The organism is Campylobacter sp. US55 (assembly GCF_004378955.1).
Taxonomy (GTDB): Bacteria; Campylobacterota; Campylobacteria; order Campylobacterales; family Campylobacteraceae; genus Campylobacter_D; species Campylobacter_D jejuni.
In genome coordinates, this window is record NZ_RYYF01000012.1 from 1 (window position 1) to 45827 (window position 45827).

At 30.5% G+C, this 45827-nt stretch carries 43 protein-coding genes and 1 pseudogene; 16 read left to right on the top strand and 28 right to left on the bottom strand.

The features are described 5' to 3' along the window. Nucleotides 1-92: 92 nt before the first annotated feature. Nucleotides 93-1112 (bottom strand): fla regulon two-component system sensor histidine kinase FlgS, encoded by a 1020-nt coding sequence (gene flgS / locus ELQ07_RS07675; RefSeq protein ID WP_088303683.1) that lies wholly within the window; start codon nt 1110-1112, stop codon nt 93-95. A gap of 3 nt (nt 1113-1115) precedes the next feature. After that, entirely contained in the window at nt 1116-1994 is an 879-nt protein-coding gene (locus ELQ07_RS07680) for a DUF234 domain-containing protein (RefSeq protein WP_088303684.1), read from the bottom strand. Between the two features lie 35 nt (nt 1995-2029). On the opposite strand from ELQ07_RS07680, the gene ELQ07_RS07685 reads away from it, so the two are divergent. Next, the gene (locus ELQ07_RS07685) at nt 2030-3304 is read left to right on the top strand and encodes an aminotransferase class V-fold PLP-dependent enzyme (RefSeq protein ID WP_079747907.1); all 1275 of its coding nucleotides are present in this window, start codon (nt 2030-2032) and stop codon (nt 3302-3304) included. Here ELQ07_RS07685 and purU read toward each other — a convergent pair. The 14 genes from purU to ELQ07_RS07755 all read right to left on the bottom strand — a co-directional run bounded on the left by purU (nt 3301) and on the right by ELQ07_RS07755 (nt 15980). Beyond that, the gene (purU, locus tag ELQ07_RS07690; RefSeq protein ID WP_134224961.1) at nt 3301-4125 is read right to left on the bottom strand and encodes a formyltetrahydrofolate deformylase; all 825 of its coding nucleotides are present in this window, start codon (nt 4123-4125) and stop codon (nt 3301-3303) included. The two genes, ELQ07_RS07685 and purU, sit on opposite strands and share 4 nt — an antisense overlap. Continuing rightward, complete coding sequence (locus ELQ07_RS07695; protein WP_070316497.1) at nt 4122-5240, bottom strand: CCA tRNA nucleotidyltransferase; 1119 nt, start codon at nt 5238-5240, stop codon at nt 4122-4124. The genes purU and ELQ07_RS07695 overlap by 4 nt, the downstream gene beginning before the upstream one ends. Then, nucleotides 5209-5700 carry a hypothetical protein gene (locus ELQ07_RS07700; RefSeq protein WP_002856776.1) on the bottom strand — a complete coding sequence of 164 codons (492 nt, stop codon included), beginning with the start codon at nt 5698-5700 and terminating at the stop codon, nt 5209-5211. Before ELQ07_RS07700 ends, ELQ07_RS07695 begins: the two co-directional genes overlap by 32 nt. Further along, complete coding sequence (locus tag ELQ07_RS07705) at nt 5697-5945, bottom strand: tetratricopeptide repeat protein (protein ID WP_002859818.1); 249 nt, start codon at nt 5943-5945, stop codon at nt 5697-5699. Before ELQ07_RS07705 ends, ELQ07_RS07700 begins: the two co-directional genes overlap by 4 nt. Nucleotides 5946-6023: 78 nt before the next feature. Next, entirely contained in the window at nt 6024-6197 is a 174-nt protein-coding gene (gene tatA2 / locus ELQ07_RS07710) for a Sec-independent protein translocase subunit TatA2 (protein WP_002852615.1), read from the bottom strand. A 9-nt stretch (nt 6198-6206) separates the two neighbouring features. After that, on the bottom strand, nt 6207-6545 hold the full coding sequence (locus ELQ07_RS07715; protein ID WP_002852435.1) for a chaperone NapD: 339 nt from the start codon (nt 6543-6545) through the stop codon (nt 6207-6209). Beyond that, nucleotides 6538-7452 carry a WD40 repeat domain-containing protein gene (locus ELQ07_RS07720; protein ID WP_134224962.1) on the bottom strand — a complete coding sequence of 305 codons (915 nt, stop codon included), beginning with the start codon at nt 7450-7452 and terminating at the stop codon, nt 6538-6540. The genes ELQ07_RS07715 and ELQ07_RS07720 overlap by 8 nt, the downstream gene beginning before the upstream one ends. A 4-nt stretch (nt 7453-7456) precedes the next feature. Next, the gene (locus ELQ07_RS07725) at nt 7457-7981 is read right to left on the bottom strand and encodes a nitrate reductase cytochrome c-type subunit (RefSeq protein ID WP_010891887.1); all 525 of its coding nucleotides are present in this window, start codon (nt 7979-7981) and stop codon (nt 7457-7459) included. Next, nucleotides 7978-8760 carry a quinol dehydrogenase ferredoxin subunit NapH gene (gene napH / locus ELQ07_RS07730; RefSeq protein WP_010891886.1) on the bottom strand — a complete coding sequence of 261 codons (783 nt, stop codon included), beginning with the start codon at nt 8758-8760 and terminating at the stop codon, nt 7978-7980. The genes ELQ07_RS07725 and napH overlap by 4 nt, the downstream gene beginning before the upstream one ends. Then, nucleotides 8757-9497 (bottom strand): ferredoxin-type protein NapG, encoded by a 741-nt coding sequence (napG, locus tag ELQ07_RS07735; RefSeq protein WP_134224963.1) that lies wholly within the window; start codon nt 9495-9497, stop codon nt 8757-8759. The genes napH and napG overlap by 4 nt, the downstream gene beginning before the upstream one ends. A 17-nt stretch (nt 9498-9514) precedes the next feature. Next, entirely contained in the window at nt 9515-12289 is a 2775-nt protein-coding gene (gene napA / locus ELQ07_RS07740) for a periplasmic nitrate reductase subunit alpha (protein WP_002861425.1), read from the bottom strand. A gap of 247 nt (nt 12290-12536) precedes the next feature. After that, entirely contained in the window at nt 12537-13064 is a 528-nt protein-coding gene (tpx, locus tag ELQ07_RS07745; RefSeq protein ID WP_002856712.1) for a thiol peroxidase, read from the bottom strand. Nucleotides 13065-13161: 97 nt separating this feature from the next. After that, entirely contained in the window at nt 13162-13902 is a 741-nt protein-coding gene (gene peb2, locus ELQ07_RS07750; protein WP_088303689.1) for an AcfC family adhesin PEB2, read from the bottom strand. A 47-nt stretch (nt 13903-13949) separates the two neighbouring features. Beyond that, the gene (locus ELQ07_RS07755) at nt 13950-15980 is read right to left on the bottom strand and encodes an ATP-dependent helicase (protein WP_134224964.1); all 2031 of its coding nucleotides are present in this window, start codon (nt 15978-15980) and stop codon (nt 13950-13952) included. Between the two features lie 128 nt (nt 15981-16108). Here ELQ07_RS07755 and ELQ07_RS07760 point away from each other — a divergent pair, with 128 nt between their 5' ends. The 15 genes from ELQ07_RS07760 to ELQ07_RS07830 all read left to right on the top strand — a co-directional run bounded on the left by ELQ07_RS07760 (nt 16109) and on the right by ELQ07_RS07830 (nt 31681). Beyond that, nucleotides 16109-17128 carry a hypothetical protein gene (locus tag ELQ07_RS07760; protein ID WP_070277349.1) on the top strand — a complete coding sequence of 340 codons (1020 nt, stop codon included), beginning with the start codon at nt 16109-16111 and terminating at the stop codon, nt 17126-17128. A gap of 22 nt (nt 17129-17150) precedes the next feature. Beyond that, nucleotides 17151-19763: a valine--tRNA ligase gene (locus ELQ07_RS07765; RefSeq protein WP_088303691.1), complete on the top strand. Its 2613-nt coding sequence runs from the start codon at nt 17151-17153 to the stop codon at nt 19761-19763. Nucleotides 19764-19767: 4 nt separating this feature from the next. Next, nucleotides 19768-20778: a methionine ABC transporter ATP-binding protein gene (locus ELQ07_RS07770; protein WP_134224965.1), complete on the top strand. Its 1011-nt coding sequence runs from the start codon at nt 19768-19770 to the stop codon at nt 20776-20778. Next, entirely contained in the window at nt 20775-21686 is a 912-nt protein-coding gene (locus ELQ07_RS07775; RefSeq protein WP_002861419.1) for a methionine ABC transporter permease, read from the top strand. The genes ELQ07_RS07770 and ELQ07_RS07775 overlap by 4 nt, the downstream gene beginning before the upstream one ends. 191 nt (nt 21687-21877) lie before the next feature. Further along, the gene (locus tag ELQ07_RS07780; protein WP_070316504.1) at nt 21878-22651 is read left to right on the top strand and encodes a MetQ/NlpA family ABC transporter substrate-binding protein; all 774 of its coding nucleotides are present in this window, start codon (nt 21878-21880) and stop codon (nt 22649-22651) included. Nucleotides 22652-22699: 48 nt separating this feature from the next. After that, a complete protein-coding gene (locus tag ELQ07_RS07785; protein WP_134224966.1) occupies nt 22700-23470 on the top strand; it encodes a MetQ/NlpA family ABC transporter substrate-binding protein in 771 nt (256 codons plus the stop codon). 9 nt (nt 23471-23479) lie between these two features. Continuing rightward, the gene (locus tag ELQ07_RS07790) at nt 23480-24256 is read left to right on the top strand and encodes a MetQ/NlpA family ABC transporter substrate-binding protein (RefSeq protein WP_134224967.1); all 777 of its coding nucleotides are present in this window, start codon (nt 23480-23482) and stop codon (nt 24254-24256) included. 83 nt (nt 24257-24339) lie between these two features. Next, nucleotides 24340-25002 carry a flagellar basal body P-ring formation chaperone FlgA gene (flgA, locus tag ELQ07_RS07795; protein WP_052834598.1) on the top strand — a complete coding sequence of 221 codons (663 nt, stop codon included), beginning with the start codon at nt 24340-24342 and terminating at the stop codon, nt 25000-25002. Next, nucleotides 24999-25562, top strand: coding sequence for a UbiX family flavin prenyltransferase (locus tag ELQ07_RS07800; protein WP_052825567.1), 564 nt, complete (start codon nt 24999-25001; stop codon nt 25560-25562). The genes flgA and ELQ07_RS07800 overlap by 4 nt, the downstream gene beginning before the upstream one ends. Before the next feature lie 38 nt (nt 25563-25600). After that, nucleotides 25601-26077, top strand: a complete 477-nt coding sequence (gene coaD, locus ELQ07_RS07805; RefSeq protein WP_002852633.1) for a pantetheine-phosphate adenylyltransferase — start codon at nt 25601-25603, stop codon at nt 26075-26077. Further along, on the top strand, nt 26068-26646 hold the full coding sequence (gene tmk, locus ELQ07_RS07810) for a dTMP kinase (protein WP_070316508.1): 579 nt from the start codon (nt 26068-26070) through the stop codon (nt 26644-26646). Before coaD ends, tmk begins: the two co-directional genes overlap by 10 nt. Next, complete coding sequence (hisS, locus tag ELQ07_RS07815) at nt 26643-27869, top strand: histidine--tRNA ligase (protein WP_134224968.1); 1227 nt, start codon at nt 26643-26645, stop codon at nt 27867-27869. Before tmk ends, hisS begins: the two co-directional genes overlap by 4 nt. Beyond that, on the top strand, nt 27866-29701 hold the full coding sequence (gene speA / locus ELQ07_RS07820) for a biosynthetic arginine decarboxylase (RefSeq protein WP_032595244.1): 1836 nt from the start codon (nt 27866-27868) through the stop codon (nt 29699-29701). The genes hisS and speA overlap by 4 nt, the downstream gene beginning before the upstream one ends. Next, the gene (gene cysE, locus ELQ07_RS07825; protein ID WP_070316509.1) at nt 29702-30340 is read left to right on the top strand and encodes a serine O-acetyltransferase; all 639 of its coding nucleotides are present in this window, start codon (nt 29702-29704) and stop codon (nt 30338-30340) included. Between the two features lie 171 nt (nt 30341-30511). Further along, nucleotides 30512-31681, top strand: coding sequence for a pyridoxal phosphate-dependent aminotransferase (locus tag ELQ07_RS07830; protein ID WP_134224969.1), 1170 nt, complete (start codon nt 30512-30514; stop codon nt 31679-31681). A 49-nt stretch (nt 31682-31730) separates the two neighbouring features. Here ELQ07_RS07830 and ELQ07_RS07835 read toward each other — a convergent pair whose 3' ends face one another. The 12 genes and pseudogenes from ELQ07_RS07835 to ELQ07_RS08375 all read right to left on the bottom strand — a co-directional run. Continuing rightward, nucleotides 31731-32072 (bottom strand): cupin domain-containing protein, encoded by a 342-nt coding sequence (locus ELQ07_RS07835; protein ID WP_002857179.1) that lies wholly within the window; start codon nt 32070-32072, stop codon nt 31731-31733. Nucleotides 32073-32141: 69 nt separating this feature from the next. Next, on the bottom strand, nt 32142-33173 hold the full coding sequence (locus ELQ07_RS07840) for an MBL fold metallo-hydrolase (RefSeq protein ID WP_002869342.1): 1032 nt from the start codon (nt 33171-33173) through the stop codon (nt 32142-32144). Nucleotides 33174-33199: 26 nt separating this feature from the next. Beyond that, complete coding sequence (locus tag ELQ07_RS07845) at nt 33200-36115, bottom strand: DEAD/DEAH box helicase family protein (RefSeq protein WP_040966611.1); 2916 nt, start codon at nt 36113-36115, stop codon at nt 33200-33202. 2 nt (nt 36116-36117) lie between these two features. Continuing rightward, a complete protein-coding gene (locus ELQ07_RS07850; RefSeq protein ID WP_040966612.1) occupies nt 36118-37638 on the bottom strand; it encodes an ATP-binding protein in 1521 nt (506 codons plus the stop codon). A gap of 13 nt (nt 37639-37651) precedes the next feature. Beyond that, complete coding sequence (locus ELQ07_RS07855) at nt 37652-38953, bottom strand: restriction endonuclease subunit S (RefSeq protein WP_040966613.1); 1302 nt, start codon at nt 38951-38953, stop codon at nt 37652-37654. Continuing rightward, entirely contained in the window at nt 38950-40860 is a 1911-nt protein-coding gene (locus ELQ07_RS07860) for an N-6 DNA methylase (RefSeq protein ID WP_057980123.1), read from the bottom strand. Before ELQ07_RS07860 ends, ELQ07_RS07855 begins: the two co-directional genes overlap by 4 nt. A 138-nt stretch (nt 40861-40998) precedes the next feature. Further along, nucleotides 40999-42870 (bottom strand): molecular chaperone DnaK, encoded by a 1872-nt coding sequence (gene dnaK / locus ELQ07_RS07865; RefSeq protein ID WP_002856760.1) that lies wholly within the window; start codon nt 42868-42870, stop codon nt 40999-41001. Between the two features lie 22 nt (nt 42871-42892). Beyond that, entirely contained in the window at nt 42893-43423 is a 531-nt protein-coding gene (grpE, locus tag ELQ07_RS07870; RefSeq protein WP_002790452.1) for a nucleotide exchange factor GrpE, read from the bottom strand. Continuing rightward, on the bottom strand, nt 43420-44211 hold the full coding sequence (locus tag ELQ07_RS07875; RefSeq protein ID WP_002856966.1) for an HrcA family transcriptional regulator: 792 nt from the start codon (nt 44209-44211) through the stop codon (nt 43420-43422). The genes grpE and ELQ07_RS07875 overlap by 4 nt, the downstream gene beginning before the upstream one ends. A gap of 216 nt (nt 44212-44427) precedes the next feature. Beyond that, on the bottom strand, nt 44428-45246 hold the full coding sequence (locus ELQ07_RS07880) for a hypothetical protein (RefSeq protein WP_208359325.1): 819 nt from the start codon (nt 45244-45246) through the stop codon (nt 44428-44430). Further along, nucleotides 45218-45640, bottom strand: a complete 423-nt coding sequence (locus ELQ07_RS08285; protein ID WP_208359326.1) for a hypothetical protein — start codon at nt 45638-45640, stop codon at nt 45218-45220. The genes ELQ07_RS07880 and ELQ07_RS08285 overlap by 29 nt, the downstream gene beginning before the upstream one ends. Nucleotides 45641-45751: 111 nt before the next feature. Beyond that, a pseudogene (locus ELQ07_RS08375) lies at nt 45752-45827 on the bottom strand (hypothetical protein); the annotation flags it as partial.

Here is a 45827-nt window from a genome sequence, read left to right on the forward strand (position 1 = left end):
TCCTTGATTTAGATTTTTTTGCCTTCAACCTAAATATATTAAAATAATATAAGCAAAATCTGTTCCGTTTTGGGGTGAAAAGAAAATATTTATCACACCAAAGGTAAGGTAAAATAAAAATTCTTAGGATCGCTTTGAAAACTTAACTCTCCCTTATGAGCGTTTATGATTTCTTTAGAAAGAGACAAACCAAGCCCATTGCCTTTAAGTTTTGTTGTTTTAAAAGCTTCAAAAACTAATTTCTCATCTTTTATTTCACAACCATTATCATACACTCTGATGCATATTTTTTCATTATCACAACTTGCTAAAATTTTAATCATAGGCTTTTCACATTCGCTTTCTTCTATCGCATCAATAGCATTATAAATCAAATTTTGCAAAACCAAACCAAGAAGAGCTTTATCAGCACAAATCTGCTTATCCAAAAAAGATATTTCAAAGTCTATTTGAGAAGTAAAATTATAAGAGTTAATGGCACTTTCACACTCTTCTTTTAACTCTAAAAGATTAAAATTTAAAGCATTGATGTGCACACCCTTAGTAAAAAGTAAAGTTGAATTTACGATACGCTCTACTCTAGCAATAGCCTTTTGGATTTCAAGAACTATATGCTTATTTTTAAGCTCACTACGAGCAAAAAGGGTTGAAGTAAGTAAAGATATAGATCCAATAGGATTTCTTATCTCATGTGCCAAATGAGCCGCCACACTGCCCATGCTTGCAAGCCTTTCATTGCGTTTTTCATCGCTAATATCTGTAGCTGAAACTATAGTTTTTTCATTATGTGCTATGATTTTTACCGCATAAAACCTACCTTCAAATTCAAGCTCATCGCGAATTTTATCAAGACTAATGATACTAAGTAATTTTGGATTTTTCAAGGCTTCTTGATTTTGTAAAATAATATTTTTTTCTTTATCTAAAATCCAAAGTGCACTAGGCAATACCTCTATAATCTCATCAACCATTGCGCGTAAGGAATTATAGTTTTCATTTAAAGTTTTGTATTCATTTTCTATTACATAAGTTTGTTCTATAAGACTTTCTAAGCCTTTTTGTAGGGTTTCTTTTTCATTTGAGTCTAAACTTTTTAAAATACTTTCATTCATTTATCATTCCTCTAATAAAATCTTAAAATCATTCAAATCAAGTAAAAGCAAATTCTGTTCGCATATTTTATCAAATTCCTTGCTAAAACCATTTTTTGAGATTATAATGTAATAATTTGGAGCCAAATTTAAAGACTTTGCTTTTGATTTTAAAAGATTTAAAATATTTTTACAAATTTTTTTATTTTTAAATTTAACCTCTCCGACAAAACACAAATTTTCATCTTGATAATAAAGATCAAGTTCTAAATTCTTATCCCAGTAACTTTGCGCTCCATTGATATTGAATTTTTTCTCAAGCAATTCTCTAGAAAGCTGTTCAAAACAAAAACTTTGATAAAGTTCAAATTTTTCCTTAATACATTCTAAAACTTCTTTATAACGATTTTGCAAAATAAGCTTTTCATTGGGCTTTAAAAAATAAAAAAAGAAACGAGTAAAATGGTTGCTAAATATAATCTTATCTTGGACAACATAAGATCTTAGTTCTTTTTTGATTTTTTGTCTTTTATCTTTTATTTTTTTAGCTTCCTTACTATACTCAAGTTTTATTATACCTGTTTCTAAAAGATATTTAAGTGTAGATAAAGCTTTAAAATGCTGAATTTTTCTATTGATAGAAAAACGCTTGCGATTGTTTTTAGCTAGTAAAGTAAGAGCGTAAGAACTTGTTTCATCCAAGGCGAAATAACTTTTAATTTTTAGATAGTCATCAAGCAAAATTCGCTCTATATTTGTAAATACATCGTCTTCAAAATTTAAAATGTTTAATTTTTCAAAACCTTCAAACACGCTATAAAAATCAAAAAGCTTACTTAAAGACAAATTCTTATGCAAATCTACAAAGTTCTTAAATTTTATATTTTTCCTTTTATAAAGCATTTTTATAGTATAATTTTAGCAAATTTTTATAAGGATTGTATTTGCAAATTTCAGATTTAAAAAAAGAATTGATCTTAAAAAAAGGTATTTTGCATTTTGACTTCACAGCAAGTGCTTTAGCTCTAAAATGTGTAGAAAAAGAAATTTCAAAAATTCTCCCAACCTATGCAAACACACATTCTGATAGCTCTTTAAATTCTTTTAAAACTCAACAAATTTACGAACAAGCAAGAAAAGATATAAAAAAAAGTTTATCATTAGATGAAAATTTTGCCCTTATAGCTTGTGGAACAGGATCAAGCAGTGCTATTAAAAAATTTCAAGAATTGATCGGCATTTACATTCCCCCTCTTGTAAAAGAAAGATATTTTACGCAAATTGATAAAAATACTTTACCTTTAGTTATCGTAGGGCCTTATGAGCATCATTCTAATGAACTTTCATTTCGAGAAGGCTTGTGCGAATGTATTAGAATTCCCTTGGATAAAAATGGGGAAATTGATTTTGATTTTCTAGAAAAAACTTTACAAAAAAACAAAAAAAGAAAAATAATCGCTAGCTTTTCTTTAGCTTCAAATGTTACTGGGATACTAAGTGATTACAAACGCATTTCTGAAATGGTTCGTAAATTTAAAGGGATAGTTGCTTTTGATGCATCTAGTTTTATTCCCTATAAAAACATATCTTGTCAATACTATGATGCGTTGTTTATAAGTTCTCATAAATTAATCGGTGGTATTGGTGGTTCTGGACTTTTAGCCATCAAAAAAGATCTTTGTGGAAACAAGCCTAGCTTTGCAGCAGGTGGAACTGTGGGCTATGTTTCTCGCACTTCACAATGCTACCTTTGCAATGAAGAAGCTTTAGAAGAAGGAGGAACACCTGGAATTTTACAACTCATTCGCGCTAGCTTAGCTTTTAAAATCAAAGATTCTATAGGGATTAAAAATATAGAAAAAAAAGAAGAAATTCTAAAAGATTATTTTTTTGAGAAACTAAAAACTATACCTAACTTAATTTTATACGCAAAGAATTTAAAAACCCGATTGCCTATTTTTGCTTTCAATATCAAAGGAATTTCTCCTTTTGATATCGCTTACGAACTTAGTAAAAAATACCACATAGAAACACGCGCTGGATGTGCTTGTGCTGGGCCTTATGGTCATGATTTGCTAGGCTTAAAAGATAATCAAAAACTTAAAACAAAACCAGGTTGGTTAAGAATAAGCTTGCATTATACGCATGAAAAAGAGGATATTGATTATTTTTTTAATGCTTTAAATAAAACTATAGTAAAATTATCGCATTAAAATATTATAGTTTTATTATTATGTATAAAAATTCTATCTTCAAAAACCAAATCAAGTGCTTTTGAAAGAACATCTTTTTCTATATTTCTACCTGCTTGCTGCATATCTTGCCAAGTAAATTCATGGTTTACAGGTAAAACAGCTTGAGTGATAATAGGACCTTCATCAAGATTATTATTTACAAAATGTGCCGTAGCTCCAATTATTTTAACCCCTCTTTCAAAGGCTTGTTTATAAGGATTTGCTCCTATAAATGCAGGTAAAAAAGAATGGTGAATATTTATAATCTTACCTTCAAAATGCCTAACAAAATCAGGAGATAAAATTCGCATATATTTTGCCAAAACCAAATAATCAAATTTATATTGTTCAAGACATTTTAAAATCTGATTTTCTTGCTCTTTTCGATCTAAATTTTCAGCGCTGATAAAATGATAAGGAATTTCAAATTTCTCAACTAAATCCTTTAAAGAGTTGTGATTTGAAATCACAGCTTTGATATTTGCTTCAAGTTCGTTACTATAATGCTTTATTAGCAAATCTCCCAAACAATGACTTTCTTTAGTAGCAAAAACAACAATATCTTTTTTTCTCTTCTCGCAAAGTTCTATCAAGGATTCTTGTCCAAGCATAGCTTCAAGCGTTCCTATAAAAGCTTCTTTATCAAATTCACCTTCTAAAAGAGCACGAAAAAAAAACATTCCTTCGCCTACAAATTCATCGTTTTTTACTATATTGATATGATATTTAAAAATAACATCAGAAATTCTATAAATTAAACCTTTTTGATCTTTGGTGCAAATTTTTAATACAGAAATCATTTAGCTAAACCTTTTATATATTCTTTTAATTCATTCTCTCTTGCTTCTTGAAGCTTTAAACCAAGAATTTTACCACAAAATCCAGCATTTATGAAATCTTTTGCTAAAATTTTACTTTCAAACTTATTCTCATAAAGCCCTAATCTTTTAGCTTGCTCAATACGCTTTTTACTCCAAAGTCCAAGCCATTCCTTCAAAGGCATTTCAAAAGCAATTTTTGCTAGTTCAAAATCACTTATATCATCAAGATAAAAAGCTTGATTTGCGTATTTTAGGTATTCTTTTTTAAGTTTAGTTCTTTTAAAAAATATATCTTTTTCTAAATTAAAAAAATTCAAATACAAATACAAGAATAAAGCATCGCTTTTTACAAATTCTCTACTTTGTCTGAGTAAATTTTGAAATTCCAAACTCTTAAAAATACTCTCAAAGCCGAAAATCTGTTTTTCTAAGTCAAGTTCTTGCAAATATCTATAGCCAACATCAAGTCTAGGACTTTTAAAGAATTTATAAAGCTCCGCATTGATCCTATCTTTACTAAGATCAGTTATATCCATACTTTGCATCAATTTCAAGCTTTCACTAGTTATCTTAAAGTTAAACCTTGAAGCAAATACTACCGCTCTTAATACTCTTAAACTATCCTCTTGAAAGCTTTGTTTGTCAATATGCCTTAAAAAGCCTGCTCCTAGATCTTTTAATCCTCCGTAAAAATCTAAAAACTCATCGTTAAAAAGATTAATCATCATAGAATTTATGGTAAAATCGCGTCTTTTGGCGCCAAGTTTTTCATCATTGCAAATTTGAACTTCAAAACCTTTATGTCCATAGCTTATTTTGTTTTCAGTTCTAGCAAGAGCTAAATCATAATTTTTAAACTTATACACAAAAAAACTTTTTCCAAAGCCTTGTGCACCCAATTTTTGCATAATCTTTTCAAAATCTTTAAGTTTTATATCATAAAGCTCTATATCATAGTCACAAATTTTTAAACCTAAAAACAAATCCCTAACGCTACCTCCAACCAAATACGCTCGTTTGGTATAAGGCTTTAAAAACTCAGCAATAAACTGTAAATCGGAATTATTTTTTAAGCTTATCTTCGATATTTGCAAGTAAAAACTCTAAAAAATTTATGGTCAAGTTTAACCTATTTTCAAGATCATCTTTTTTTATACTATTTAAACCTTCAAAAAGAACTAAAATTCTCTCTCTAAGATGTTTTAAAAAAATATCCTCATTAAGCGTTTGAACCTCTGTCATAACACTAGGATTTAAAATTTCACTTTGTAAAAAAGGCTCTTCTTTTTTAAACTCTTTATTTTCCTGAGTAGAAATTTCAATATTATTTTGTATTTTTTGCTCTTCTTCAAATTTTGCCATAGAAATTTTATCTTCTAAGTCTTGCGGAGTATCGAGCTCTTCGCATACAAACTCCATAGGCGGTAATTCATCTTTTATTTCAGTTTTTCTATTTAATTCTTGTTCTTTTAAAATTTCATTTTGTCTTCTTTGCTCTTCCATGATAGAGCTAACTTCGCTAATGGTTTTTTTAGCTAAATCTTCCAAATTCATATTTTTATCAACCACCTTTTAAATTCATTAATTTCTTCATCGCTTTTCATATTAATAAAAAAATCCAACATTTGAGTGTTTAAGTCTTTATGCTTGGATCTAAAACCACTAAGACGACGAACCGCATCAATAGCGTTTTGGTTATCCGGATCTTCTTTTAAGATATTTTTATAAATTTCTAAAGCTTCGTCTTTTAACCCTTGAGCCTCATAGATAGAAGCTTCAGTGACTGTATTTTTCATCACTGTTTCCTAAAATTTTTCTTTAATTCTAGCAAAAAGCTTTTTAATTTATCTTTAAGAAAATAAAATGATTTTTAATGTCTATTTTGTTTTAAACAATTTTTCTATATATTCTTTTTTTTCTTTCTCTAAACTAGAATTTAATTCTTTTTGTTCTTTTTTAACTTGCACTTTTAAATCTTGATTTTTAAAATACACATAATCAATTCCAAAAATAACACCAATTATAATAAGCAATGGGATTAAAAATACCATCTTTACACTTTAAGAAAATTGATTAAATACACTACCATAGTAGCGAACATTCTCAGCATTTTCATTTTTTTCTATCGTTTCTATTGCGCCACTATTGATTGCTTTTTGGATATCATCATTTAAATCTTGATAAGAAAAAACCATATTAATACTGATAATATTTGGCAATTTCTCAAGCATTTTATAAGAGTTTAATTCATCTTCTAAATTTTCACTTTCAATCACAACTATAATCTTTTCATTTTCACAAAGTTCTACAGAACAAAAAGGAATTTCAGATATAGCCTTTTTTAAATCATTTATATATTCTTCTTTTGCTAAAATCAAAACACTAGAAAGATTATTCATCAATACTCCTAAACATTATACTATCACCAAAGCCTGAAACGATAAAATCTTTATTGTTTAGAAAAATAATAAACTCACTCATCAAATTTTCATTATTAAAAGTTTTAACAGGCTTAAAATCACTTGTGCTAAAAACTTCACTAACTCCAGCTTCATTATCGCTATAAACAGCGAATTCTCCATTAGGACTTAAAGCACAAGTATATATCAAAAAATCTTTTTGCAAAAAATTTTGCTCTTCATTTTTTACAACTCCTATACGCCTATCCGTTCCACAACTTAAAATAATATTATTTTTAAAATCTACTTGATAGATATTATCTTTATGCATTTTATCATAGTTTTTTAACATCTTCCAATTTTTCAAATCAAAAAGTTCTACTTCGCCACTCTCAAAACCTGCAACTAGTCTACTCTTATCTTCATTTAAAACTGCATCATTAAGACTAGAATGGGAAAAATTAAATTTTTTTATATTCTTTAAGCTTTTATCAATCAATTCTATTTCAGAACCAATAGAAATCAAAAGATAAGTATTTTCATTGATAAAAAATGCTTTTATTATGCTATTTTCTTCGAGCTTTTTGATTTGTAAATTTTCCTTATAAAAACTTAAATTTTTAGCACCAAAATCACCCTCGCTAAGTATTAAAAGTGTATGTTTAAAAACATCAATGTTGTAAATTTTAGCAAAATCATCGCCATAATAATTTTTAATCTTTGGCAAAGATAAAAGTTCTTTTAAACTTTTATCTTTAATGTTATATTGTAAAATTTCACCTTTATCAGTGCCTATATATAAGTTTTTCTTATCAAGCTTTAAAGCTGTTATATTGGCATTTAATTTCAGCTCATAAGCATAAGACAAAACACAAAAAAGACTCAAAATAAAAAGAAATTTTTTCATTTATCTACTTTACACCCTCATTAATCACATCAATTAAATTTGAACGACTTTTTAATTGTTCATTTTTAAATTCAGGTTTAAAGCTATTTCCCACTAAAGGTTTTGCATCGCTTTGTGGAACATGACACTGAGTACAATTAAAACGACTGTCGCTAATCATATCTCCTGTGGTTTTATTGTGTCTAAAATCATAATAATGACTAGCAGGAAGTGGAGTTGCACCAGCATCTGCTGCTATAGCCTTATCATGGCAGCTTAAACACATATTGTTATCTTTAGTTATAGGTAACAAATCTTCAATAGCATGCGGAATTAATGGTGGTGCATTTTCATAAGAACGCTCAAAACGAGTAGATTCCCCAGGTTGTAAAGTTGTGAAATTTGCTTCCACTAAATTTACTTTATTTTCATTTTCTAAACTTGCTTTTCTAAGTCCAATTTGTTCCGAACTTACCCCACTATTCATTGCGCAAGCTGCAAAAAATACCACTGCAGCACTTCCTAATAAAACCAATTTCTTCTTCATTATTTATTCCTTAAATCAAAAATATTAAAATTCAAAGCATCATCATTACAAACTTCTATACATCTTGCACACCTTATACACTCTCCTGATTTCACGCTAGTACTTTCTTTTCCAACCATCCACAAAACCTGTTTTTCAGGACAAATACGGATACATTCATAACATTTAGTGCATTTATCACTATCATGCTTTATTTTAAGCAAAGCAAAACGAGAAATAAAAGCATAAAAAGCTCCTAGTGGACAAAAGTGTGAACAAATTGCCCTAGGGCTTAAAAAAGTATCGATACAAAAAAGTATAAAGGCTACAAAAATCCAAGAACTTGTAGCAAAAATAATCCCTCTATGTATCATTCCTATATAAGAAAAACTTTCAAACACGGGCAATGAAAATACAAAAGAAAGGACTAAAACCAAGACCAATACAAAATAGCGTAAATTTTTAGGCAAAATTAAAAATTTATTATTAAGGGTTAATTTATTTCGCACAAAAGCAGCAAAATCTGTGATTAAATTAACAGGACAAACCCAAGAGCAAAAAACCCTTCCTAAAAGCAAACCATAGATAAAAAATATAATCAAAGCTCCTATTAAAGCCATTAAATCTATACTCCAGCTTGCTAAAATGATTTGCAAAACCGCAAAAGGATCGCTTAAAGGTATGGTATTAAAAAGTCTAGAAGAACTTAAATTTCCCTGCAAGATAAAATCTGTAGCTTTAAAACTAAAAAGCGCTAAAATTCCAAGCTGAACGATGCGTCTAGCAATTAAATACTTCATCACAGTTCTCCATTATTTAAATAATTGGTTGCTTTTTTAGCATCAAAATGTTTTGAAGTAACTGCATTTTTTATACGACCTTCATCTTTTTCATCCCAGCCTTTTACATAATGAGATCCTGCTTTTCCCAATACATACTCCCTTGGCAAAACACGAATGGCCGGTTTTTCAGTAATACAAGCAAGTTCACAAAGCCCACAACCTACACACACTTCATGATCCACGCTAGGTAGTAAAAAAGCATGCTTGGCGGTGCGTTCATTGCGTTTAAGCTCAAGTTTTAAAGCCCTATCTATCAAAGGACAAGCTCTATAACAAGCATCACATTGAATTCCCCAGTGTGCCACACAAGAAGCACTATCAACAATAGCAATACCCATTTTCAAAGATTCTATACCCTGTTCTAAATGCTTTTTATCTAAAGCATCGGTTGGACATTCTCTAATGCAAGGAATATCCTTACAAAGATAACAAGGAATTTCTCTTGCCTTAAAAAAAGGTGTGCCATTTTTTGGACTATCTAACAAGCTAGCAAGCTTTAAAGTATCATAAGGACAGGCTTTTACACAAAGCCCACAACGAATACATTTGCTTAAAAACCTAGCTTCATCTTCAGCCCCAGGAGGACGCAAAGCATAATTATCATCGGCTTTTAAAGCCAAATTAGCCAAAAATCCGCCTCCTGTACATAAACATACAGCCTTAAAGGCACTAACGAAAAATTCTCTTCTACCTTTCATTTAATCAAAACCCTAAATTAAGCCTTGTAAATTTTTACAGCACATTTTTTAAAGTCAGTTTGTTTTGAAAGCGGACAAGTCGCATCCAAAGTAACTTTATTGATATATACATTCTCATCAAACCACGGCACATATACAAGTCCTACAGGCGGTTTGTTTCTTCCACGCATATCTACTCTTGCTTTTACTTTACCACGACGAGATTCCACCCAAACCAAATCACCTTGATTTAAGCCTAATTTCTCTCCATCTTTCTCACTCATATAGCAAAGTGCTTCAGGCACAGCGCGGTAAAGCTCAGGCACACGCATAGTCATAGTTCCACTATGCCAATGCTCTAAAACCCTTCCTGTTGCAAGCCAGAATGGATACTCTTTACTTGGTCTTTCAGGTGCTTTCATAAATGGCCTAAAGAAAATTTTAGCCTTATTTTTAATACTGTGCTCTTTTTCATCTTTAGGAGCTATTAAATCCCCATTTGTAAGCATTTTGTTAAAATCACCATAAAAAGCAAAATCTGAATTTGGAGCCGCTTTTTTAGCATAATAATCAAATTTAGTATTAAATCTCCATTGTGTTTCCTTGCCATTAACCACAGGCCATCTTAAACCCCTTACTTTATGATAGGTATCAAAATCCGCTAAATCATGTCCGTGTCCTAAGCCAAATTTACGATATTCTTCCCAAAGGTATTTTTGAACGAAAAAGCCATAACCTGTAAATTCTTTTCCATCACTGCCTTGAATTTTTCTCTCATCGCCTTTAACATCAGTATTATCAAAGCCTTTTGCGATAGCATCGTTTGGATTAAAGCTTTTTGCTTCTTTATTGGCAAATAGCACATCAAAAAGTGTATCATCTTCACTATAACCCATAGCTTTTGCCTCTTCTAAAACACTTGGCAAGGTAAGCTTATTATCCACTTTTTGCTCTTTCCAAACTTCTTTAAGCTTAAAGCGTTTTGCAAATTCTAAAATTTGCCAAGTATCACTCATGGCAGCACCTACAGGTAAAACTTGTTGTTTCCAATGTTGAGTTCTTCTTTCAGCATTACCATAAGCACCCCATTTTTCATAAATCATAGCACTTGGTAAAATAAGATCAGCTACTTTTGCTGAAATTCCAGGATAACAATCACTTACAACAATAAAATTATCCATTTCTCTTGCTGCTGCGATCCAGTGATTTGCATTTGCAGTGTTTTGCCATGGATTATTCACTTGCACCCATGCAAATTTAATTTTTCCATCTTCTAAATCTCTCATGATATTAAGATAAGGAGAGCCTGGTTTTGGGTTGATGGTCTTTGCAGGAACTTTCCAAATTTTTTCAGAAATTTCTCTGTGTTTTGGATTGGCTACAACCATATCTGCAGGCAAACGATGCGAGAAAGTTCCTACTTCCCTAGCTGTTCCACAGGCACTTGGCTGTCCTGTTAAAGAAAAGGCTCCACTACCTGGTTTAGCTTGCTTTCCTAGTAAAAAATGCACCATATAAGCTTGTTCATTTACCCAAGAACCTCTTGTGTGTTGATTAAAGCCCATAGTCCAAAAACTTACGACTTTGCGATTTTTCTCTATGTAAAGATTAGCTAATTCTTGAAGTTTTTTCTTAAAATCTTCCAAAGACTCATTATCATCACCTTTGGCTACTTTTGCAGTGTATTCCAAAGTATAAGGGGCTAAACCTTTTTTAAATTCTTCAAAAGAAATTTCCCAGTTTTTATCAGCCACACCTTGATGTTTCATTTCAAATTTATCACCCGCTTTAACGCCAAGATAAGATAAAGAAGTAGCCTCTTCATCGTCTAGAGTGATTACATTTTCTTTTTCAACTGTATCTTTTTCACTTTCTTTAAATTTTGGATGATTTGGATTATTTCTCATACCATAACCAATATCAGCATAACCAGTTGCAAATACGCAGTGATCTTTGATAAATTTCATATCCATAGCCTCTGGATGATTATAAACAATCTCTCTTGCTATGTAGTTCCAAATAGCCAAATCTGTATTTGGTTTAAAAATAATTTCAATATCAGCAATATTTGAAGTACGGTTAGAAAAAGTACTTAGATTAACAACTTTGACCTTATCAAGATTGCTTAGTTTTCTATCGCTTACTCTTGACCAAAGGATTGGGTGCATTTCAGCCATATTAGCCCCCCAAGTGATAATAGTATCTGTAAGCTCTATATCATCATAACAGCCTGATGGCTCATCTACACCAAAAGTTTGCATAAAACCAACCACTGCAGAGGCCATACAATGTCTTGCATTTGGATCGATATTATTTGTTCTAAAGCCCGCTTTTGCAAGTTTTAAAGCAGCATAACCTTCTTGGATGGTGTATTGCCCACTACCAAAAATCCCTATACCTGTAACGCCGAGTTCATTGTAGGCTTTTTTAAATTGTTTTTCCATTTCATCAAAGGCTCTTTGCCAAGAAACTTGTTGAAATTTGCCTTTTTTATCAAATTCGCCTTTTTCATTCATGCGAAGTAAAGGCATAACAAGACGATCTTCACCATACATGATCTTAGCATTAAAATAACCTTTGATACAATTAAGTCCGCGATTTACGGGTGCTGCAGGATCACCTTTTGTTGCTACGATTTTGCCATCTTTTCTGGCTATCATAATTCCACAGCCAGTTCCACAAAATCTACAAACAGCCTTATCCCATTTCCAATCTTCTTCTTGCGCGCCAAGCATAGAGCTTGGAACACTAAGTCCTGCAACACTAGCAGCACTTGCAATAGCGGTATTTTTAATAAAATCCCTTCTATTCATCCTTATTCCTCCAAAATAAAAAAATCATCTTATTATAAAAAATGGAGTATAAAAATCTCTTGAAATTTTAATAAAAATAATAATTTTAAAGCTCTATTTTATAGGAGTTTTATTGTCCTTTTTATATTTTTCTTACACAAAATAAATATTAAAAATAATCAACTTAACAATTAAAATATAATCAACTTAAAATAATAAAAAAAATGAAGATGTAAAAATTAAGCCCTAAGAATGGGCTTAATCAAAATTAATGGCAACCACAACCACCGCAGCAGCTAGAACCACCAAAAAATGCATCAAGTTTTGCAATATCTGGCATTTCTGTGATTTCATTTACAAGTTCTTTATATGCCACTTTACCCTCTTTAATCACAAATACAGCACGAGCTAAAAGCCCTTCTAAAGCACCTTCATTTATCAAAACACCATATTTTTCACCAAATTCTTTTGCCACAAAATCACTTGCGACACTTAAATTTTCAATACCTTCTGTACTGCAAAATCTTCCCATAGCAAAAGGTAAATCCATACTTACTACAATCACTTCAGCACCATTGTAACTGGCTACTTTTTTATTAAATTCTCTAGCCTCTGTAGCACAAACTGGTGTATCTAAGCTTGGAACACTTAAAATGATTTGAGTTTTACCCGCTGCACCGATTTCAATCACGCTTAAATCTTTAGCTTTAAGATTTACCTTAGGAGCATCTGCTCCAACTTCTACTGAATTTCCTTTAAGTTTTACAGGATTTCCTTTAAAATTTACTGTACTCATTTAATTTCCTTTTTTGATATTTTAAACATTATTACAATTAATGTTTTAGGAGTAATTATATCCTATAAATATTAATTATTTTTAATTTCACTGAAAATTATTTTATTTCTTTCCAAGTATATTTTTTCCACACTTTTTGAGCTTCCTTACTCTTAATAAAATCTACAAATTCTAAAGCTTTTTTATTTTCTAAACCTTTTTTTGTAGGAGCTATTTCAGCTGCACGATAAATCACTGCATTTTTATCTTTGATAAATAAAGCTTTATCATCGCCTAAAGCCTTTGCCCAATGAGACCAAATGATTAAAACATCAATATTTGGATTGTTATTCCACTCATCTACAGCAGCTTTGGAATTTTTAGCATAAATTTTTATATTTTTACGTAATTTTACCAAATTTTCTCTTTTTGCACTTTTTAAAGCCATATCTTCATAAAGTCCAACTTGTCCTGCACCATCAACCACCATAACATTTACGCCATCTTTTAAAATGTCTTCAAAATTTTTAATATTTTTTGGATTATTTGGACGCACGATAATACCTGATGGACGCACATTTAAAACGCTTAAATTTTCCAAACTTAAACTTGGAATTTTTTTAGCAAAATCATCCATCATTGAAGTATTGCCTGAAAAAATCAAATCTGCATTTTCTTTTGCTTTATCTATCCAAGCTGGAGTTGGACCTGCGGTTACAATCACCTTTTCTTTTGTTTTTTCCTCAAATTTTAAAGCAAGCTCTTTTAGCACAGAAGCAGGACCACCTGGACCATAAACTAAAATTTCAGCATTTAAAAAACTTGCTGCTACTAAACTTAAAATTAATATTTTTTTCATAAAATAAACCTTTCTTTATAATATAACTTACTTGAAAGGAAATTTTATCAATCTATAGTTAACTCTCCCTTGCAAAGCCCTGCTTCTATAAGAAAACGAGAAGGAGCAAAAGAAGTTTTTTTGTTTTTATCATATTTAGCATAACTTAAATAAAGTATATTTTTTGCCCTAGTTACCGCAACATAAAAAAGTCTTCTTTCTTCTTCTAAGCTTCCACCCATTCCCATAAGCTTTTGATTAGGAAAGCGACCTTGCGCAAGATCAATCACAAAAACAAGATCAAATTCCAAGCCTTTACTCGCATGCACGCTAAGCAAATTAACTCCTTTGCCACTACTCATTTCGCTTGCACCTAAAGTTAGAAAATTATAATACTTGTAAATATCGCTATAATTTTTTGTAAGCTCTTTTAAGACATTGAATTTTGTTTCTATTTTTTCTAAATTTTCACTCTTTCTTAATAAATCCACCTGCCCTGCTTTATTTGTCGCTCTTTTGGTTGCAAGTTCTTCGCAAATTTCTCTATAAAAAGAATTTTCACAAATTAAATTGACTAAAGTCAAAGAATGTTTTATTTCCATAGCTTTTTTTAAAAAAAGATAGATTTTTTCCAAATTTCTAGCGCACAAATCATTGATTTTTGAAAGTCTTAAAATAGGATGTGCATCAAATTCACTCTCAAATTTAAAACGAGTTTCGCTGGCTAATTCTTCCAAATCTGCAAAAAGCCCAAGTTGATAATTTCTTTTTTGATGATTTTGCAAATTTACATTTTTATCAGGATCTAAAAAACCTTTTATTAAATTTCCATGCCCTAATTTTAAAAGTGCGTCAAAAATTTCTTTTGCTAAAACTCCACCCACACCCTTGGTATATTGAACCAAATGAATAAAAGCCATGATATCTTTAGGATTTACCACAAGCGCAAGCATGGAGCTAAAAGCTTTAACTTCCAAACTTTCAAAAAAACTTCCACTTCCCTTTCTCACACTTGCAATACCCTGCTCCCTTAAAGCTACTTCAACCCCATCAGCACTTGAGTTGTTGCGAAAAATCACGGCAATTTCTTCCAAACTTACTCCGCTTGTAAGTATCATTTTGGCTATATTTTGATACTGATCAAATAATTCTTCAAAAGTAAGCAAAGATGGGGCTTTAAACTCATCATTTCTTGTAACAATAAGTTCTTTTGGATATAATCTTTCATTATTTAAAATCACTTTATTAGCCAAAGCTAAAATACTTCTTGATGAACGGTAGTTTTTATTTAAAGAAAAAATTTTTGCATCTTTAAAACGATCTTTAAACCCACCTATGATATTAATATCCGCTCCATTAAAAGCATAAATACTTTGATCATAATCCCCTACGCAAAACAAACTTTTACTATGAAAAGCCTCTATTAAGGAACTTTGCAAAGTGTTTGTGTCTTGATATTCATCTACTAAAATTTCATCAAATTCATATTTTTCTTCTTTTAAAAGCTCTTTTAGATCGATAAGTAAGTCATTAAAATCTACATAATTAAAACGCTTTTTTTCATTATCATATTCTTTTAAAATATCTTCATAAATTTCAGCATAAATACTTTGATCTTCGTAGTTTTGACAAAACCAAGTATAAAAATCTTGATTGTGTGCTTTGTTTTGAAACAAAGAATAAAGATCATATAAATAACTTGATTGATAAGGTTTTATATCACTTAAATGCCTAAAAGTTCTTTTTTCATAGACACTTTTAAGTAGAGTTTTTAACTCGCTTGCTTGCTTTAAGGCTATATTTTTATCCGCATTTCTAAGTAAGGTATAAGCCGTACTATGAAAAGTTCCTGCAAGTATTTTACTGGTAATATTTTTATCAAAAAATTTCCCTAAACGCCCTATCATTTCTTTGCTGGCTTTGTTTGTGAAAGTTAAAAGCATGATTTTTTGAGGTGCCACTCCCTTGCTTAAAAGATAAGAAATTCTTGCAACAATAGTAGAAGTTTTTCCCGTCCCTGCACTTGCAATAACAAGATTGTGTCCAAAATCAGCAGTAGCAGCAAGATATTGTTCATTATTTAATTTTGAAAGTGGCATTATTTTCCTTATAAAAGTTAAAATTATAAAAAAAAATTACTTAAAAATATAGAAATTTAAAATTACTTTATATTAGATTATAGTACAATGCTAAAATTATTTAACTTTCTGTTTTTAAGGGATAGCAAATGAATTTGAAAATTTTTTCTATTATTGTTGGCATATTAATTGCTGTTATTGTGATATTAGGTGGAACATATTATTATCTTTTTGAATATTCAAAACCAAAGAATTACACCTTAAATACCAACACTTACACCGAACAAAAATCGTATACCAATAACTACGATAATTCCTATTCACCTTCGATCCAAACCAACAATAGTTCATCAGATATAAATATTAATAACAATACCATCCAAAAGCAAGAAACAAACCCATTAGATGAAAATCAAAGCTTAAATAACAATACATTTAATACATCAATAAGCGAAAACAATCAAAGCTTAAATAATGACACCAATACAAGTAATAATATTAATACAAATGAAAATAAGCAAATTTTAGATACGGATAAAGAAAAATTAAAACAAGAAAATAAACAAGCCAAAATAGAAGCTCTTAAAAAAGAAATCAGCAAACAACAAAAGATCTTAGAAAGAGAAAGAGCTGTAAAAAAAGAACTTCAATCAAACAAATCAAACAAAAATAAATATCTAAATACCGCTAGAGAGTATCTAAGCATAGGAAAAAACAGTCGTTTAGAACCTGAACTTAGCACAGAAAATATGAAAGTTTATGTTTTAGATGGAAAATTTTTAAGCCAATACAGAATCAATCTGTTAAAAGATATGCTAAGCGTTATACAAGATAATGCAAAAGATTATTATCTAAGTATTTTTGTTAAAATGCTACCAAAAGGGGAAATGAAATTAACTATCTATAACAAAGAAATTATCTTTTCAGATATGAAAAAAGCTTATAAATATATTAGTCTAGATAGATTAAGCCCATATTTAAACAATCCAAAAGAATTAAATGAACATGTAGCACGTGAAGAAATTTTAGAAAGACTTAAACTTCAAATTAAAAAAGATGGCAAAGGAAGTGATTTTTCTAAACATATCAAAAGTTTGAAAACTGGACTTAATACAGCACAATATTTCTTCCCGTTTTGTGAAATTATAGAAATTAGCTCTATTAAATAAGCTAAAACAATAAAGGCAAATAATGTATGATAAAAATTTAGAAAAAGAGTATTATCAAATTTGCGAAGAACGCGGATATTTTGAGATCGATGGCAATAAAACCATACAAGAAAAAGATAAAAATTTCTGCATTATGATGCCTCCTCCTAATGTCACTGGAGTTTTACACATAGGACATGCTTTAACTTTTACTCTGCAAGATATTATGACGCGTTATAAAAGAATGGACGGTTATAAGGTTCTTTATCAACCAGGACTTGATCACGCAGGTATTGCCACTCAAAATGTTGTAGAAAAACAACTCCTTGCTCAAGGCATTAAAAAAGAAGAACTAGGTAGAGAGAAATTTATAGAAAAAGTCTGGGAGTGGAAAGAGCAAAGCGGTGGAAAAATTTTAGACCAAATGAGAACACTAGGCATCACTCCTGCATGGAGTCGCTTGCGTTTTACTATGGATGAAGGTTTGGTTAATGCCGTAAAAAAAGCCTTTGTGGAACTTTATGATAAAAGACTTATTGTACGTGGAAACTACATGATAAATTGGTGCACTCACGATGGCGCTTTAAGTGATATAGAAGTTGAATACAAAGAAAACAAAGGAAAACTTTATCATATTAAATACTTTTTAAAAGATAGCGATGAATTTTTAGTAGTAGCCACAACGCGTCCTGAAACTTTTTTTGGCGATACTGCAGTTATGGTGCATCCTGATGATGAACGCTATACTAAATTTGTGGGTAAAGAAGTGATTTTGCCTATAAGCAAAAAAGCCATTAAAATCATAGCTGATGAACATGTAGAAAAAGAATTTGGAACAGGAGTTGTAAAAGTTACTCCCGCACATGACATGAATGATTATGAAGTAGGACTTAAGCATAATTTAGAATTTATAAGTGTTTTTAATGAAAAAGGAATTTTAAACGAACATTGTTTAGAGTTTCAAGGTTTAGAACGCTTAGAAGCAAGAGAAAAAATCGTAACCAAACTTGAAAGTCTTGGTTTTATAGAAAAAATAGAAGAGTATAACAATCAAGTAGGATATTGTTATCGTTGCAACAATATAGTTGAACCTTATATCTCCAAACAATGGTTTGTAAAAAAAGAAATCGCCCAAGAAAGTATAGAAAAAGTTGCGCTTGGAGAAAGTAAATTTTACCCAAATCACTGGATAAATAGCTTTAATGCCTGGATGAAAGATTTAAGAGATTGGTGTATTTCAAGACAACTTTGGTGGGGACATCAAATTCCTGTCTATTATTGTGAATGCTCTCATGAATGGGCAAGCCAACATACGCCTAAAACTTGTCCGAAATGCCAAAGTCAAAATTTCAAACAAGATGAAGATGTGCTTGATACTTGGTTTTCTTCGGGGCTTTGGGCTATGAGTACTTTAGGTTGGGGGAATGAAAATTGGGGTAAAGATAAAATTTGGTCTGAAAAGGATTTAAAAGATTTTTATCCCAATTCTTTACTCATTACAGGTTTTGATATTTTATTTTTCTGGGTGGCTAGAATGATGTTTCAAAGCACTAATGCCTTACATCAACTTCCTTTTAAAGATATTTATTTACACGCTCTCGTAAAAGATGAACAAGGTAGAAAGATGAGCAAAAGCCTTGGAAATGTTATCGATCCAAATGAAAGCATTAAAGAATATAGTGCTGATATTTTACGCTTTACTTTAGCACTTCTTGCTATACAAGGACGTGATATCAAGCTTAGTAATGATAAACTTTTGCAAGTTAGAAATTTTACAAATAAAATTTATAATGCTACAAATTATCTGCTTTTAAATGAAAGTAAATTTGAAGATTTAGAAAATATTACACTTCATTCAGAATTAGCAAAATATATCTATGCCAAATTTCAAACTTGTGTTAAAGATGTAAGAGAAAATTTAGACAATTATCGCTTTAATGATGCAGCTAATACCCTATATAAATTCTTTTGGGATGATTTTTGCGATTGGGGTATAGAACTTAGTAAAGCCGAAAAATCAAGCGTTAAAGAACTTGGTAGTATTTTCAAAGAAGCTTTAAAACTTTTAAATCCTTTCATGCCTTTTATCAGCGAGTATTTATACCACAAACTAAGTGATACAGAACTTAAAACAAGCCCTTCTATTATGATAAGCAAATATCCAAAATTTAAAGAACAAGATAAAAATATAGAAAAAATCTTTTCTTTACTCATAGAAAGCATAGTTGGCATCCGTCGTGCTAAAAGCTTAATCGATCTTGGAAATTCTAAAATAGAAAAAGCTTATATCAAATTTAACGATAAAAAAATCAAAAATGAAATCAAAGCTTATATGAATTTTATCATGATGCTCGCAAAGTGCGAGCAAATAGAATTTAGTGAAGAAAAATTACCAAAGGCAATATGTGATGTTAGCGAGAATTTAGAAATTTTCATTACGCTTGAAAATGTTGATTTAAGTGGTATTTTAACAAGACTTGAAAATCAAAAAAATAAGCTTGAAAAAGAAAGCTTCAAGCTTAACTCCATGCTTTCAAATGAAAAATTCATTGCTAACGCACCTAAAGAGGTGGTGGAGCAAAATAAAGAAGCTCTAGAAAATTTAAAAATTCAACTTGAAAAAATATCAGTTGAACTTCAAAATCTAAGAGGTTAAAAATTTGATAAAAATAAAAAATTTAAAAAAATATTATGACAAAGAACTCGTGATAAACGATGTTTCTTTGGAGATTAAAAAGGGCGAAATTTACGCCATAGTAGGTCATAGTGGAGCTGGAAAATCCACTCTTTTAAGATGTATTAATGGACTTGAGAATTATCAAGAAGGAAGCTTAAAAGTCTTTGATCAAGAAATTAAAGATTTAAGTCAAAAAAAATCAAAAGAGCTGAGAATGCTTAGAAAAGATATAGGGATGATTTTTCAAAATTTTGCCCTAATGGAGCGCAAAAATGTATTTGAAAATGTTGCTATGCCCTTAAGAACACACTATACTCAGTGTAAATTTCATGCCAAGCTTTTTAATAAAGAATACATGAGCGAAAAAGAAATTGCCCAAAAAGTCAATTCTTTACTTGAAATCGTAGGACTTGATCATAAAAACAAATCCTACCCAAGAGAACTGAGTGGGGGGCAAAAACAACGCGTTGCTATTGCTAGAGCCTTAGCTTTAAACCCAAAAATTTTACTTAGCGATGAAGCTACTTCGGCTCTTGATCCAAACACTACAAAAAATATTTTAGAGCTTATATCTAAAATCAATGCTGAATTTGGGATTACTGTTGTTTTAGTAACTCACGAAATGGATGTGGTAAAAGACATAGCTCAAAAAGCTTTATTACTTGAACATGGACAAATCATAGGAAGTGGAGCAATTGATGAGCTTTTTTTAAGGCCTAATGCTAAAATGAAAGAATTTTTAGGAGAAAGCGACTTCTTACCTGAGCACGGACTTAATATCAAACTTTACTTTCCAAAAGAAGTTGCCCAAAATAGTGTCATCACTCATATGGCAAGAACTCTAAATATAGACTTTAACATAGTTTGGGGTAAAATAGAAAAACTTAATGGAAAAGCCTTGGGAAATTTAGTTATAAATATAAATGAAAAGGATAAAGACAAGGTTCTTGATTACATAGAAAAAAGTGGAGTATTATGGGAGGTGGCATCATGAATGAAGAAAACATCTCTATCATCAGTGCTTTTTTTAGTAGAATTTCTCAATTTTTTAATGAATTTTCTTGGCAGGATATTAAAGAAGTGAGTTTAAGTTCTATCACAAGTTTCAGTGAAAATTATGAAAACATTTTAAAACCTGCACTTAATGAAACAATTTATATGAGTTTAATGGCTGTACTATTTGGATTTTTATTGGCTATTATTCCTGGAATTTTACTTGCTATTTGGGATAAAAATGGAATTAAAGAAAATAAAATCGCTTATAGCATTTTAGATTTTATTACAAATATACTGCGCGCCTTTCCATTTTTAATTCTTATAGTTGTTCTTTTACCACTTTCTAAAATCATAGTAGGCACAAGCATAGGTACAAATGCTGCCATAGTTCCTTTAGCTATCGGAATAGCTCCTTATTTGGCAAAGATGCTTGAAAGTGCTTTTAAAGAAATAGACAAAGGAATCATAGAAGCAGCAAAAAGTTATGGTGCTAGCAATATTCAAATTATCTTCAAGGTTATCTTTAGTGAAGCCCTTCCTGCTATAATTAGCGGAATTACCCTAACTTTGATCTTTACCATTGGTTTTTCTGCTCTTGCTGGAACTGTCGGTGGTGGAGGATTAGGAGATGTAGCTATTCGCTATGGTTATGAAAGATTTAACAAAGAAGTTATGATTCAAACTGTAGTTATTTTACTTATATTAGTTCAGTTAGTTCAAATTCTAGGTAATTTATTTTATACTTGGGCTAAAAATAGTAAAACTACATATATTATTGCCACTCTATTGATTTTACTTGGAGTTAGCATAGTCATCAATATAAACAATGATGAAAATTTCTTTTGGCAAGTAATTGTTTTTATCTTATTTTTAGGAAGTTTGCTTTATAAAGGTTTCAAAAAATAAGGAGATTATATCTCCTTTTAAGATAAATATAAGTTTTTTTAAGTAGAATTTAAACAAAAAATTAAAGGAAATAGAATGATGTATCAGATGCGCTAATCTGACTATCAACAAGTTTTTATATGCTTCTTCCTGATAGTCAGAGTGAATTTATTAAGATTAAAGCAAGCACAAAATGACTAAAAAGGAAAAAAATGAAAATCAAATCTTTATTTATAGCAAGTATTTTAACATTAAGTCTTAATGCAAATGCATTAGAAACCATCACAGTTGCAGCAACTCCCGTCCCTCATGCTGAAATCCTAGAGCAAGTAAAACCTGATTTAGAAAAACAAGGCTATAAACTTGAAATCAAAGAATTTACGGATTATGTTTTACCTAATCTAGCTGTTGATAACGGAGAAGCCGATGCAAATTTTTTCCAACATACTCCTTATTTGGAAGAATTTAATAAAAACAAAGGCACCAAACTTATCAAAGTAGCTGCCATACACATAGAACCTATGGCTGTTTACTCCAAAAAATACAAAAGTCTAGATGATATTAAAGAAGGGGTTAAAATCGCCATTCCAAATGATCCAACCAATGAAAGTAGAGCTTTAGATATTATTGCAAAAAAAGGTTTGGCAAAATTTAAAGATAAGGCTTTAAAAACACCTCTTGATATTATAGACAATCCTAAAAAAATTAAATTTGTAGAATTAAAGCCCGCACAACTTCCAAGAGCTTTAGATGATGTTGATTTTGCTGTAATTAATTCCAACTACGCTCTCTCTGCAAATCTAAATCCTGCAAAAGATAGCGTATTTATCGAAGATAAAGAAAGTCCGTATGCAAACATTCTTGTTATAAGAGTGGGACATGAAAACGATCCAAAAATCAAAGCCTTAACCCAAGCTCTACAAAGTGATAAAATCAAACAATTTATCATAGAAAAATACAACGGATCTGTTTTACCTGCTTTTTAATTTTGTCCCTTACCTAGGGACTTTTTTCTTAAATACAAAGGAGTTTTTATGAATTTATTTAAAATTATTATACTCGCTTGCATTCTAAATTTATCTAGTCTATTTGCACAAAACATTACTATAGGAGCCACTCCAAATCCTTTTGGTAGCTTACTAGAACTAATGAAAGATGATTTTAAAAACAAAGGGTATGAGCTTAAAATAGTAGAATTTTCAGACTATGTTTTGCCCAATCGTGCATTAGAGGAAAAAGAACTTGATGCAAATTTATATCAACACAAACCTTTTTTAGAAGAATACAACCTAAAGAAAGGTTCAAATTTAATTGCAACAACGCCTGTACTTATAGCTCCAGTAGGAGTTTATAGTAAAAAAATCAAAAATTTAGAAAATCTTAAAGAAGGTGCTAGAGTTGCTATACCTAATGATGCCACCAATGAAAGTAGAGCTTTAGGGCTTTTAGAGAAAGCAAAATTAATAGAGCTTAACAAAAATACTCTAAAAACCCCATTGGACATAAACAAAAATCCAAAAAAACTTAAATTTATAGAGCTTAAAGCCGCACAACTTCCAAGAGCTTTAGATGATGTTGATATTGCTATAATTAATTCTAATTTCGCACTTGGAGCCGGTCTGAATCCAAGTAAAGATACTATTTTTAGGGAAGATAAAAATAGCCCTTATGTAAATTATGTTGTGGTACGCTCAGAAGATAAAGATAGCGAAAAAACCAAAGTAATTGATGAAATTTTAAGAAGCGATAAATTTAAAGCCATCATTAATGAACATTATAAAGATATATTAATCCCAGCTTTTTAGGAGTATAGCATGAATATTAAAAAAATATTTTTAAGTGTTTTATTTACAATTAGCCTTGGTTTTGGAGCAGATAAAACCATAATCATAGGTGCAACACCAGCGCCTTATGCTGAAATTTTAAATTTCTCCAAACCCTTATTTCAAGAAAAAGGTTGGAAGTTAATAATTAAGGAATTTAATGACTATAATATACCTAACATCGCTTTAAATGAAAAAGATTTAGATGCAAATTTATATCAGCATAAACCTTTTTTAGATGATTTTAATACCCACAAAGGAACAAATTTAAGTTCTTTAGATGCTATTGTTTTAGTTCCTATGGCTATATATTCTAATTCCATAAAAGATATAAAAGATATTCCTAATGGTGCTAAAATCGCTATACCTAATGATGCTACCAATGAAAGCAGAGCCCTTGATTTACTAGCTAAAGCAAATTTAATAGAATTTAAAAGTCAAAACACCCTTAAAACCCCTATTGACATAAGTAAAAATCCAAAAAATCTTAAATTTATAGAGCTTAAAGCCGCACAACTTCCAAGAGCCCTAAATGATACTGATTTGGCTATTATTACCACAAACTATGCTCTTGGAGCAGGTTTAAACCCTTTAAAAGATGGTATTTTTATGGAAGATAAAGATAGTTTATATGCTATTGTTTTAGCTACAAGAAAAGGTGAAGAAACAAGTCAAAAAAGTCTTGTTATTAAAGAAATTTTAACAAGCGATAAAATTAAAAATTTCATCATAGAAAAATACAAAGGCTCTGTTATCCCTACTTTTTAACTCTATACAAAGCCTTCTAAAGGCTTTGTTAAACTTATAAAAGCTAAAATACTATTTATTGCATTATAATTCTTAGGATAAAAATGAAAATTATTTTTTTAACTTTTTTTATTGTGATAAATTATATCCAAGCAGCTAGTTTAGAAGAAATCAAAACAGCACTAGCTAAAGAATTTAGAAATAATTTCCCTAAAATTATAATTTCTCAAATTGATTTAAAAATAACATCACTGCCTAAAGATTTTGATCAATATGAATTTCTAAGAATCGCTAATGGACGTTTTAATCAAGCACAAGGCTTTTTAAGGGCTGAATTTAAAACTCCGCAAAATATACAAAAAAATGTATTTTTTAGATATTTCATTCAAGCAAATTTAGAAGTTTTAAAAAGCGAACGCGCTATAAAAAGAGGAGATAAACTTGGAGCTTTTGACTATAAAAGCGTATTAATTGATTTTGATAAAGTTCCTTTAAATGCCTTAACCTTAGATGATGTGGATAATCTTATAGCTAAAAGCAATATTAACAAAAACGCTATTTTAAGAGCAAATATGTTTAAAACCACAGCTTTAATACGCCGAAATGATCCTATAATCGGGGTTTTAAGCGAAGCAAATGTTGATGTTTTAATCGAACTTGTGGCTTTGCAAAGTGCAAATATGGGCGAAAGGATTCGTGCAAAAAACAAAGAAGGTAAAGTTATGCAAGGCATCGTAGTGGGTAAAAATAGGATGATTATACAATGAAGGTTTTATTAGGAATTTCTGGTTCAAGCAGTGTCAATTTAGGCTTAAAATTATTAAAAAATTTAGAAAATCAATGCGAACTTTATTGCATTTTAACCCAAGGTGCTAAACTTAGTTTCAAAGCTGAAAATCGAGCAAATTTAGAAGAAATTTGTCAAGAAAATTTTAAATACACTCATTTTTTAGATGATAAAAATTTAAGTCTAAGTGTAGCAAGTGGATCTTTTGGAATAGAAAAAACTATCATTGCTCCTTGTTCGATTTCAAGTTTAGCAAAAATTCACGCTGGTTTTGCAGACACTCTTTTAATGCGTGCTGCAGCAGTAGCCTTAAAAGAAAGAAAAAAACTCATCTTAGGTGTACGCGAAATGCCTTTTTCTACTTTAAATTTAGAACATATGTTAAAACTTAGCCAAATGGGAGCTATCATCGCACCTCCTATTATCGCAAGTTATTCTAGAGCAAACAATCTAGAGCAAATGGAAAATTTTATCGTAGGTAAATGGTTAGATCTTTTAGAAATAAAACACAATTTATATGAAAAATGGCAAAATTTTTAGTTTAAATTTGTTATATTTTTAAAAAAAATGGAGCAAAAATGACTTGTTTATATCCTGGGACTTTTGATCCTATTACCAACGGGCATTTAGATGTTATAAAACGGGCTTTAAAAATTTTTGATGAAGTCATCGTTGCCATAGCAAAAAGTGAACATAAAAAACCTTGCTATGATTTAGAAAAACGCAAAGAACTAGCCCTGCTCGCAACACAAAATTTAAAAAATGTTAAAATCATTGCTTTTGATAATTTGCTTGTAGATTTAGCCAAAGAATTAAAAGTTAATACTATAATCCGTGGACTTAGAGCGGTGAGTGATTTTGAATACGAATTGCAAATTGGCTATGCAAATCACGCACTTTGGGAAGATATGGAAACCATTTATCTTATGCCAAGTCTAAAACATGCTTTTATTTCAAGTTCTATTGTTCGCTCTATAGTAGCACATGGGGGCGATGTAAGTTCTCTTGTTCCAAAAGAAATTCTACCTTTTTTAAAGGATCAATCTTGTATGTAGTTTTTGAAGGTATTGACTGCGTAGGAAAAAGTACGCAAATTTCACTCTTAAAAGAAATTTACAAAGACGCCATTTTTACACTCGAACCTGGCGGAACAGAGCTTGGAAAACATTTAAGAGAAATTTTACTTAATAAAACTCATCCTATTAGCAAAAGAGCTGAACTCTTGCTTTTTTTAGCTGATCGTGCTCAACATTTTGAAGAAATCTTAAAAACCAATCAAAACAAACTCATTATTAGCGATAGAAGTTTTATTTCAGGCATGGCTTATGCCAAAGATTTTGAAAACGATTTACTTTTTGCTTTAAATAGTTTTGCTTTAGAAGATTTTTTTCCACAAAAAATTATCTTTTTAAAAGGAGATGCAAGCCTTATCCAAGAACGCCTCAGTCAAAAAGAACTAGATAGCATAGAAAAACGTGGCATTGAGTATTTTTTAAGCGTGCAAGATAAACTCGAAAAAGTGCTTCATTTTTTAAAAGAAAAAATTTCTGTAGAAATTTTAACACTTGACGCAAAAGAAAGTAAAGAAAAATTACACCAACAAATAAAGGAATTTTTACAATGATTAACGCTTTAAAAGGAATGAAAGATTTATTAGATAAAGATGCATATTATTATGAAAAAGTGATTAAAACCTGCGAAGAAGTAGCTAAAAACTATGGCTTTACTTTTATCAATACACCGCATTTAGAACTTTGCACCCTTTTTAAAAGAAGCGTAGGAGAAAGTTCTGATATAGTAGGTAAAGAAATGTATGAATTTATCGATAAAGGCGAAAATCATGTTTGCATGCGTCCTGAAGGAACTGCTGGGGTAGTGCGTGCCTATATAGAAAAAAAACTCGATAAAAACACTAGTGTGAAAAGATGGTTTTATCATGGCTCTATGTTCCGCTATGAAAGACCCCAAAAAGGACGCTTAAGAGAATTTCATCAATTTGGCGTTGAAAGTTTTGGAAACGCAAGCGTTTATGAAGATGCAAGTATTATTTTAATGTTAGTAGAAATTTTTTCACGCTTAGATATTAAATTTAAACTACTGATTAACTCTTTAGGTTGTTTAGAATGTATGCCAAAATATCGTGAAAATTTGATACATTTTTTAGATAGCAAAAAAGGTTTTTGCGAGGATTGTTTGCGTAGAAAAAACTTAAATCCCATTCGTGTTTTAGACTGTAAAAATGAGCATTGCCAAAGCTTACTTAACGATGCTCCACTTTTAAATCAAAATTTATGCTCATCTTGTCAAAAAGATTTTGAAATTTTACAAAGCGCTTTAAAAGAAAATGGAGTGGATTTTGAAGTAGATTCTAAACTTGTTAGAGGGCTTGATTACTACTCTAAAACGGCTTTTGAATTCATTAGCGATGAAATTGGTGCAAAAGCTGCTATTGCTGGGGGCGGAAGATATGATAGACTCATTGAATACCTTGATGGAAAAAGTGGTTTTGGCGTAGGTTTTGCCATGGGTATAGAAAGAATTATAGCTATTTTAGAACAAAAAGAAGAAAAGGTTCAAAGAGAAGGAATTTATCTTTGTGCTATGGATGAAATTTATATCCAAAAACTTTTGAATATCGCTACAAATTTAAGAAAAGAATATAAAGTGTTTTTAAGCTATGAGGCAAGAAAACTAGCTAAACATCTCGAAAACGCGGATAAAAATAATGCTGAAATTTTTCTTTGTATGGGAGAAAATGAAGCACAAAATGAAAGTTTGTTTTATAAAAATTTAGCAAAAAAAGAAGAAAAAATGATTAAAATTTCAGACTTAAAGAAGGTTTTATAATGGATTATGGTATTGATATTTGGGGAAATGAAAATTTTATTATCAAAAATGGTAAAGTTTGTATCAATCATGAGAAAAAACCTGCTATTATTGATATAGTTAAAGAATTAAGAGATGATGGATACAAGGGGCCTTTACTTTTAAGATTTCCTCATCTTATTCAAAAACAAATTGAAAATATTTACGGAAATTTCAATAAAGCAAGAAAAGAATTTGGCTATAAAGGAGGATTTAACGCTGTTTATCCTTTAAAGGTCAATCAATACCCTGGTTTTGTAAAAAATCTTGTAAAGCTTGGAAAAGACTATAACTACGGACTTGAAGCAGGTTCTAAGGCAGAGCTTTTACTCGCTATGGCTTATAATAATGAAGGCGCACCTATTACAGTAAACGGCTTTAAAGATAGAGAACTTATCAATATAGGCTTTATCGCAGCTGAAATGGGACATAATATCACTTTAACCATAGAAGGACTTAATGAACTTGAAGCTATCATAGACATAGCCAAAGAACGCTTTAAACCTAAACCAAATATAGGCTTACGCGTGCGTTTGCATTCTGCTGGAGTTGGAATTTGGGCAAAAAGTGGTGGGATTAATTCTAAATTTGGACTTACATCCACTGAACTCATAGAAGCGGTAAATTTACTCAAAGAAAACAAACTTTTAGAACAATTTACCATGATTCACTTTCATCTAGGCTCACAAATTACCGAAATTCATCCCTTGAAAAAAGCCTTAAATGAAGCAGGAAATATTTACACAGAACTTAGAAAAATGGGAGCTAAAAATCTAAAAGCTATCAATCTTGGTGGCGGTTTAGCTGTGGAATACTCACAATTTAAAAATGAAAAAAGTAGAAATTATACCTTAAGAGAATACGCTAACGATGTAGTTTTTATCCTAAAAAACATAGCCGAACAAAAAAAAGATTTAGAGCCTGATATTTTCATAGAAAGTGGGCGTTTTGTAGCAGCCAATCACGCTGTTTTAATCGCTCCTGTATTAGAACTTTTTTCTCAAGAATACGCAGAAAACAAACTCATACTTAAAAAACAAAATCCAAAACTTATCGATGAGCTTTATGATCTTTATAAAAGCATAAAACCTTCCAATGCTTTAGAATACTTGCATGATAGCATAGATCATTTAGAAAGTATTTTAACTCTTTTTGATTTGGGCTATGTGGATTTACAAGATCGTTCCAATGCTGAAATTTTAACTCATTTGATTACAAAAAAAGCCATCTTGCTTTTAGGTGATAAGCAAAATCCTGCGGATTTACTTGCTATACAAGATGAAGTACAAGAAAGGTATTTGGTAAATTTTTCACTCTTTCAAAGCATACCCGATTTTTGGGGCTTAGAACAAAATTTCCCTATCATGCCACTTGATCGCTTAGATGAAGAACCGACTCGAAGTGCAAGTATTTGGGATATAACCTGCGATAGTGATGGAGAAATTTCATACTCTAAAGATAAACCTTTATTTTTACACGATGTAGATGTAGAAAAAGAAAATTATTTTCTAGGGTTTTTTCTTGTAGGTGCCTATCAAGAAGTACTTGGAATGAAACACAATCTTTTTACTCATCCCACTGAAGCTATTATAAGTATCAATGAAAAAGGCTATGAAGTTGAGGGGATTATAGAAGCACAATCCATACTTGATGCCTTAGAAGATTTAGACTATGATATACACGCTATCATGGATATACTTAATGAACGCATAAGTAATTCTAAGCTTGTAAATGACAAGCAAAAAAAGCATATTTTAGGGGAACTTTATCTTTTCTTAAATGATAATGGTTATTTAAAAAGCATAGGAGTTTAGATGAATTTTTGGGGTATTATAAAAGAAGATTTTTCTCAGCCAAAGGCACAAGATCCAGCTTTTAATTCTTGTATAGAACTTTTTTTTAATTACCCTGGAGTGTGGGCTGTAGTAAATTACCGCTTTGCACATTTTTTTTATATAAGAAATTTTAAACATATTGCAAGAATGATTAGTGGAATTTCACAATTCTTAACTGGGGTAGATTTACACCCTGGTGCAGAACTTGGAAGGCGTGTTTTTATAGATCATGCCAATGGAGTAGTTATAGGTCAAACAGCGATCATAGAAGATGATGTTTTAATTTATCAAGGCGTTACTTTAGGTGGAACAAGCCTAGAAAAAGGTACTAAACGCCATCCAACCATAAAAAAAGGAGTGATCATAGGCTCAGGCGCAAAAGTACTTGGCAATATCACCATAGGAGAAAATGCCAAAATAGGCTCAAATGCTGTAGTGGTTAAAGATGTAGGCGCAAATTTAACTGCCGTTGGAATTCCTGCTTATATTATCGAAGAGCGTAAAAATAAAAACATTAGAGCCATAGATGCAAATTGCGATGACAAACTAGAAAAGTTAGAAAAGAAAATTTTAGAACTTGAAAATCTTATATTAAAACAACCTGAATCACAAAAATAATAATTTTTTATAATACATAAAATTATACATATTATTATGCGTATTAATTTTTCCTAAAAATTAATACAAATTTTCACATTTATTGAAATTTATAACTCATTTTTAAATTAAATTTATTGTAAAAATGCAATTTTCTGCTAAAATTAAACAAAAATTATTAAGGATTGAAAAATGCTTACAAAAAGATCTCAAGTTTTAGAAGAATCTATCACTTTAGCCATCACTGCACTTGCCAATGAACTTAAAGCCAAAGGCGAAGATATCATTAGTTTTTCAGCAGGCGAACCTGATTTTGACACACCACAAACTATCAAAAATGCCGCTATAAGTGCTATTGAAAAAGGATGTGGAAAATACACTGCCGTTGCGGGAATTCCTGAAGTATTAAAAGCTATTCAAATCAAATTTAAAAAAGATAATAATCTTGATTATGAAACAAGCGAAATTATCACCAATGTAGGCGCAAAACACTCTCTTTTTGAATGTATAGAATGTTTAGTAGAAAAAGATGATGAAGTGATTATCCCTAGTCCTTACTGGGTAAGCTATCCTGAAATGGTAAAATTTGCAGGTGGAAAACCTGTATTTGTAGAAGGCTTAGAAGAAAATGGCTTTAAAATTACCGCTGAACAATTAAAAAAAGCTATCACAGCTAAAACCAAGGTTTTGATGTTAAATTCTCCTTCAAATCCTGTGGGATCGATTTATTCCAAAGAAGAATTAACTCAAATTGCTAAAGTTTTAGAAGGAACGCAAATCACTGTTTTAAGTGATGAAATGTATGAAAAACTTCGCTATGATGGTTTTGATTTTGTAGCTTTTGCAAGTGTAAGCGAAGATGCTTTAAAACGCACTACGACCATTAACGGACTTAGCAAATGTGGAGCTATGCCAGGATGGCGTTTTGGCTATATGGCAAGCAAAAATAAAGCCCTAATTTCGGCCGTTAAAAGACTTCAAGGACAAAGCACTTCAAATATTTGCTCCATTACTCAACATGCGGCCATTCCTGCTTTAAATGGAGAATGTGATAAAGATATAGAAAAAATGCGTCAAGCCTTTGAAAAACGCCGTAACTTAGCCTTAGATATGCTTAAACAAATCCCAAATATCAGTGTTTATAAACCAGAAGGTGCTTTTTATCTTTTTGTAAATATACAAAAAATAGAAAAAGATTCTATGAAATTTTGCCAAAAATTGCTTGAACAAGAAAAAGTTGCCGTTGTCCCAGGTATAGGTTTTGGAATGGATGGATACTTCAGACTTTCTTATGCCGCAAGCGATGAGCTTATCAAAAAAGGTTTAGAAAGAATAGCAAATTTCATTAAAAACTATAAATAATTCTAGGTTAAAGCCTAGAATTATTTAGGCAAATTAAAACCTTATAAAATCAAGGCTTTTTAAGCACAGCATTTACTCTTTGAATACTATCTGATTTATTTAAACTCAATCTTATTATAGAATTTTCTAATCCACCTAAAGAATGCGCTACATTTGCCTCTAGGCTTATCATATCTAAAGCATTTAATTCAAATTTTTCCTTTTCCACTTCAAACCAAATTTTACCGCTTAAAACTTGAATATGTATAGCAAAAGGAGCTTTATGCTCTTTCATCACACTATCTTTAGCTAATAAAATTTGAATTTCTTTACCTTTTTCATTGTCAATTAAAACATTGATTTTCACTTCTTTTGGGCTAAATTCCGCCCTACTCCATTGAATGATTTTCACAAAATCTCCTTTTTTAGTTTTATAAAACTATAGCAAAAACCAAAATATAAATTATAAACTTGTGTTAATTTATCCTTCTTTCCACCAAAAATCCTGTTTAAATTTAGCCCCTATTTCATAAGCCTCGCCCATTTTTGGTGTGATAAGGGGTAAATCTAAATTTTCATAAAGAAATTTTACTACCTCATTCCACGCATGAGTTCCTGCTAAAAATCTCCCCCAATGTATAGGCATGACAGCTTTTGCATTAAGATCCTTTGCCTCTTTTAAAATTTGTTCAGGAAAAGAATGTGAATATGGCCAAGCGATATTAAACTGTCCGCTTTCAAGACAAGCTAGATCAAAACTTCCAAAATATTCACCTATTTTTTTAAAATGTGTAAAATATCCTCCATCTGCACTAAAAAACACTCTCTTATCTACACTTAAAAATTCCATCACAAAAGAAGCCCAAAGGGTTTTGTTTTTACCATCTCCCCTACTTGAACTGTGCTGTGCAGGTGTTGCAATGATTTTTAAATCATCAAATTCTACTCCACTCCACCAATCAAGCTCTATGATTTTTTTCTCACTCACCCCATAGCTTTTTAGATAATTTCCCACTTTTAAAGGTGTGATAAAAAATCGTGCTTTTTCTTTTAAAGCTTTTATACTCTTAGCATCTAAATGATCAAAATGCGAATGCGTGATAATCACAGCAAAAATTTCATTAAAATCATTTATATTATAAACAGGAGCATTTTTAAAAGCCTTGTTGATAAAAGAAATGGGCGAAGCATGAGTGTTAAAAACAGGATCAATCAAAATTTTATATTCTTTAAAACTTATAAAAAGCGAAGAATGTCCAAGCCAAGTAATATGCGGAGTATTAAAATCACTCAAATCAGGCTTGAAAAAAGGTAATTTAAAAGAAGGAATGGCATTTTTTGGATAAAGATAATAATACCTCAAAATTTCTTTAAAAGACACTTTAGGAGTTATAAGACTTTGCTCATTTTCATTAAGAAAAATTTCATATTTTTTACCCTGCACTTTTTTAGCTTTTAATCTTTCACTATTTGAAATATCAAAGGTTTTAAAAAAATCTACACTCACAAACATTTATCCTTTTTTGACAATTTTATACTTTAAAAATCATTACAAACCATATTAAACATGGTATTTGCTATCTTGTCTTTAAATTCTATATTTTGATTAAATTGTTTAAAAAGTTCTAAATTTAACTCCAAGATATCTTGAATTTTATCTTTTAAAAGCGCATCAAACTCGATACGAGAATTTTGTATATCGGATTTGCTAAAAGTTTCACGTATTCTTTCATTTTTTGCTATATCATCTTTTATATCGTATAAGATTTTAGCGATTTTATCGCTTTCATTAAAGTCTATATTTGCGTATTTGTTATTAAAATCTTTGATGATGTTTGAAAGTTCTTCTAATTCAGCTTCAACACTTTTGCTCGAACCATCTGCGAACGAAGGCTTTAGCTCTCCATTTCCTTGTAAAACGATGTCTTGTGTTTTATCAAGTTGTAAGCGATAACTATCAAAATCCACATTATCTAAAATTCCTTTAGCTAAATCCTCTGATTTAGGCAAGATGATCTTACTAGCAAGTTTTTTAAGCAATATATAGAGTTTTTCAAGCTCTATGTCTTCATAAGGCAATATTTGTGCAAGAAAAGAATACTCTTTAAGATAAGTTTTTGCTTTATTATAAAAATCTAATTTTTCATCATCACTTTTTTGATTAAATCTATCTAGCATTATGTCCAATTTTGCATGAATGATATTTTCTTTTTCTTTTCTTAAAATAGCATTTGCAAAATCATCTATTTCTTCTTGGGTATAAATTTCATACTCATTTAGATTTGCCTTTAAATCAAAAATTCTATTATCATCTGTGGCTTCACTTAAATAAGTTTGCTCATAAAACACACTAAAAGATTTTGCTATATCTTCATGAGTATTTACAAAATCTAGCACAAAAGTGTTTTCTTTGTTTTTGCAAGTTCGGTTTAGTCTTGATAGAGTTTGTACTGCACTTACCCCACTTAATGCTTTATCCACATACATAGTATGTAATAATGGCTCATCAAATCCGGTTTGGTATTTTTCCGCAACGATTAAAAAACGATACTCATCTTTTTTAAACTCATCTTTTAAAACATTTTCCGCAAAACCATTTAAACCACTTTCGCTATAAATTTCACCTTCTAAATTTACTTCACCTGAAAAAGCTACAATGGCTTTAAAATGTGGATAATTTTTTCTTAAATATTCCCTAAAAACAAGATAATACTTTACAGCATTTTCTCTTGAGCTTGTTACAATCATAGCTTTTGCTTTACCATTTATCTTTTTAAAGCTATTTTGGAAAAAATGCTCACACATGATTTGTGATTTTTGTTCGATTGTTTTGATATTGTTTTGGACATAGGCTTTTAGTTTTACACTTGCTCTTTTTTTATCGTATTTTGGATTATCATTTGTACAAGATATGATTTTATAGTAACTTTTATAGGTTGTATAGCCTTTTAATACATCAAGTATAAATCCTTCTTCTATGGCTTGTTTCATCGAGTAAAGATGAAAAGGGATAAACATTTGTTCTCCATTAACATCACAAGGCATACCAAACATTTCTAAGGTTTTTGGCTTAGGCGTAGCGGTAAATGCAAAATAAGAAGCATTGCTTTGGAGTTTTTTATTTTTTATGATTTCTAAAATTTCATCATCTAAATTTTGACTTTCATCGCCGCTTTTATCCCTTATGGCTTCTGCCATTTTTTGAGCATTGCTTCCGTTTTGGCTAGAGTGTGCTTCATCGATGATGATAGCAAAAGTTTTGCTTTTTAAAGTTTTGATCTCATCTAAAATGAAAGGAAATTTTTGTATGGTTGTGATGATGATTTTCTTACCTTCTTCTAAAGCGTTTTTAAGCTGTTTGCTTCCATGAGTGATGGCTTCTACTAAATTTTTTGTCTGTGAAAAGGATTTTACATTTTCTCTTATTTGGCTATCAAGCACTTTTCTATCGGTTACTACGATGATAGAATCAAAGATATTTTTTTCAAGTCTATGCAAGCTTACGAGATTATGCGCAAGCCAAGATATAGAATTACTCTTGCCACTTCCTGCACTATGCTGGATCAAGTAGCGTTGCCCCGTGCCGTTTTCTTTTGCATGGGCGAGTAGCTTTTCTACTACATCGAATTGATGGTATCTAGGAAATATGATGATTTCTTCATTTTTCTTTTTTACAACTTGCACAAAATTAAAAAATAAATTTAGCAAAGTATCTTTTTTAAAGATTTTCTTCCACAAATAAGCTGTTTTTATACCATCACTTGGCGGATTACCTGCTCCATTTGCTAAGCCTATTTTGCCACTACCATTATTTAAACCAAGGTTAAAAGGTAAAAATGTAGTCGCATCTTGATCTAATTTCGTACTCATGTAACAAAGATCATTATCTAGTGCAAAATGCACTATCGTATAGTTAAATATAGCTTCTTTTGGGTTTCTGTCTTTTTTGTATTGCTTTATAGCGTGAAAGACATTTTGTCCTGTGAAATGGTTTTTAAGCTCTATGGTGATAAGAGGCAAGCCATTTAAAAAGATCACTATATCAAGGGAGTTTTTATTTTGCGTGCTATAGTGAAGCTGGCGTATGATAGAAAGGCTATTTTGCTCGTATTTTTTCACGCTTTCTTCGTTTGCATTGGTATTTGGCTTGGCAAAGGCTAGGTAAATTTTGATGCCTTTGATCTCTACATAGCCTTGCAAGGCTTTAACTATGCCTTTGGTTTTGATCTGTGAGAAAATACGATCAAAAAGTTCTTTTTTATAGTTTTGCCCACAACGCTTTTTAAGCTCTTCAAGTGCTACACTTTGCGTAGCTTGTAAAAAATTTTCAAAAAGCTCTACATCTAAACATAAATTTTTATCGTAATTTTCATTTGTTCTTTTGATATAGGCATGGTTTTCTAACAAATATGATTCTATGAAATTTTCTAAATCTTTTTCTTGGTAGTTAGACATTGTTAGCTCCCTTTATTAGCTTGAATAAAATCTCGCATATCTTTAATAGATTGCTGTAACTCTTCAAAAGTAAATTTAGGATTATGTGTATTTTCAGGATGGTGTATTTGATCTCTTATATATTTTGTTTTTGTAGGATACTCTTCTTTTTCAGTTTTACTATTTACATATTTTTGCGTCGGCTTATCTTTAAAATATTCTTTTAAAAGTTGTTGCAAATCAATATAACCATACAATTCATTATGATATTCTTCATCTGCTTCATCAAAAGCCAAATAATTGATTTCATTAAGAGAAGGAATAGGAAGCACATGTTTTTCCAATTTTACAATTTCTTTTATATTATTATTGTTTTTAACTAATCTTATATTTTCAAATTGAAGTTGTTTAACAATGCTTGGACTATGAGTTGTAATAATAATTTGAATTCCTTCCTCTTTGGATAATTTTTCTAATGCTTCTATAAGTAATCTTTGATGATATTGGTGTTGTGAAGTTTCAGGTTCTTCTATGGCATAAATAATATTGCTTTTTTCATTATTATTTTTCTTTCTTTCAGCTTCAGCTCTAAAAAAATTCAAAAGTATCATTCTTTTCACCCCACTTCCTCTTTTATTAATAGGAATGTCTTCATCTCCAGCAATAGATACACTTTTAAACACATCAGCCCATTTAAGTTGCTCTATGGTCGGAATTTTAGGATTTAAAGTTTTAGCAATTTCTGGATTCATATCTTTTAATTTTTCAAGAGTTAAATTTGTAACTTCCTGTAGTTTATTTATTACTTCTTCGGCTATAGCTTGAAGTTTATCAGAAATTTTTTCGTCTTTAAAAATTTGAGCTACTGCACTTTTTAAAGGATTTTGTATTTCATTATCTCCATCATTATTTGTTCTATCGCTTTGAAATAAAGCATAATGTGGCAATTTTCTTTCTAATTGTTCCCAAATACTCTTTGCTTCCTCTTTATTAAGCTCTACTTCCACTTCCTGCAATTGAAGATTATCAGAGTAATGTTGCCAAATAGCCTTTCTTAATTCTGCACTTTTTGTTAAATTATCACACATTATATTTTTTTCTTTGGTAATTTTTTTAAGGTCTGTAATTTTTAAAGAATGCAAATTTTTACATTCTTCATTAGTTGGATGATATGCTTTGAGGAAAATTTTAGGTTTTCCTGCATTTGGGTATTTTTTAATAATTTCTAATTTATTGTTTTGATTCAATAAATACTCTTCTTCTAAATTGGTGAGATTTGATGCATCTAAAACTAATTTTTTAGGGTAATTATCAAAAACTACAGATATTTGAATTTCATTATCTCCATTTTTTACACATTCTTTATTTATATCGTTTTTATCTATTTTGATTACACCTCCATCAAAGAAAATATCTAAAGCTTCTAAAATAGTAGATTTTCCTATATCATTTTTTCCGACAAATGCCGTTAAATCTTCAAAATCAACTATAACTTCATTTGCATAGCTTCTAAAATTTTTTATCTTAACTTGAATAATCTTCATTGTTTTCTCCTTTTTATAAACTAATCCTACCACAAACGGCTTGGTTTATGAGTGTGGTTTTGTATTCTTTTATGAGTTTTATTTGTTTTTTGGTTTTTTCTATCAATAAATCTATTTTTTCACATTTTTCATCTAAGAAATTTGCGATTTGTTCTTGCTCTTTTAAGGGCGGGATAAGACACTGCACTTCTTTTAAAATAGATTTTGTGATACTAAAAACCTTTACTCCGCAAACTTCTTTTCTTATTTGATTTCTTGTAAATATAGAATCAAATAAAAATGAAAAATACAAAGAATTGATCTTGCCTTTATATTTCAAAATTATTGTGTGATATCCTGCAAAAATCGGTGTATCGGATTGAATGCTTGTAAAATTTCCTGAACCTTCTATATCTTCAGAAGTATCTGCAAAGACAAAATCTCCTTTTTGTAAAAGTGATTGTGGTTTATCTGCAAGATATGTTTTGCTTACAAATGGCAATGCATGGATAGTAGTATTAAGACGACAAGGGTATTTGGAATGAATTTCACCATAACTAACACAAGGTATTCCATAAGAAACAAAATCTGCTTTAGTTATATTTAATCCATTGCCAAGTGTAAAAAGCATTTTAAGCTTTTTTACTTCCCAATGCTGTGGAATTTCTCCAAGCCATTCTATGCCACTATCTTTGAAATTTATATTTTTATCAAGTCCTTTTGTGATAGTTTCATTTATAAAGGCTTGTTTTTGCTCTTTTAAAAGGCTAATGAGTTTTTCTTTTTTCTCTATGAAATTTGCTATCTGCTCGCATTTTTCATCTAAAAAATTTGCAATTTGCTCTTGCTCTTTTAGTGGTGGAAGTGGAATTTTAAATTCCCCTATTTCTTTGGTTGAAATATTTGGTTGTGCAGATCCATTACAAGCAAGCTCAATAAGTAATGAAAATCCTCTAGTTAAAAAATAATATTTTACAAGTTTTAATTTACTTCTAACAATGGCAACTCTTTGATTGATATAAGCTTTATTATCAGTATTACAAAATGCTATTTTTCCTGTGGTTGCTCCACTTAAAGCAATTAAAATATCATTATTACTAATTAAAAATTGTTTCAATTTTTCTTTTTCTTTTGTTTTTAGGCAATTGTCATATAAAATTTTTTCCTTTTGCATATCTCCGATACGAATCACAGGAATTTCAAAAATTGGATTAAAATCAAAGTTTTCAAAAGCATATCCATTTACAAAAGTTACTATCTTGTTGATTTTCACCACTTCCCAATGCTCCGGAATTTCCCCAAGCCATTCTATGCCACTCTCTTTGAAATTTTTCATTGCACAATCTCTCTTAAAAGATCTTGCACTTCTTTTTCTAGCTTTTCTAATTCGTTATTTATTTCTTCTAGTTTTCTTGGTGGTGTATAGGTATAAAAATATTTGCTAAAAAGTATTTCATAACCCACACTTGCACTTTCCCATGCTATCCAAGAGTTTGCTACATAAGGCTTTACTTCTGTGTCATAATAGCCTTGTATATTTGTTTTGAGTGGAATTTTTTCAGTATTGTTAGTTTTATCGCTATCAATGATGAGATTTTCTTCGCTTTTTTTGAGCTTTACACCTAAAAATTTGATAAATTCTTCTCTGTTTTTAAAGTCTTGTGGATTTTGTTCTAATTCTTGTAATTTTTCTAAGATTTTATCTTTGTCTTTTAGTTTTGCAAATTTTTCATCATCTTTTAGAAATTCTACACTTTTTGGCTTTTCTATGATGATTTTAGTATAGCCAAAGTCCTCATTATCTAGAATCTTGCAATCTTTGCTTGATGTAAAATTCAAAAATAATTCTGTGATTTTTTCTATATGTTCTTTTGTCATTTCATTTTGCTTTTGTCCTAAAGACTTTTTCATTTTTGAAAAATATTCTTCATTTGTAGTGTTTATAAGCTGGACTTTGCCTTTTTTGTGTTCTGACTTTTTGTTGGTGATGATCCATATAAAAGTGGGAATTCCTGTATTATAAAACATATTAGTAGGTAGGGCGACTATAGCTTCAAGATAGTCGTTTTCTATGATATGCTTTCTTATAGCTACCATACCGCTATCTGAGTTAAAAAGTGAGCTTCCATTATGCACGCTTGCGATACGAGAACCCAAAGGGGTGTCAAATTTCATCTTGCTAAGCATATTGAGCAAAAACATCATTTGTCCATCGCTTTTGCTTGTAATGCCTACACTAAATCTTGGATCATTACAAGTTGAATTTGAACCTTTCTTTTCCACGCCTAGAATTTTTTGATCATTTTCCCAAGACTTACCATAAGGTGGATTGCTAAGCATGAAATCAAATTGTAAGTTTTGTTGATCATTGCTTAAGGTAGAACCAAATTTTATGCGCTCTGGATTTTCGCCTTTTATCAGCATATCTGCTTTGCATATAGCATAAGTTTCAGGGTTGATTTCTTGTCCGTAAAGATAAATATTTGCCTTTGACTGTATAAGTCTTTCAGGATCTGTGATGAATTCTTTTGATTCTGTTAGCATACCACCACTTCCACAAGCATTATCATAAATAAGCCATGTTCCTTGTTTGATCTGCTCTTTTACAGGCAAAAATACAAGATGAGTCATAAGCTCTATAATCTCTCTTGGGGTAAAGTGCTCTCCGGCTTCTTCATTATTTTCTTCGTTAAATTTACGGATAAGCTCTTCAAAAACATACCCCATGCCAAGATTACTCAAGCCTTTATGGATAACATTACCTTTTTCATCTAAAATATCTTCTATACCGAAATTTACCTTAGGCGAGCAAAATCTTTCTATAACACCAAAAAGTATATTGGATTCTTCTAAGGTATCGAGTTGGTTTTTGAATTTAAATTTTAAAATGATATCTTTGATATTTTCACTAAAACAATCAAGATAATTTTCAAAATTTATTCTTATGTTTTTTGGATCGTTTAGAAGGGTTTGTAGATTAAATCGAGAATAATTAAAAAAGCCTAGTTTATTCCCTTGTTTTCCACCTAGCAAAGATTCTAAATTTTCAAATTCATCTTTATAGGTATTGTAGGTTTTAAGAACTTTATCTTTTGTAGGCTCTAAAACCGCATCAATTCTTCTTATGATTGTCATGGGTAAGATAACATCGCGGTATTTGCCCTTTACATAAACATCACGAAGCAAATCATCTGCCACACTCCATATAAAGTTGACAATGGGCTGGAATTGGCTTTGTTCCATGATGTGTTCCTTATATTTTTATTAATAATATATTATATAAAATCACTACTAAAAAATTTTTAAAAATTAAATAAGATAAAATAGAATTGAGTTCAAGCCTTTTAACAAGGCTTGAATGAAGATTTTGATTTTGAAAGATTACTCAACTTCAGCGTCGATTACATCGTCATCTTTTTTCTTTTTATCATTGGCTGTGTTTGGCTCATCTTTTTTATACATATTTTCAGCTAACTTATGAGAAACTTCACTTAAAGCTTTCATTTTGCTTTCAATCTCTTCTTTGCTTGCATTTTGATTTTTCAAAGTCTCGCGCAAATCATCAAGAGCTTTTTGGATATTTTCTTTATCAGCAGCAGCAACTTTTTCACCCAACTCACTTAAAGATTTTTCTACTTGATGGGCCAAGCTATCAGCTGCATTTCTAGCATCTACAGCTTCTTTACGTTTTTTATCTTCTTCTTTGTGAAGTTCGGCATCTTTTACCATGTTATTAATTTCTTCTTCGCTAAGTCCGCTTGAACCTGTGATTTTGATCTCTTGAGCCTTACCTGTTGCTTTATCTTTTGCACTAACAGTTAAAATACCATTTGCATCGATATCAAAAGTAACTTCGATTTGTGGCATACCGCGTGGTGCTGGTGGAATTCCTTCAAGATTGAAATTTCCTAAAGATTTATTATCACGACTAAATTCTCTTTCCCCTTGTAAAACATTGATAGTTACAGCACTTTGATTATCCTCAGCGGTTGAGAAAACTTGCTCTTTTTTAGTTGGAATAGTTGTACCTTTTTCGATAATCTTAGTCATTACCCCACCTAGAGTTTCTATACCCAAAGAGAGCGGAGTAACATCAAGTAAAAGCACATCTTTAACATCGCCTTTTATAACCGCACCTTGAATCGCCGCACCAATAGCCACAACTTCATCAGGATTTACAGACTTGTTAAGATCTTTATTAAAGGCTTTTTTCACTTCTTCTTGCACTAAAGGAACACGAGTAGAGCCCCCTACCATAACAATTTCTTTAATCTCATCTTTTTTAAGCCCTGCGTCACTTACTACTTCATTGATTTTAGTGATGGTTTCAGCCACTAAAGAATCAATCATACCTTCAAATTTAGCTCTAGTAAGTTTTTTAACCAAGTGTTTTGGCCCACTTGCATCTGCTGTGATAAATGGTAAATTAATTTCAGTTTCATTAGCTGAGCTTAATTCTTTTTTAGCATTTTCTGCTGCTTCTTTCAAGCGTTGTAAAGCCATAACATCATTTTTAAGATCTATGCCTGTTTCATCTTTAAATTCATTAGCTAGAAAATCAATAAGTTTATTATCAAAATCATCGCCCCCTAAGAAAGCATTACCACCTGTTGCTAAAACTTCTACTACATTATCGCCAGTTTCAAGCACAGTAACGTCAAAAGTTCCCCCACCTAGATCATAAACCACGATTTTTTCACTATCTTTTTTATCAAGTCCATAAGCTAGAGCTGCTGAAGTAGGCTCATTGATAATTCTTAATACATTAAGTCCTGCTATCGTTCCTGCTTCTTTTGTCGCTTTTCTTTGCGCATCGTTAAAATATGCAGGCACAGTAATAACCGCATCTACAACACTCTCGCCCAAGAAAGCTTCAGCATCTTCTTTTAGTTTCATTAAAACTTTTGCTGAAATTTCTTGCGGAGTATAAATTTTCCCTGCAATCTCAATAGCACAAGCACCATTTCTTTCAGTGATATGATAAGGAAGTCTGTTTTTAGCTTCTTTAGCCGCGTCTTCATTGATCATCAAACCCATAATTCTTTTAATAGAATAAATAGTTTTTTCAGGGTTAGTTACCGCTTGGCGTTTTGCACTATCTCCTACTAAAACCTCGCCTTTATCTGTAAAAGCCACCACAGAAGGGGTTGTATTTTTACCTTCTTTATTTGGAATTACTTTACTCTCACCGCGTTCATACACAGCAACACAAGAATTGGTTGTTCCTAAATCTATACCTATAACTTTACTCATTTTTTATCCTTTTTATTAAAATTTATTTTGCTACACTAACTTTGGTTGGGCGGATTACGCGATCGGCTATTTTATAGCCTTTTTGAAGCACGGTAACCACTTCACCACTTTGATGATTTTCACTATCTACATGAAACATTGCCTCATGTAAATTTGGATCGAACTCTTTTTCTTCTTTAATAAGAGCCACTCCATGCTTTTCAAGTTTTTTAAGAAACAAATCTAAAGTGTTTTGCACTCCTTCTTTGATTTTTAAGCTAATTTCATCATGGCATTCGACATTGATAGCTGCTTCTAAAGCATCTAAAACATCAAGCAAATCCTTTGCAAAGCTTTCATTTGCATAAGCCATAGCACTTAGCTTTTCTTTTTCCATTCTTTTTTTAATATTTTCAAATTCAGCGTTTGCACGCATATATTTGTCTTTTAATTCATCATAGTCTTTTTGCAATTTGTTTTGCTCAACATCTTCGATATTTTGCAAATTCTCATCTTGCAAATGTTCAGAATTTTCTGCGTTTTCGTTTTCAAATTCTTGCTTTTGCTCGCTCACGCCGCCTCCTTTATGTATTGTAATATTTTTTTATAATCCGTATAAACACTACCTGCTAAGATAATATTTACATCTTCGCCCAAAAACTGCGCATCCACCTTAAGCCCCATAAAACCTTCTTTAAATAAAGGTTCAAATTCAAGACTTTCTTTAAAATAACGATGAACTCCACAATCTAAGAGCTTAACAAATTCATCATTTTGATAAATTTGATAAGCTCTTTCTTCATTGCTTCTATAGCAAATCAAATTTTGCCTTAAGCTAGCTATTTTTTCTACAAGATCCATAAAATGAACCCTTAAAGCTATTTTTTCTATACTAAAAAGATCCAATCCTATAAGACTTTGTAAAAAATTCCATGCTTCTTTTTCATATTTTAAAACGAGCTCTTCTTCTTTAAAATCAAGCACTATAAACTTAGCATTTAGATCAAGCACTTCTTTAAGCACTAAGCTTCTACCACCATAAACAAGACAGTAAATTTCAAATTCTTTACTCAACTCTTTTAAAAAATTCTCACTTTTGATATTGATATCTTGATCTTGTTCTTTTTTCCAAAAACTTTGCCAGTAATTTTGCATTGTCAAAATAGTAGGAATTCTACCACTACTTATATGAAGCTGAGTGATCAAACCCTCGTCGCTAAGCCTTTTAAGATAGACGCGTATAGTTGAAGCAGGGATGCAAAGATTTAAATTCAATTCATTTGAACCAATAGGAACATTATCTAAAAGATAAGTTTGGATGATAGAATCTAAAATCAAATCCTTTTTATCTCGGCTTTTCATAGCTCTTTCCTTAAATTTTTAGCACTCTATTTTTTGATTGCTAGAAGTATTATACAACATTGAGTGTTATTTTGTCAAGTATAAATATAAAAAAATATACTTAATTTTATTTAGTCTATATGACTAAACTTTTATTAGTTACTTTTTTATAAGAATACAATATATCAATATATCAAAATAAAAATAACAATACACTTTACAAGATAATTATAAAAACTAAGCCCAAATTTTAATTAAATCAGCTATTTTTCCATAACTTGTAGAATTTGTATCAAAATAAGTTTGCTTCATTTCGTTGACAATTTCACCAAGATTGTCATAATTAAGTTTAGTTGCATCTTCAGGTTTTAAACCTAGCATTTTTGCACTTCTTTGTTTGAATAAATCCACAAAAGCTTCATAGAAAATTTTAAATTTATCCAGATTAAAAACAAGTTTTTTATTACCAGTTTCTTTATCTTCAACTTCATCAAAAATTTTATCAGATAATTGCATTTTAAGTAGAGATTTTTCATCTTCACTTAAATCATCATATTTTACACCTTTACCTAATTTATCCAAGATATCTTTAATTTCCATTGTATTAGTTTGATCAAATTTAGTTAAAGTTAATATACCTACACTTTCAGTCCATCTAGAATTTGGAGCTTTGGTTTTTACTGCTTGCATGCCAGTTTCGCTAAAACTAAGCTCTCCATCAAAATCTCCATCTTTTCTTATCATTTTATCAAGCTCTAAACCTATAGTTCTACCAGCATAATCTGTATCTTTGGTATCATCTGGACGCATTTCTCTAAAATCTTTTTCAAAACCAAATAGAGTATCTACACTACCATTTAATTGTGTATAAGATTGCACAAAAAGTCCTAAATTTGTTTCCTGTGCTACAAAACCACTTTTCGTATCTTCAAGCTCGTAATCTTCTAAATATCCATCATTATTTCTATCGCTAACCATATAAGCTCTAGTATATGCTATATCAGCATACCATCCAGCCACGAAATTTTCAGCTTTTCCACTTAATATATGATCCATCAAGTCTTTTAGTCATATCTTCTTTATCAAATTCAATCCCCATTTTATTGATAGCTGTTGAACTTAAAGCACTACGAACGAGTTTATTTGTAATAGGATCTCTAAAATATATAGTAGTCATACCTCTTTCAGCTTTTTTCACTTTATCACTTACCTTTTGATTGAAAACTTTTTCATCTTCTAATCTTTGAAGCATAGTTTGAGCTACATCTGTTTTTTGATCTTGAAATGAAGAGGAATTTTCGTCTTTTTCATTAAGAATCTTTGGTTTTAAATTCAACTTAAAAGATTTATATACACTAGCTTGCTGAGAAGATTTAGATATGGGTTGAAAATGATTAAGAAATTTTATAAAATCCATTTTGATGCCTTCAAATTTTCGACATCTTTTCAAAAATATTGCTAATATATTCTATGTAATTTTAACTTAGAAAATTTTAAATTTTATCCTCTATTACCTTCCAAACCCCTAAAAACACCCTATTCTCTTTCTAAGACCCTAAAAATGATAATTTTCTTTTGTTTCAATATTCAAAGCATCAAATATATTTATATCACTCAAACCATTGCTTACATCTTTT

Excerpts from the sequence above, each read along its gene's own strand:
- flgS (WP_088303683.1), bottom strand. The coding sequence starts at position 1,112 with ATGAATGAAAGTATTTTAAAAAGTTTAGACTCAAATGAAAAAGAAACC.
- ELQ07_RS07680 (WP_088303684.1), bottom strand. The coding sequence starts at position 1,994 with ATGCTTTATAAAAGGAAAAATATAAAATTTAAGAACTTTGTAGATTTG.
- purU (WP_134224961.1), bottom strand. The coding sequence starts at position 4,125 with ATGATTTCTGTATTAAAAATTTGCACCAAAGATCAAAAAGGTTTAATT.
- ELQ07_RS07700 (WP_002856776.1), bottom strand. The coding sequence starts at position 5,700 with ATGAATTTGGAAGATTTAGCTAAAAAAACCATTAGCGAAGTTAGCTCT.
- tatA2 (WP_002852615.1), bottom strand. The coding sequence starts at position 6,197 with ATGGTATTTTTAATCCCATTGCTTATTATAATTGGTGTTATTTTTGGA.
- ELQ07_RS07715 (WP_002852435.1), bottom strand. The coding sequence starts at position 6,545 with ATGAATAATCTTTCTAGTGTTTTGATTTTAGCAAAAGAAGAATATATA.
- ELQ07_RS07720 (WP_134224962.1), bottom strand. The coding sequence starts at position 7,452 with ATGAAAAAATTTCTTTTTATTTTGAGTCTTTTTTGTGTTTTGTCTTAT.
- napG (WP_134224963.1), bottom strand. The coding sequence starts at position 9,497 with ATGAAAGGTAGAAGAGAATTTTTCGTTAGTGCCTTTAAGGCTGTATGT.
- napA (WP_002861425.1), bottom strand. The coding sequence starts at position 12,289 with ATGAATAGAAGGGATTTTATTAAAAATACCGCTATTGCAAGTGCTGCT.
- tpx (WP_002856712.1), bottom strand. The coding sequence starts at position 13,064 with ATGAGTACAGTAAATTTTAAAGGAAATCCTGTAAAACTTAAAGGAAAT.
- peb2 (WP_088303689.1), bottom strand. The coding sequence starts at position 13,902 with ATGAAAAAAATATTAATTTTAAGTTTAGTAGCAGCAAGTTTTTTAAAT.
- ELQ07_RS07755 (WP_134224964.1), bottom strand. The coding sequence starts at position 15,980 with ATGCCACTTTCAAAATTAAATAATGAACAATATCTTGCTGCTACTGCT.
- ELQ07_RS07760 (WP_070277349.1), top strand. The coding sequence starts at position 16,109 with ATGAATTTGAAAATTTTTTCTATTATTGTTGGCATATTAATTGCTGTT.
- ELQ07_RS07765 (WP_088303691.1), top strand. The coding sequence starts at position 17,151 with ATGTATGATAAAAATTTAGAAAAAGAGTATTATCAAATTTGCGAAGAA.
- ELQ07_RS07775 (WP_002861419.1), top strand. The coding sequence starts at position 20,775 with ATGAATGAAGAAAACATCTCTATCATCAGTGCTTTTTTTAGTAGAATT.
- ELQ07_RS07780 (WP_070316504.1), top strand. The coding sequence starts at position 21,878 with ATGAAAATCAAATCTTTATTTATAGCAAGTATTTTAACATTAAGTCTT.
- ELQ07_RS07785 (WP_134224966.1), top strand. The coding sequence starts at position 22,700 with ATGAATTTATTTAAAATTATTATACTCGCTTGCATTCTAAATTTATCT.
- ELQ07_RS07790 (WP_134224967.1), top strand. The coding sequence starts at position 23,480 with ATGAATATTAAAAAAATATTTTTAAGTGTTTTATTTACAATTAGCCTT.
- flgA (WP_052834598.1), top strand. The coding sequence starts at position 24,340 with ATGAAAATTATTTTTTTAACTTTTTTTATTGTGATAAATTATATCCAA.
- ELQ07_RS07800 (WP_052825567.1), top strand. The coding sequence starts at position 24,999 with ATGAAGGTTTTATTAGGAATTTCTGGTTCAAGCAGTGTCAATTTAGGC.
- coaD (WP_002852633.1), top strand. The coding sequence starts at position 25,601 with ATGACTTGTTTATATCCTGGGACTTTTGATCCTATTACCAACGGGCAT.
- hisS (WP_134224968.1), top strand. The coding sequence starts at position 26,643 with ATGATTAACGCTTTAAAAGGAATGAAAGATTTATTAGATAAAGATGCA.
- cysE (WP_070316509.1), top strand. The coding sequence starts at position 29,702 with ATGAATTTTTGGGGTATTATAAAAGAAGATTTTTCTCAGCCAAAGGCA.
- ELQ07_RS07830 (WP_134224969.1), top strand. The coding sequence starts at position 30,512 with ATGCTTACAAAAAGATCTCAAGTTTTAGAAGAATCTATCACTTTAGCC.
- ELQ07_RS07840 (WP_002869342.1), bottom strand. The coding sequence starts at position 33,173 with ATGTTTGTGAGTGTAGATTTTTTTAAAACCTTTGATATTTCAAATAGT.
- ELQ07_RS07845 (WP_040966611.1), bottom strand. The coding sequence starts at position 36,115 with ATGTCTAACTACCAAGAAAAAGATTTAGAAAATTTCATAGAATCATAT.
- ELQ07_RS07850 (WP_040966612.1), bottom strand. The coding sequence starts at position 37,638 with ATGAAGATTATTCAAGTTAAGATAAAAAATTTTAGAAGCTATGCAAAT.
- ELQ07_RS07855 (WP_040966613.1), bottom strand. The coding sequence starts at position 38,953 with ATGAAAAATTTCAAAGAGAGTGGCATAGAATGGCTTGGGGAAATTCCG.
- ELQ07_RS07860 (WP_057980123.1), bottom strand. The coding sequence starts at position 40,860 with ATGGAACAAAGCCAATTCCAGCCCATTGTCAACTTTATATGGAGTGTG.
- dnaK (WP_002856760.1), bottom strand. The coding sequence starts at position 42,870 with ATGAGTAAAGTTATAGGTATAGATTTAGGAACAACCAATTCTTGTGTT.
- ELQ07_RS07875 (WP_002856966.1), bottom strand. The coding sequence starts at position 44,211 with ATGAAAAGCCGAGATAAAAAGGATTTGATTTTAGATTCTATCATCCAA.
- ELQ07_RS07880 (WP_208359325.1), bottom strand. The coding sequence starts at position 45,246 with ATGGATCATATATTAAGTGGAAAAGCTGAAAATTTCGTGGCTGGATGG.